Source organism: Gordonia amicalis NBRC 100051 = JCM 11271 (assembly GCF_000332995.1).
GTDB classification, from domain to species: Bacteria; Actinomycetota; Actinomycetes; order Mycobacteriales; family Mycobacteriaceae; genus Gordonia; species Gordonia amicalis.
Window position 1 is genome coordinate 1 of record NZ_BANS01000048.1, and the last position, 48,433, is coordinate 48,433.

At 67.8% G+C, this 48,433-nt stretch carries 27 protein-coding genes; 12 read left to right on the forward strand and 15 right to left on the reverse strand.

The genetic code is table 11. The annotated features are described in order from the left end of the window. The 7 genes from GOAMI_RS19350 to GOAMI_RS19380 all read left to right on the forward strand — a co-directional run. A partial coding sequence (locus GOAMI_RS19350) for an alpha/beta hydrolase-fold protein (protein WP_006438281.1) occupies positions 1-1,262 on the forward strand: 1,262 nt, incomplete at its 5' end. 230 nt (positions 1,263-1,492) lie between these two features. Next, entirely contained in the window at positions 1,493-2,041 is a 549-nt protein-coding gene (locus GOAMI_RS19355) for a DUF732 domain-containing protein (protein ID WP_006438282.1), read from the forward strand. 1 nt (position 2,042) lies between these two features. Continuing rightward, positions 2,043-3,050, forward strand: a complete 1,008-nt coding sequence (locus GOAMI_RS19360) for a cutinase family protein (protein WP_006438283.1) — start codon at positions 2,043-2,045, stop codon at positions 3,048-3,050. Between the two features lie 181 nt (positions 3,051-3,231). Beyond that, positions 3,232-4,242, forward strand: coding sequence for an LLM class F420-dependent oxidoreductase (locus GOAMI_RS19365; protein WP_006438284.1), 1,011 nt, complete (start codon positions 3,232-3,234; stop codon positions 4,240-4,242). A 261-nt stretch (positions 4,243-4,503) separates the two neighbouring features. Beyond that, positions 4,504-6,408: a long-chain-fatty-acid--AMP ligase FadD32 gene (gene fadD32 / locus GOAMI_RS19370; protein WP_006438285.1), complete on the forward strand. Its 1,905-nt coding sequence runs from the start codon at positions 4,504-4,506 to the stop codon at positions 6,406-6,408. A 100-nt stretch (positions 6,409-6,508) separates the two neighbouring features. Further along, positions 6,509-11,875, forward strand: coding sequence for a polyketide synthase Pks13 (pks13, locus tag GOAMI_RS19375; protein WP_006438286.1), 5,367 nt, complete (start codon positions 6,509-6,511; stop codon positions 11,873-11,875). A 40-nt stretch (positions 11,876-11,915) separates the two neighbouring features. Further along, positions 11,916-13,466, forward strand: a complete 1,551-nt coding sequence (locus GOAMI_RS19380) for an acyl-CoA carboxylase subunit beta (protein ID WP_006438287.1) — start codon at positions 11,916-11,918, stop codon at positions 13,464-13,466. A gap of 79 nt (positions 13,467-13,545) precedes the next feature. On the opposite strand, the gene GOAMI_RS19385 is transcribed toward GOAMI_RS19380, so the two are convergent. The 7 genes from GOAMI_RS19385 to GOAMI_RS19415 all read right to left on the reverse strand — a co-directional run bounded on the left by GOAMI_RS19385 (position 13,546) and on the right by GOAMI_RS19415 (position 32,625). Next, a complete protein-coding gene (locus tag GOAMI_RS19385) occupies positions 13,546-16,911 on the reverse strand; it encodes an arabinosyltransferase domain-containing protein (RefSeq protein ID WP_006438288.1) in 3,366 nt (1,121 codons plus the stop codon). Next, complete coding sequence (locus GOAMI_RS19390; protein WP_006438289.1) at positions 16,904-20,161, reverse strand: arabinosyltransferase domain-containing protein; 3,258 nt, start codon at positions 20,159-20,161, stop codon at positions 16,904-16,906. Before GOAMI_RS19390 ends, GOAMI_RS19385 begins: the two co-directional genes overlap by 8 nt. Positions 20,162-20,387: 226 nt before the next feature. After that, the gene (locus tag GOAMI_RS19395; protein ID WP_006438290.1) at positions 20,388-21,596 is read right to left on the reverse strand and encodes a DICT sensory domain-containing protein; all 1,209 of its coding nucleotides are present in this window, start codon (positions 21,594-21,596) and stop codon (positions 20,388-20,390) included. 274 nt (positions 21,597-21,870) lie between these two features. Continuing rightward, entirely contained in the window at positions 21,871-22,410 is a 540-nt protein-coding gene (locus GOAMI_RS19400; RefSeq protein WP_024498792.1) for a Dps family protein, read from the reverse strand. A 166-nt stretch (positions 22,411-22,576) separates the two neighbouring features. Then, entirely contained in the window at positions 22,577-25,855 is a 3,279-nt protein-coding gene (locus GOAMI_RS19405) for an arabinosyltransferase domain-containing protein (RefSeq protein ID WP_006438292.1), read from the reverse strand. Next, entirely contained in the window at positions 25,848-29,171 is a 3,324-nt protein-coding gene (locus tag GOAMI_RS19410; RefSeq protein WP_006438293.1) for an arabinosyltransferase domain-containing protein, read from the reverse strand. Before GOAMI_RS19410 ends, GOAMI_RS19405 begins: the two co-directional genes overlap by 8 nt. Before the next feature lie 76 nt (positions 29,172-29,247). Further along, positions 29,248-32,625, reverse strand: a complete 3,378-nt coding sequence (locus GOAMI_RS19415) for an arabinosyltransferase domain-containing protein (RefSeq protein WP_006438294.1) — start codon at positions 32,623-32,625, stop codon at positions 29,248-29,250. Positions 32,626-32,693: 68 nt separating this feature from the next. On the opposite strand from GOAMI_RS19415, the gene aroQ reads away from it, so the two are divergent. The 3 genes from aroQ (at position 32,694) to GOAMI_RS19430 (ending at position 34,055) form a co-directional block, all read left to right on the forward strand. Continuing rightward, positions 32,694-33,164 (forward strand): type II 3-dehydroquinate dehydratase, encoded by a 471-nt coding sequence (gene aroQ, locus GOAMI_RS19420; RefSeq protein WP_006438295.1) that lies wholly within the window; start codon positions 32,694-32,696, stop codon positions 33,162-33,164. Positions 33,165-33,250: 86 nt separating this feature from the next. Beyond that, complete coding sequence (locus GOAMI_RS19425; RefSeq protein ID WP_006438296.1) at positions 33,251-33,745, forward strand: SRPBCC family protein; 495 nt, start codon at positions 33,251-33,253, stop codon at positions 33,743-33,745. Continuing rightward, positions 33,738-34,055 (forward strand): ArsR/SmtB family transcription factor, encoded by a 318-nt coding sequence (locus GOAMI_RS19430; protein ID WP_006438297.1) that lies wholly within the window; start codon positions 33,738-33,740, stop codon positions 34,053-34,055. Before GOAMI_RS19425 ends, GOAMI_RS19430 begins: the two co-directional genes overlap by 8 nt. Before the next feature lie 4 nt (positions 34,056-34,059). On the opposite strand, the gene GOAMI_RS19435 is transcribed toward GOAMI_RS19430, so the two are convergent. Together GOAMI_RS19435 and GOAMI_RS19440 are read right to left on the reverse strand one after the other, a co-directional pair. Beyond that, a complete protein-coding gene (locus GOAMI_RS19435; RefSeq protein ID WP_006438298.1) occupies positions 34,060-35,733 on the reverse strand; it encodes a DUF222 domain-containing protein in 1,674 nt (557 codons plus the stop codon). A gap of 157 nt (positions 35,734-35,890) precedes the next feature. Next, the gene (locus GOAMI_RS19440; RefSeq protein ID WP_006438299.1) at positions 35,891-38,479 is read right to left on the reverse strand and encodes an AMP-binding protein; all 2,589 of its coding nucleotides are present in this window, start codon (positions 38,477-38,479) and stop codon (positions 35,891-35,893) included. A gap of 183 nt (positions 38,480-38,662) precedes the next feature. Here GOAMI_RS19440 and GOAMI_RS19445 point away from each other — a divergent pair, with 183 nt between their 5' ends. Further along, positions 38,663-39,343 (forward strand): nitroreductase, encoded by a 681-nt coding sequence (locus GOAMI_RS19445; protein WP_040005024.1) that lies wholly within the window; start codon positions 38,663-38,665, stop codon positions 39,341-39,343. Between the two features lie 26 nt (positions 39,344-39,369). Here GOAMI_RS19445 and GOAMI_RS19450 read toward each other — a convergent pair whose 3' ends face one another. From GOAMI_RS19450 to GOAMI_RS19475, 6 genes are all read right to left on the reverse strand, one after another. Next, entirely contained in the window at positions 39,370-40,134 is a 765-nt protein-coding gene (locus GOAMI_RS19450; RefSeq protein WP_006438301.1) for an MBL fold metallo-hydrolase, read from the reverse strand. Positions 40,135-40,137: 3 nt separating this feature from the next. Further along, complete coding sequence (locus tag GOAMI_RS19455; RefSeq protein WP_040005025.1) at positions 40,138-42,141, reverse strand: galactan 5-O-arabinofuranosyltransferase; 2,004 nt, start codon at positions 42,139-42,141, stop codon at positions 40,138-40,140. Between the two features lie 30 nt (positions 42,142-42,171). Then, complete coding sequence (gene dprE2, locus GOAMI_RS19460) at positions 42,172-42,933, reverse strand: decaprenylphospho-beta-D-erythro-pentofuranosid-2-ulose 2-reductase (protein ID WP_006438303.1); 762 nt, start codon at positions 42,931-42,933, stop codon at positions 42,172-42,174. Between the two features lie 69 nt (positions 42,934-43,002). Continuing rightward, positions 43,003-44,427 carry a decaprenylphosphoryl-beta-D-ribose oxidase gene (gene dprE1 / locus GOAMI_RS19465; RefSeq protein WP_006438304.1) on the reverse strand — a complete coding sequence of 475 codons (1,425 nt, stop codon included), beginning with the start codon at positions 44,425-44,427 and terminating at the stop codon, positions 43,003-43,005. Positions 44,428-44,516: 89 nt separating this feature from the next. Continuing rightward, complete coding sequence (locus tag GOAMI_RS19470; protein ID WP_006438305.1) at positions 44,517-46,136, reverse strand: phytoene desaturase family protein; 1,620 nt, start codon at positions 46,134-46,136, stop codon at positions 44,517-44,519. 62 nt (positions 46,137-46,198) lie between these two features. Beyond that, positions 46,199-47,431 carry an alpha/beta hydrolase family protein gene (locus tag GOAMI_RS19475; protein ID WP_174324760.1) on the reverse strand — a complete coding sequence of 411 codons (1,233 nt, stop codon included), beginning with the start codon at positions 47,429-47,431 and terminating at the stop codon, positions 46,199-46,201. 147 nt (positions 47,432-47,578) lie between these two features. Here GOAMI_RS19475 and GOAMI_RS19480 point away from each other — a divergent pair, with 147 nt between their 5' ends. Next, positions 47,579-48,409 (forward strand): aldo/keto reductase, encoded by an 831-nt coding sequence (locus GOAMI_RS19480; RefSeq protein ID WP_006438307.1) that lies wholly within the window; start codon positions 47,579-47,581, stop codon positions 48,407-48,409. Positions 48,410-48,433 lie beyond the last annotated feature (24 nt).

The window sequence follows — 48,433 nt, forward strand, 5'->3', positions numbered from 1 at the left end:
CGGCTCCGGCTCCGGCGGCGGCCCCGGTCCCGCCCGGCAAGGTGACCAACACCTACTGGTACACCGATCGCCGGGTCGCCCTCTGGGTGTACTCGCCGTCGATGAACACCAACATCCAGGTGCAGATCCTCCTGGCCCGTGACTGGCACGCCAAGCCCAAGGAGAAGTTCCCCCAGCTGACGATGCTCGACGGTCTGCGTGCGCAGGACGACCAGAGCGGCTGGATCCTCAACACCAAGATCGTCGACTTCTACAAGGACAAGAACGTCAACGTGATCCTGCCGATCGGCGGTGAGTCGAGCTTCTACACCGACTGGAAGGAACCCGACCGCGGCAAGAACTACAAGTGGGAGACGTTCCTGATGCGGGAACTGCCGCCCGTCCTCGAGAACGACTGGCGATCCACGGACGTCCGCGGCATCGAGGGTCTGTCGATGGGTGGTTCGGCCGCGATGATGCTCGCCGCACGTAACCCCGGGTTCTACAAGTTCGCCGCATCGTTCTCCGGCATCCTGCAGTTCAGCTCCTTCGGTATGCCGCAGGCCATCCAGTTCGCGGTGCGCGACGGCGGCGGCTACGACTCGATGAAGATGTTCGGGCCGCCCTCGGATCCGGCCTGGAAGGAACACGACCCGTACGTGCTGGCCGAGAAGCTGCAGGGAACGAGCCTGTACGTCTCCTCGGGCAACGGCATGGTCGGCGAACACGACAAGCCGTCGGACATCCCGATGCTGGCGACCAACTACTCCGGCGTGGGCTTGGAGATGCTGAGCCGCGTCACATCTCAGCAGTTCGCAATCCAGTTGAACCGCAAGGGAATTCCGGGTCAGGCCGTCTACCGTCCGTCCGGGACGCACACCTGGCCGTACTGGGAGTTCGAGATGATGCAGGCATGGCCGCAGGCTGCGGCTGCCCTCGGCCTCTCGCGTGATGCGGTCGCCTGCCGCGTCGACGGTGCATTCCGCAAGCTCTGGGACGCCAACAAGGGCGATCTGGGTGGCTGCCTGACCCCGTCCTACGGTGTGCCCGGTGGCAAGGCCCAGGACTTCGCCAACGGCCGCATCTTCACCGGTCCGAAGGGTCCGAAGATCGTCACCGGCGCCATCGGCGGTGCCTATGTGGCCGCGGGCGGCCCCGGGGGCCGTCTCGGCAAGCCGCTGAGCAACGAGGAGCCGACCCGCGACGGCAAGGGTCGGGTCAACTACTTCGAGCACGGCCGCATCACCTGGACGGCCAAGGACGGCAGCAAGGTTCTGAAGTGATGGGTTCTGAGGTGATGGGTTCTGGAGTGATCGGGGCCTCAAGTGCGGGTCGAACCTCGACCGCACGTGTGCACCTGCTGAGACTTCGCTGAGGAATCGAGGGGTTCGTGCAGGTCGCGCCCGTGAGCGGGATCGTCGGGGTGTGCGGGGACGGTAGCCTGACGGGGCGTGCGATGCAGTGTCCGACTGCGTCGCGTCCGGCTGGATAGAAGGTTCGACAGGAAGTGGCGATGACAACGAAGTGTGCTCGGCTGGTGCTGGCCGTGACGGGCCTCGCTCTCGCGCTCGGCTCGGTCTCGGCCTGTTCGGACGACTCGACGGCCAGTGCACCGATCACCAACAACCCGGTCACCACCACGTCGCTGTACTCGGCCGCGGGATCGTCCGCGAGTGCGCCGGGTTCGGCATCGGCCGAGTCGCCCAGCAAGGCCGTGTCAGACGCGCCGTCGGGCACCTCGAAGCTGCCCGAGACCGGACCCAACCCGAGCACCAAGGTCCCGGACAGCTTCCCCGGTCCCAGCGGAGCGCCGCTCGACGACAAGGCGCGTGCCTACCTCGGTGCGCTCAAGGCGGCGAACGTGACCTTCATGGGGGACAACGACAACTCCGTCGCGCTCACCATGGCGAAGTACGTCTGCGGCGCCCGGCAGAAGGGCACCGATCCGGGCATGGTGAAGGCTTTCGTCACCGCCTCGGTCGGGCCGGGCACCAAAACCGTCGAAGAGGCGAACATCAAGGCGGACAAGGTGATCCGCGCGGCAGAACAGCACTACTGCTGACGTGATGGCCAAACGCACCGCGGGCCGCGCTCGGCAGAGCCCCGCCCGGCGGTTGGGTAAGTTCTCCCTGTTGCTGCTCGCGCTCGCGGTCATCGCGATCGTGCTCATCGTCCTGCTCGTCCTGGTCTGGCTGAAGCCGGGACCGACGCCGCCGATCGGTCCCGGGAAGCCGTCGACTCCGACGAAGGAACGTCCCGAGGCGCAGCCCGCGGACTGTCCCGATGTGCTGACGGTGGTGATCCCCGGAACCTGGGAGTCGAGCGCCGGAGACGACCCGTACACGCCGACGGCCAATCCGAATTCGCTGATGTTGCGAATCTCACGGGGGCTGTCCGAGCAGTTCGATTCGTCGCGGACCGAGATCTACACGGTGCCGTACACCGCGCAGTTCCGGAATCCGACGAATCTCGCCGACCGTCAGGCCGATTACAACGTCTCGCGCACCCAGGGCTACAAGCGTGCGGCCGGAAAGATCATCAACACCAACAAACGCTGCCCGCTCACGAACTACGTGCTGATGGGGTTCAGTCAGGGGGCGGTGATCGCGGGCGATCTCGCCAGCAACATCGGCAACGGCCGGGGTGTGCTCGCCGACGGTGACCAGGATCTCGTTCTCGGGGTCGGGCTCATCGCCGACGGGCGTCGCCAGCCCGGCAAGCAGAACGACGTGGATCCCAGCCCCGACGGTGTCGGTGCCGAGATCGCGCTCGGCGGCATGGGCAACATCGTCCCGGGCATCACGATGACCGGTCCACGCGACGGGGGATTCGGCGATCTCGAGGACCGTGTGGAGTCCATATGTGCGCCAGGTGATCTCATCTGCGATTCGCCGACGGTCCTCAATCCGCTCGCCGCCGTGTCGAAGTTGGCGAACGTCGCGAACAACCCGATCCACGCCATGTACGCCACGCCACGGCACTGGGAGAACGACGGTCAGACCGCGACACAGTGGATGTACTCGTGGGCCAAGGGCCTCATCGACGACGCCCCGCGTCCGAAGCACAGCTGACCCCTCGGTGTCCCGCAGTCCGTCAACTTGCTGTAACCCTGCTGCCGACACCACCGATTCGTTTTGCGGGGCCGTCACGCTGCATTAACGTGTTGGGCTGGCCCGGCGTTCGTCCGGGCGATCGACACAGGAGATGCCACACGGCGTCCCTCGACGGCCGGAACACGAGGAGAGGACAGCGATGACGCAGCCCCCGAACGATGCGGGTGGCAGCTCCTCCGGTCTGCGTCCATTCCGATTCGGTGCGGGTGGTGAGGGCAACAAGGACGAGGGTGGTGCCCGCAAGTTCGTCAAGCTGGCCCAGACCGCCGAGGAATACGGCTACGACACGTTCGCGGTGCCGGATCACCTGGGCAACCAGGTCGGTCCGCTGGCCGCGCTCGGTGCGCTGACTCAGGCCACCAGCACCATCCGCCTGGCGACCTCGGTGCTGGCCAACGGCTGGCGTCACCCGGCGTTGCTGGCCAAGGAGGCCACCACGATCGACGTGCTGAGCAAGGGGCGACTCGAACTCGGCATCGGCGCAGGCTGGATGAAGGAAGAATTCGACAAGGCGGGGATCGAGTTCGAGTCCCCGGGTGTCCGTATCCGTCGGCTCGGCGAGGCACTCGTCATCCTCGACGGGCTGATGCGCGGCGAGACCGTCGACTTCGACGGCGAGTTCTACAAGATCAAGGGCCTCGAGGGCAGCCCGCGACCCCGTCAGGGACCGCGGCCGCCGATCGCGGTCGGCGGTGGCGGACCCAAGATGCTGGCGCTCGCCGCCAAGCACGCCGACATCATCTCCGTCGCCCCGGGCACCACGCCCGACGGCAAGATGAAGTTGTCGGACATGACCATCGAGAAGACGGCCGAGCGCGTCGACCGCATCCGCCAGGCCGCGGGTGACCGTTTCGACGACATCGAGCTGAACTGGACCATCGCCGTCACCGTGATCACCGACGATCGCGTGGCAACCGCCGGGATGGCGCTGAAGGCCCTGGAGCAGGGCTATCCGCCGAACATCGCGCACGACACCGAGTTCACCGTCGACGACGTGCTGTCCTCGCCGTACATCGCGATCGGCAGTTTCGAGGAGATCGCGGATCAGATCCGTGAGGTCCGCCGCCGCACGACCATGTCCTACGTCGGGGTCTTCCCGACCCAGATGGACGCCTTTGCGCCCGTTCTGGCCCAGTTGAAGGGGGAGTAGGATGACCGTCTGTCTCGCCGGTGAACCGCGAGGTGGTGGGTCGTCAACCCGCGGGTGTGCGTCACCGAGCCGACGTACGCTTTTTCAAAGCTGAGCATGACGATCACAATTTTTTCGTTGGGTAACTGGACGTGCGCTACCGTATCCCGCGGTCGGCACAGGACGTGGATGGCAGAAACGCCGGGTGTTGTCGCCGAAGGACGTCACCGGGGAACTGCACTCGCGTGGGGGGAGTCCACGAGGGGGCCACAGGAGTAATGAATGCTGAAGACTGAACTCGAAGACTTTCTCGACGAAACGGGCAACATCTCGTTCACCGAGGAAGCGACGCTTGTCGACTACGTCGAGCAGAACGTACGCGAGCAGGCCGATACGCTGGCCTACCGGTTCATCGACTACAGCCGTGAGCGTGACGGTGAAGCCCAGGACCTGACCTGGGCGCAGTTCGGCAAGCGCCTGCGCGCTGTCGCCGCACGCCTGCAGCAGGTGACGAAGCCCGGCGATCGTGTCGCGATCCTCGCGCCCCAGTCGCTCGAGTACGTGATCGGCTTCTTCTCCGCGCTGTACGCCAGCACCGTCGCGGTGCCGCTGTTCTCGCCCGACGAGCCCGGCCACACCGATCGTCTGCACGCCGTCCTCGACGACTGCAAGCCGACCGCGATCCTCACCTCCACCAAGTCCGCCGAGGCGGTCCGCGACTTCTTCGCGCCGCTGCCGGCCAAGGAGCGCCCGCGCGTCATCGCCGTCGACGCGGTGCCCGACTCGGTGGGGTCGAGCTGGGTCGCCCCGGTCGCGGGCCAGGACCACAACAAGGACACCGTCGCGTACCTGCAGTACACGTCCGGTTCGACCCGCGTCCCCGCAGGCGTGGAGATCACCTACCAGGCGGTCGCCGCGAACGTCCTGCAGATCTCCGACACCATCCAGATCGACCGCAACGCGCGTGGCGTCACCTGGCTGCCGATGTTCCACGACATGGGTCTGCTGACCGTGATCCTGCCCGCGCTCGGCGGCCGCTACATCACGATCATGAGCCCGCAGGCGTTCGTCCGCCGGCCCGGCCGCTGGATCAAGGAACTCGCCGCGGCCGCCGACGGCGCGGAGACCTACGCCGCGGCCCCGAACTTCGCCTTCGAGCACGCCGCCGCGCGCGGTCTGCCCAAGGAGGGCGAGACCCTCGACCTGTCGAACGTCATCGGCCTGATCAACGGCTCGGAGCCGGTCACGGTCAGCTCGATGAAGAAGTTCAACGAGGCCTTCGCGCCCCACGGCCTGCCGAAGACCGCCATCAAACCCTGCTACGGCATGGCCGAGGCCACCCTCTTCGTCTCCGCGACCCAGCGCGACAACGAGGCGAAGGTCATCTACGTCGACCGTGACGATCTCAACGCGGGCAAGCTCACCGTCGTCGACGAGGGTGCGCCGAACGCGGTCGCCCAGGTGTCGTGCGGTCAGGTCGCGGTGAGCCAATGGGCCACCATCGTCGACCCGGAGACGGCGACGGAGCAGCCCGACGGACACGTCGGCGAGATCTGGCTGCACGGGCTCAACATCGGTGCCGGCTACTGGAACAAGCCGAAGGAGACCGAGGAGACCTTCCACAACAAGCTCGTCTCGCCGCTGGCGGAGAACAGCCATGCCGAGGGTGCCCCGGCCGACGCCCTGTGGATGCGGACCGGCGACTACGGTGTCTGGCTCGACGGCGAGCTCTACATCACCGGCCGCGTCAAGGACCTGGTCATCGTCGACGGACGCAACCACTACCCGCAGGACCTCGAGTACAGCGCCCAGGAAGCCAGCACCGCGCTGCGTCCGGGCTTCGTCGCCGCCTTCTCGGTACCGGCGAACCAGCTGCCCGCCGTGGTCTTCGAGTTCGCCGGCAGCGGCCTCACTCCCGACCCCGACGACGCCTCCGAGCAGCTGGTCATCGTCGCCGAGCGCGGCCCGGGTCGCAAGGCCGATCCGCAGGAGGTCGCCGACACCGTGCGTGCCGCCATCGCGCAGCGTCACGGCGTCATGGCGCGCGACGTCCTGCTGGTTCCCGCCGGCTCGATCCCGCGCACCTCGTCGGGCAAGATCGCCCGCCGGGCCACCCGCGCCGCCTACATCGACGGCAGCCTGCGCGGCGGCTACAAGCAGACGGCGTTCCCGGACGCGGCGGAATAGCGCGCCGGGCACCCGTTCACGGCCGCGGTGTCGGTGATCGTCCACAACAGTCACCCGGCACCCGGTTTCGGGTGCCGACGAGAGCAGTAGTCTGGAAACGATGTCTGAACTGAACACCGACGAGTCGCGCAGCACCGATCTGCCCGACGATTCGTCCCTCGAAACCCCCGGTTCGGTAGACGGAGCGACCGCCGACGCGAGCACTGCACCCTCGACCGGTCAGGCCACCCCCGGAGAGACCGCCGGTGACCTCACCGTCGATGAACTGCGTGACTGGCTGCGCGACTGGGTGTCGCAGTCGACCGGTGTGCCGGTCGGCCAGATCGACGTCGACCGGCCGATGGAAGAGCTGGGACTGTCCTCGCGCGATGCGGTGGCGCTCGCCGCCGACGTCGAGGACAAGACCGGGGTCATCCTGACCGCGACGGTGGTCTACAACCATCCGACGATCGCATCCCTGGCCCAGCGCATCATCGAGGGCGATCCCGACGAGGGCCTCGACGACACCGCCGACACGTTCTGGCGGCGTGATCGCAGCGCGGACGACGACATCGCGGTCGTCGGCTTGTCGACCCGTTTCCCCAAGTCCGGCACCACCCCGGAGTCGACCTGGGAGGCGCTCATCGGTGGCGTCGACGGCATCTCCGACCTGCCGGAGGGCCGCTGGACCGAGTTCACCTCCGATCCGCGTTTCGCCGAGATCCTGGAGTCGTCGAACATCAAGGGCGGCTACCTCGACGACGTGCGGTCGTTCGACGCCGACTTCTTCCAGATGAGTCCGCGTGAGGTCGAGATGGTCGACCCGCAGCAGCGGCTCGCCCTGGAACTCACCTGGGAGGCGCTCGAGCACGCGCACATCCCGCCGAGCGACCTCAAGGGTGCGCCGGTGGGAGTGTTCATCGGTACGTCGACCAACGACTATCAGCTGCTGGCGACCCTCGGCCTCGGTGAGGGCGCCGAGGACACCGCGGCCTACGCGCTGACCGGTACCTCCACGGCCATCGTCGCCAACCGCGTCTCCTACTTCTACGACTTCCGTGGACCGTCGATCGCGATCGACACCGCGTGTTCGTCGTCGCTCGTGGCGATCCACCAGGCGGTCCGCAGCCTGCGTACCGGCGAGTCCGACGTCGCCCTCGCCGGTGGCGTGAACATGCTGATCACGCCTGCTGCGACCCTCGGTTTCGACCGGATCGGCGCGCAGGCCAAGGACGGCCACATCAAGGCCTTCTCCGCCGACGCCGACGGCATGATCCGCGCCGAGGGCGGCGGTCTCGTCGTGCTCAAGCGGATGGCCGACGCCCGCCGCGACGGCGACGAGGCCCTCGCGGTCATCGCCGGTTCGGCCGTCAACTCCGACGGTCGATCGAACGGTCTGCCGGCCCCGAATCCCGAGGCCCAGGTCGAGGTGCTGCGCTCGGCCTACACCGACGCGTCGATCGATCCGCGCTCGGTGGACTATGTCGAGGCCCACGGCACCGGCACCATTCTGGGTGACCCGATCGAGGCGGACGCTCTCGGGCGCGTCGTCGGACGCGGCCGCGCCGCCGACAAGCCGATGCTCCTCGGTTCGGTCAAGACCAACTACGGCCACATGGAGTCGGCGGCCGGGGCCGGCGCGATCGCCAAGGTCGTGCTCGCGCTGAAGCACGGGGTCATTCCGGGTTCGCGCAACTACAGCGGCCCCAACCCGTACATCCAGTTCGACGCCAACAACCTCAAGGTGATCCCGGAGTCCACCGAGTGGCCCCGCTACTCGGGCCACGCCGTCGCCGGCGTCTCCGGCTTCGGCTTCGGCGGCACCAACGCGCACGTCGTCGTCCGCGAGGTGCTGCCGAGCGACCTGCAGCCGGAGGCGGCTCCGGTCGATGCCTCGGCTTCCGAACTCCCGGCCACCGAATCGTTGCCCGGGAACTCTTCGCTGGTTGAGCCGTCTTCTCCGCTGGTTGAGCCTGTCGAAACCGAGGACGAGTACCTGACCGAGGCGGAACGGGCCATCCTCGCCGCTCAGGCGTCGAACACCGAGCCGGCGGTCGAGGAGACCGCCGTCGATCCGGCCGAGGGTTTCGCACCGTGCGCGGTCGAGGGTTCGGTTGTGCCGCTGGTGATCTCCGGCTTCCTCCCGTCGCGGCGTCGCAAGACCGCGGCCGACCTGCTCGAGTGGCTCGAGTCCGACGAGGGGCGGGCGACCCCGCTCGCCGACATCGGTCGTGCCCTCGCACACCGCAACCACGGCCGCTCTCGGTCCGTCGTGATGGCCCGCTCGCACGAGGATGCCATCACCGGTGTCCGGGCGATCGCCGACGGCAAGGGCAATCCCCTCGTGTACTCGGCGGATTCGCCGGACGCCGCCTCGGCGGTCTGGCTGCTGTCGGGTTTCGGGTCACAGCACCGCAAGATGGCCAAGCAGCTCTACACCGAGAACCCGGTCTTCGCGAAGTACGTCGACCGCGTCGACGGGTACATCCAGAACGAACTGGGTTACTCGATCGCCGAGATGTTCCTCGACGACGAGCAGACCTACGGCATCGAGACCAGCCAGGTCGGCATCTACACCATCCAGGTCGCGCTGGCCGACACTCTCCGCCACCATGGTGCGGAACCCGGTGTGCTGGTGCCGCATTCGATGGGTGAGGCGTCGGCCTCCTACATCAGCGGCGGACTGTCGCTGGAGGACGCGACCCGCGTCATCTGCCAGCGTTCGCGCCTGATGGGCGAGGGCGAGTCGATGCTGCAAGGCGACGACATCCGCCTGATGGCGCTGGTCGAGTACAGCGCCGAGGACATCAACGACGTCCTCGTCGACTACCCCGACCTCGAGATCTGTGTCTACGCGGCACCGACGCACACCGTCATCGGCGGCCCGGAGGCGCAGGTCGACGCGATCGTCGAACGCGCCGAGGGCGAAGGCAAGCTCGGACGCAAGCTGGCCACGAAGGGCGCGAGCCACACCTCGCAGATGGACCCGATCCTGGGCGAGCTCGCCTACGAGCTCACCGGTATCGAGCCGCAGCGCCTCACCACCGGTTTCTACAGCTCGGTCGACCGCGAGGTGTTCTACCGTGCGGGACACGGGCCGGTCCACACCATCGACTACTTCCTCAAGGGTCTGCGCCACAGCGTGTGGTTCAGTCAGGCCATCTCGAAGGCCGTGGAGAACGGTCACCGCACCTTCCTGGAGCTGTCGCCGAATCCGGCGGTCCTGATCTCCGTTGCGGCCGTGACCTTCTCGGCCGGCCTGCACGACGCCGAGCTCATCGAGACGCTGCGTCGCAAGGAGGACGAGAGCTTCGGCCTGGTCAACGCGCTGATGAAGCTGTACGTGCACGGCCACCCGGTCGACGTCGCGTCGCTGTTCGGCACCGGCGACTATGCGGCGGTCCCGCGAACCCGCTTCGAGCGCAAGGAGTTCTGGCTCAAGGCGCAGATCTCCTCGGGCGGCTCGGCCGGCTCCGTCCCGGGTTCGCATGTCGCGCTGCCCGACGGACGCCACGCGTGGGAGGTCAACGCCGCAGCCGTCACCGACCTGCGTGCGCTGGTGCACGCCGCCGCCGCTCAGGTGCTGACCAACGCCTCCGTCGGTGCGGCGGTCTCGCACGGCGAGATGCCCACGACCGGCACCGTCACCACCACGCTGAGCCCGCATCCGGGCGGCGCGTCGGTGAGCGTGCACGTCAAGGCGGACAAGAACTTCCGTCTGCTCTTCGAAGCCGTCGTGACCGGCGACCTCGACGAGGCCGCGGGTTCGGTGTCCACCGCGCCGGCGGCGTCCACGGAGTCCGGTCCGGCCGTCTTCGCCGACGACAAGGTGGTCGTCGAGGACGAGGTCGTCGACGACATCGGCAACAGGTGGAATCCGGATTCCGGTGAGAGCGTGGGGGATCGCCTCGCGATCATCGTCGGCGAGTCGATGGGTTACGACCCCGAGGACCTGCCGCGCGAGATCCCGCTGATCGAGCTGGGCCTCGATTCGCTGATGGCCGTGCGGATCAAGAACCGCGTCGAGTACGAGTTCGACATCCCGCAGCTGCAGCTGCAGGCGATGCGCCAGGCGAACCTGGCCGATGTCCAGAAGTTCGTCGAGTTCGCGGTCACCCATCGCGACCAGCTCGACGACCTCGCCGAGAACGCTTCCGGCGGAGGTGAACTCGACACCGCAGCGCTCAACGCCTACATCGACGAGCAGAACGCCAAGGACGAGGCCCCCGTGCCGGCCACCGAGGAGTCCCCGGAACCGAAGCAAGAGGTCGCCGAGGACGTCGCGGACGTGGAGGTCGCGGTCGCGACCTCACCCGGCACCAATCCCGAACCGGTGAAGGCGCCCACCGACATCACCTCGCAGAAGGCGGTCGCGGAGGCCGCCGGTTCGGATGTCCCGCCGCGCGATGCGGCCGAGCGGCTGACGTTCGGCACCTACGCGGTCGTGACCAAGAAGTCCGCCGGCGGCATCTTCAACAAGCTGCCGGTGCTGTCGGAGGAACTGGCCCAGCAGCTGACCGATCGTCTCAACGAGCGGACCGGTGGCGACATCGACGTCGAGGACATCCTCGACTCGGAGACCATCGAGGAGATGTCGAACTACGTTCGCGATCACCTCGATGCCGGGGCGTCGACCGACGGATTCCTGCGCTACCTGCGTCTGGTTCCCGAGGGCAAGAAGGTCTACGACCCGTCCGCGGGCGACCCGACCCCGATCCTGCTCTTCCACCCCGCGGGCGGCAACACCTCGGCCTACGAGGCACTGCTCAAGCGCCTGCCCGACGACCAGCCGGTCATCGGTTTCGACCGCGGTGTCGAGGGAACCATCGAAGACCGTGTGCGCGAGTACATCCCGCGTCTGCGTGAACTCCAGCCGCACGGCCCGTACGTGCTCGTGGGCTGGTCGTTCGGCGGTGCCCTCGCCTACGGCGTCGCCCAGGTTCTCCGGGAAGCCGGTGAGGACGTGGCCTTCGTCGGTCTCATCGACGTCGTGCGTCCGCGTGAGGACATGACCGAGACGCCGGAGACCAAGCGGGCCCGCCTGGAACGGTGGAAGGACTTCGCGATCCGCAACTACGACCTCGACCCGGATGTGCCGATCCCGATGGAGCGGCTCGTCGAGACCGACGACGAGGGGCAGTTCGCGATCATCATGGAGATGATGTCGATGTCGGGCACCAAGATCCCCGGCGGCATCATCGAACACCAGCGGACCTCGTTCATCGAGAACCGGGTGCTCAGCAACATCGCGCCGGAACCCTACGACGGCAAGGTCGTGCTGTACCGCGCGGACAAGATGCATGCGGGTGCGATCGAGCTGGAACCGCAGTGGGCCGAGATCGACGAGGACGGCCGGTGGGGTGAGGTCGTCGACGACCTGGAGATCATCCACATCGGCGGCGACCACCTGTCGATCGTCGACGAGCCCTACATCGCCAAGATCGGCGCAGATCTGGCCACGCGTCTCGGCGAGCTTGGTAAGAAGTAGTTTCAACGAGACATCGTGGTCGCGTAGAAAGTGAAGGACCGTGACTGACACCACCGCAGGCAAGCTCGCCGACCTCCGGCAGAAACTGAAGGCTGCTCGCGAACCGGGAGGGGAGAAGGCACTCGCCAAGCGTGCCGCGAAGGGGATCTGCTCCCCACGCGAACGTCTGGCGATGCTGTTCGACCCGGGGACGTTCGTCGAGATCGGCGCGCTCGCCAAGATGCCGGGTGCCGCGGAGAGCGGCTACGGCGACGGTGTGGTCACCGGCCACGGCCTCGTTCACGGTCGCCCCGTCGCTGCGTTCTCGCACGACCAGAACGTCTTCGGCGGCACCGTCGGCGAGATTTTCGGCCGCAAGGTGGCCTCGCTGATGGAGTGGGCGGGCAAGATCGGCTGCCCGATGGTCGGCATCAACGACTCGGCCGGCGCCCGTATCCAGGACGCGGTCACCTCGCTCGCCTGGTACGCCGAGATGGGTCGCCGCAACGACCTGCTCTCCGGTCTCGCCCCGCAGATCTCGGTCATCCTCGGCAAGTGTGCGGGCGGTGCCGTGTACACCCCCGCCAACACCGACATCCTCGTCGCCGTCGAGGACAAGTCGTACATGTTCGTCACCGGCCCTGATGTGCTCAAGCAGGTCAACGGCGAGGAGATCTCCGCCGAGGACCTGGGCAGCGCGCACAACCAGGCCCGCTGGGGCAACATCCACCACATCGCGCCCGACGAGAAGGGCGCCTTCGAGTGGGTCCGCGAGTACCTGCAGTACATGCCGTCGAGCGCGTATGAGGAACCGCCGGTGATCAATCCGGGCCTCGAGCCGGAGATCACCGAGTCGGACCTGTCGCTCAACGACTTCATGCCGGACAACGACAACGCCGGTTATGACATGAAGGACATCATCATCCGGCTGTTCGACGACGGTGCCTTCCACGAGGTGGGAGAACTGTTCGCGCCCAACATCATCACCGGGTACGCGCGCGTCGACGGCCGCTCGGTGGGCATCGTGGCCAACCAGCCGAGCGTCATGTCCGGTGTGCTGGACACCGATTCGTCGGAGAAGGCAACGCGTTTCGTCCGGATCTGCAACGCCTACAACATCCCGCTGGTCTTCCTGGTGGACACCCCGGGCATCCTCCCCGGCCTGGCCGAGGAGCAGAAGGGCACCATCCGGCGGTCCGGACGCTTCCTCTACGCCTACGTGGAGGCCGACGTACCCAAGGTCACCGTCGTGCTGCGCAAGGCCTACGGCGGCGCCTACGCGGTGATGGGCTCCAAGCACCTCGGTGCCGACATCAACTTCGCGTGGCCGACCGCCAAGATCGCCGTCATGGGCGCCGAATCGGCGGCCGCGGTGCTGACCCGTCGTCAGACCGAGGGACTCTCGGCCGCGGAGGCCGACAAGGTCCGCCGCGAGTTCATCGACTTCTACAACACGATGATGGCCACGCCCTACCTCGCGGCCGAACGCGGCTACGTCGACGCGGTCATCGAGCCCGCCGAGACCCGGCTGCAACTCCGGAAGGCCTTGGCGCAGTTGCGCGACAAGCAGGTCCTCAAGACCCCGCGCAAGCACTTACTGATGCCGATCTAGCGCAGGCCCACCCCTTTTCGGCAAACCCAGCACCTCTCGGGGTGCTGGGTTTGCCCATTTGTGGTGGATCTACGGACCCCTAGTTGCCGATCGCCCGCATCGGGCCCGGCGTCCAGAGCCCGTTGTGGGTCTCGGTGGACAGGGTCAGCTCGGCGTCGGTCTGCGGCAGGATCGGGGTGAGGGCCTGGAGCGAGCCCCAGTCCTTCGCCCAGTCGTTGCGCAGATACGACGGGTAGACGCGACCGCGCATCTCGTTCTCGATGATGCCCAGCGGACCACCGGCGTCGCCGGACATCCAGCGCTGCGAGTTCACCCGCTCGCCCTCACGGTCCGGGGAGATCCGCCAGGCCGGTGTCTCGAGGACGCCGTGCTTGACCTGAGCCGGCCGCTGGCACGGGAACGCGAGTCCGGCCTCCCAGTCGATGAGGACCGGATCCTCGCTGCCCACGAGCGAATCGAGCGTCTCCATCGACGAGACCCGCGGCGGCGTCACCGCGAGCCACTGATCGCGCAGCGGCGAGGTGTCCTCGGCGAGCACCCGGACGACCGTGGCGCCCGGAGGTGCCTGGTCCAGCGGGAAGCGCAGGTTGCGCCACTCGGGAGCGCCGCCGATGTCCAGCGGGACCATCTGGCCGGCGGGGGCGACCGTGCCGTCCGGCGCGACGCGGCCGAACTGCAGCCTGACCTTCTGGCCCGGCCGGACCACCGCGAGGTCGTCGATGTACTCGACGTAACCCGCGACGGACATGGTGATCAGCGGCTGGTCGTCGGAACGCTTCCCGGGCAGCTGATACCACTCGGAGGTGAGGCTGCCGGTTCCGGTGGGGGAGTTGTAGGTACCCAGCACCGGGGTCTTGGCCGGTGACAGTCCGAACGGCAGCTTCACCGTCGAACCGTTGACGCCCGCCTGAGCGGTGCGTCCGCCACTGGTGTCGCTCGACGCCGTGGTGTCGTCGGAGCTGCTGCTGCTGTCCTCGGTCGGATCGGACTGTGTGCGATCGACTTCGGCGGTCGACGTGCCGGCGGAGTCGTCGGACTCTGCCTCGGTGTCCTCGGAGAGGTCCGAGGCGACGCCGTTGGGATCGAAGCCCACCGCGCCGGCGCCCGTGAGTGCGGAACCGGGCGACGGGTTGTTCTGTCCGGCAACGCGTGCCGGAGCCAGTAGCCCGGCGGTCGGATCGCCCTCCACCAGCACGGCGTCGGCGAGCGCACACGGCTCACCCTTCAGGGCGTTCACGTTGGAACTGAGCCACGACCATGAATTGCGCTGCGTCCAGTCGGCTTTCGCGAACGAGACCAGGGTGAAGCCCAGCATGATGGTCGACACGACGATGATCGACGGGCTGCGCAGGCGCGCGAACAGCGACGTCGACGCACCCGCGCGGACGGTCTCGTCGACGTAGTCGTCGCGGAAGTGCTGCCACAGGCCCAGCAGCGTCAATGCGACGGCAACGGCGAGGATGCCGGTCCACAGCGGGATTCCCTTGACGTCGGGAACCGCGTCGCGCCAAGGGATTCCGTAGCTGCCGACGTACCACCACTGGTTGCGTCCGGAGAACGCCAGCGCGAGGACGTAGGCGCAGGCGGCGGCGAACAGCGTGCGGTTGCGGCGGCGCCGCATGATCGTCCGGTCCGCGCAGGCGGTGGCCACCGCGGCCAGCGCACCGCCGATTGCCGCATACACACCCATCTGGTGGGTCCACTTGGTCGGCAGGAACGCCATAAGGACCGCCGACCCGGCCACCATTGCGAGCAGGCGCCAGGTGGGCGCGGTGGCGATCCCGGGCAGCCGTCGGCGGTTGAGCAGCATGATCACCACGAGGATGAAGCAGGTGAACACGATCAGGACGCCGAATCGCCGCGCGATGCCGCCGTCGGCGGTCGGGTTCATCAGCATGTAGTAGCGCATCGGCTCTTCCCACCACTTGTTGGTGGGACCGACCTGGCCGTTGACCGACACCGCTTCCAGGATCGGTGCGAGCGGCTGGTCGGCGAAGATCTCGAACATCACTGCCAGACCGGCGGCCAGGATCGGGAGCAGCAGGGGCAGGACGCCGTCGCGCTTGCGGCGCACCACGAACCGCTTGAGCAGCGGGCGGATACCGGCGACGAGTGCGATCGCCGCGATGACGCCGGTGGGATGGATCGTCAGCGTGAACGCCGCCAAGATGATGGCGACGGTCAGCGGGAAGAACCGGCCGGTGGCGATGGCGCGTTCGACGCAGACCCACGTGAAGAGAGTGCCGAGCGCGATCAGCGGTTCGACGCGCAGGCCGTTGTTGTAGGGCATCCACACGGCGAGGAAGACCAGCGCGGCTGCCCAGATCGCGGGTGTTGATTCGCGGACCGCACGTCCCAGCCGGGGGATCGCGGCACGGGAGATCAGCCACCACGACGCCATGGCGAATCCGAAGGGCAGCAGGCGGAGCCACGGAGTGGCGGTGCTGATGTCCATCCAGACCGACAGGTACTGGTAGTGCCAGCCGAACGGATCCTGCGGCACACCGAAGTAGCGGTAGTAGTTGTCGAGATAGCCGGCCTCCCGGGCGATCCGGCCCACCGTCACCTGATATCCGTCGTCGGCGGTGTTACCGCCGACGAACAACCAGATCAGCAGGATGAGGGCAACGAACCCGTCGACCGGACGCACTCGCCACCAACCGGCCGGGAAGACCTTGTGGTGTCCACGCGCATCCCGGGCGTCGAGGACGGCGAGGGCGACGAGCGACAGGATGGTCGACGCCACGCCCAGCACCAGCAGCCAGAACTTGAGAGTCGTGGGGGTGGAGACGAATCGGGTGTCGATGGTCGACCGGAAGGACAGGCCCTCGGTGGACACATTCGACGGGAGCCCCGAGTAGACGCCGATGATCTGGGGCCGTGCGTTCGGGTCCTTGAGGTCGAACTCGTGGATCGCACCCTCGGCCTCGGGCACGCCCTGGATGGAGCCGCGACTGCCGTCGGTGTCGGCGTCGACGACGATGCGGCAGCCGGGGGCGTTCTGAGCCGCGGCACGAGGAGTGTTGAGCAGGACCACATTTCGTTGAACGACCTGCAGGTTGTCGGCGGTGGCCCGGATGAACAGGCCGACCTTTCCGGCTTCCGCACCCCCCTCGGGCACCGTGGACAGCAGGACGCCGCCGTCGCGCGGGAGCGACGCACCCAGCGCACAGGGGACGGAGACCTCCATCGACACCGGCACGAACGACACGCTCGGTGCCGCGACGTTGGCGACCGAACCCTGTTGCGGCCAGGCGAGCTCGGACTTCGTGTAGTCGACGGGCAGGAACGGGCTCAGCAGCGCCAGCAGGATGCCGAGTGCACCCGCCGCCATCGCGACGATGCGGGCCTTCCCGGCGTGACGCTCGGAGAAACTGTCCCGGCGTTCGGTCACAGGTGGGTCGTCGTGTTCCGTCTCGACGGGAACGTCAACGCGGTCAGTCATCTTCGGGCACCACCCTGATCGGGCCGGGTCGTGACCAACCCCAGTTGGTCGACGAACCGGTCATCACGTCCGCGGGCCGCGCCTGCGGCACCAGCGGGTTGAGTCGCTGCAGGTTGCCCCACTCGCGATACCAGTCGTTGTCGAGATATGTCGCCACCGTCGACGGCCGGGTCAGCGCCTCGACCGTCGTCAGCAGGCCGCCGTCCTCGGTGGCCATCCAGGTCTTGGACTGCGAGTTGGCAATCCACGACTCCGGCAGGATTCGCCAGTCGGGGATGTCGAACACACCCTCGTGGGCGGTCATCGGCCGCTGACACGGGAACCAGGCGCCGGCGGCGAAGTCGATGAGAACCGGATCGGTCGATCCGACCACCTGTTGCAGGGTCTCGAGGACCGGTGCACGCGGAGGCGTGATCGCCAGCCACTGGTCGGCGTCGAGGTTGTTGTCCTTGGCGACGATCCGCATCGCGGACGCGTCGGCGGGCACGCGGTCCATCGGGATGCGGAGGTTGCGCCACGGCCGGTTCGAACGTTCCGCGTCGATCGGGACCGCCGGTGCGCCGACCTGGACGAACTCGCCGTCGACCTCGCGACCGAACTCGACCTGGAGTGACTGTCCGAAGATCGGCACGCCGTCGCGATCGTAGGTGAACACGGCACCCGCGGCGGTGATGACGATCAGCGGCGAGGCAGCGCGGTCCGGCAGGCGGTACCACCCGGTGGTCAACGTGGCCTGTCCGTCGCTGGTCTCGTGACTGCCCATGACCGGGGTGGTCGCGGGGTCGAGGCCGTACGGGAGCGCGGCGGTGCTGCCGTTGACCCCGCGCGGGCCGACGCCGCCCGCGGTGCCGGGATTGGAGCCGTAGACGATGAAGGTCTTGGACAGGTCCGCCGAGGTGTTCATCGCGCCGGGCTTCTGGGCACCGGCCTGCGGTGTCAGATCGGGTTTCACGCCGTTCGGGCTGAAGCCGTGCGAGTCGCCCGCCAGCGTCTTGGACGCCGACTGGCCGGACGCCGGGGCGAGCGTCCCCTTGTTGGGGTCGGGTTCGACGAGAACGGCGTCGGCCATCGCACAGGTGTTGCCGCGCAGGGAGTCCAGGTTGGCCGACAGCACGGTGAACGTGTCGGCCCGGCTGACCGCGGCCTTGGCGAAGACCGCGAGTTCACAGGCGACGATGAGGACGGCGATCGCCGCGATCGGTGCCGAGGCGACCCCGATACGCCAGCCCGCGGGTGCGGCTCCCTTCTCGTGCGCCAGACCGGTCTCGTCGACGAAGTCCATGCGCAGGTGCTGCCAGATCGCGAACACCAGCGCGACGACGGCCAGCGCGAGCAGCACTGTGGAGACCTGCATGCCCGCGACGACCGGCGCCTTGTCGAACCAGGCGATGCCGAAGTCGTACGGCCAGGGCCACGCGTTCTTGCCGGCTGCCGCGGCGGCGCACGCCACCAGCAGTCCGGCGATCAGGATCGACAGGTTGCGCAGCGTTCGACGCGCGGCCTGGCCGATCGCGACACAGGCGACGGCGGCCAGTGCCGCGCCCAGACCGGCGAAGATGCCGAACTGGATCGTCCACTTGGTCGGGGTGAACGACAGCAGCAGGATCGTCAGCAGCGACGCACCCAGGACGCGCCACACCGCGCCGGGATCGATGCCATCGATTCGCTTGCGGCGCAACATGATCGCCAGCACGAGGAACATCGACACGGCGAACAGCAGCACCGGGATACGTCGTGCGAGCGCACCGTCGGTGTGGTTGACGGCCAGGAAGTAGTAGCGCAGCAGCTCCTGGTACCAGGCCAGCGTCGGCCCGACCGAATAGCGGATGCGGATCGCCTCGAACACCGTCGCGAGGGTCTGGTCGCGGAACACGACGATGACGACGAGCGCGCCGGCGCCGAGGACTGGTGCGAGTAGCGGCAGCAGGCCGTCCTCACGGCGTCGGCGGACGAGGATGCGCAGCATGGGTCGTGCGCTGGCGATCAACAGTGCCAGCGCGACCAGACCGTGCGGAGCCAGCGCCAGGGTCAGCAGCGCGGTGAGCGCGGCGAGTGCCGCGGGGAGTATGCGGCGCGTGGAGACCGTGACCTCCACCGCCCACCAGGTGAGCAGCGTGCCGAGCACGATGATGCCCTCGCTGCGCAGGCCCGAACACATCGGCAACCAGAACGCCAGGAACACCGCGGCGCCGGTCAGCATCGCCCACTGCGACCGCCGGACGGCGCGACCGAGACGAGGCAGCAGCACCCGGCTGAGGATGAACCACGCGGCGAGGCCGGCGATCAGCGACGGCAGGCGCATCCACAGGCCCGTGGTCGAGATCGTCGACCAGTAGGCGAGGAAGCTGTAGTACCAGTCGAACGGGGCTTCGGGAATGCCGTAGAAGCGGTAGTAGTCGGACAGGTAGCCCGCGTCCGCCGCGTTGCGGCCCATGTTGAGGATGTAGCCGTCATCGGGTGAGCCCGCGCCCAGGAAATGCCACACGACGAGCGTCAGGGTGACGCCGATGTCGGTGGGGGTGGGGCGGAGCGCCGAACGCAGACTCAGCCCGCGCCCGACTCGACGGTGATAGCCGTGGATTCGGTCCAGCCGGCCCACGGCGACCAGCGCGACGATCGCCGCGACGATCCCGACGATCATGACCAGCCACTTGATCACCGAGGGCGACGAGTCGAAGCGGTCGTCGATCTCGATCCGCACGTCGATGCCCGACGCCCGGACCTGCTCGGCGGTGAGGTCGGTGAAGACGCCGGCGATCTGCGGGTTCGACGAGGGTTCGGCCAGTCCGACGTCGCCGCCGCCGGCGGTCGCCGCACCCGGCGGCAGACCGACGAACTGGGCGCCCGTCGTGGTCGCGTCGGAGAAGATGCGCAGCTCGCTGCACGCGGACAGCGCGGAGCGTGGCGCCGATGCGAGGGTCTTGTTGCGGACCGTGACCGTGACGTTCGCGGCGTCGGCCACGACGAAGAGACCGTTCTCACGGGCCTTGGTGGCGTTCGCCGGCATCGTCGAGAGGACGTTGGTGGAGGCGTCGCCGGGGGTGGACGCGAGCACCGGGCACCCGACGGTGATCTGCAGATCACGCGCGGTCTGCGCGACCAGAGGTGCGGCGACCGATGCCGACTCCGGCTTCAGCTCCTGGCCCTGCGGCCATGTGATCGACGCCGTCGACGTGCTGACCGGCAGAAACGGGGTCAGGACACCGGCGACGACCGCGACCAGCCCGGCGACCGCGGCCACGATCGCCACAGTGCGGGAGGAGCGGTCGGAAGGATGCGCTGCAGGGGTATCGGCGCCGACGGCGGGCTCGTCTGTTTCGGACACTCCAGGCGACTTTGGCACAGGCGCATCGTAGTCAGCGATGCTGTGACAAACCCAAATCGTCCCGCTCCCTGAGTTGGCCCCGGAGCTTGCGGAGCGGCGGCGTGGTGCTCCCTGAGTAGCCCCGGAGCTTGCGGAGGGGCGTATCGAAGGGTCAGGCGAACCGCGCGAGAATCGAGTGAACGGCCTGGGTGACGGTCATCCGGTCATAGGTCTGGACGAACTCGAAGGTGCGCTCCAGGTCGGGTCCGGCGTCGTGCTGGTCGCGAGCGGAGAGCAGGGCCGCGAAGTGCGGACCGAGAACCGCGACGTTCCATTCGTTGATCAGGTCGTCCTCGGGATCGAGGGGCGCGCGATGCACGTTGCCGTCGCGGACGTCGGGCAGTCCGACCCCGTAGACACCGGCCAGGCCGGTCTTCTCCGACATCTCCCGCCACCGCTTGGCGGTGCGTGGGGTGAAGTGTTCGGCGTACTGGAAGGTGCCCAGGACGATGGCGGCGCCGCCGATCGCAGCCTGGTGTTCCAGCGCCTTGCTCATCTCGATGAGCAGCCGCTTGTTGCCCATCCGCGGTTCGATCGAGCTCGAGGCGATCCGATACGGGGTCGACTTGTCCGGGTCTGGGGTCGTCCACACCGGCATCTCGGGCAGCGGCACGATGGTCCGCGACGCCAGTACGGACGGGTCGGACACCGGCGGGTACAGATCGCCGATACCGAACGCAGCACCCATCGTCTGAGCGGTCACGCGGGACTGCTCGTCGTCGACGCCCTCGGCGATCACCACGGCATGACTGCGCTCGGTGTGCGCGGCCAGCGCGTGCGCGAGTTGGGCGGAATCGGCGGTCGCCTGCTTGGCGAGCAGTTCGGCGCCGGTCACGATGATGTCGGGTTCGACGAGCGAGAGCAGGGTGGCGGCGTGCTCGCTGCGGACCAGGCCGTCGACGCAGATGATCTTGCCGGCGTCCCGCGCCCGGGCGACCCGGGCGAGGGTGCGTTGTGGGCTGCGCTCGACGGCATCCGGCAAGACCACCATCACATGGCGCTCGAGCGTGCGCGTCGTCTCGTCGTCGAGATTGTCGATCAGTTCGAGGTCGAGATTGACCAGCAGCGGGAGGATCTTCGCCAGCGACTGTGCGCGCGGGTCGGCAGCCATCTTGCGTTTGCGTTCGTCCAGGACCGGATGTTCCTCGACGAGTCGCGCGGCCCGCTTGAGGGCGGCGGCGGTGGCGAGTCGGGTCCCGGCGGGGCCACGAAGCTGCAGTTCGACGGCGGCCAACGCTCCGTCCGACAGCCGGCAGACCTGCGCGAACTGCATGTGGAGCTCCAGATCGTTGAACAGCGTGAATGATCGTGTATCAGCCACACGTACCTCCCCGTCAGAGCGAGGACGCCCCGATTGATCCGGTCGGACGCGCTGTCTTCACATCCTGTTCACGGCAAAAGCCTGTGCTCAGAGTAACAAAGCGTCGGTTCCCGGACGTGCGGCGATCACCGCGTCACGTCGAGAGTCGTTCGTGCAACGTGATCGGTTCGAGGGAGGAGAAACCGCGGCCGCGAACTGGGTGGTGTGGGCATTCGCGACCGCGGTTTCGGTGAGGGCCGGGGGACGGCCCTCACCGGGCTAGCGGATTTCTCGGTCAGCGCGCGGCATCGGCGGCTTCCTTCTCGCCACTGGCGCCGGCGTGGGTCAGCTCCCCGGTGTAGCTCTCGAGGTGGGCGCGGACGAACCACTGGAACTTCTCGAGTTCGGCGGTCTGCCCGATCAGGATGTCCTCGGTGATCGGGTCGATCTCGCCGATCTTCTCGATCGCGTCCCGGTGCGAGGTGATGAAACCGTCGTAGACGAGGTCGAGGGCACCGAGGTGTGCCTGCGCGGTGTCCCGTCCGATCGAGTAGTCACTCCACGAGCGGTCGGTCTCGATCGCCTTGGCCGTGCCCCGCGGCGACGATCCGAGCGTCGCGATGCGCTCGGCGACGGTGTCGGCGTAACCGCGCACCAGTTCCACCTGCGGATCGATCATCTCGTGGACGCCGATGAAGTTCGCGCCGACCACGTTCCAGTGGATGTGCTTGAGAGTGAGGTGCAGGTCGTTCAGCGCGCTGAGGCGCTCCTGCAGGATTCCGGCCACCTCGTCTGCCGATTCCGTACTGAGTCCTGGTGCCGTGAATTTACTCATGAACACGACGCTAGGTCCCGATCGCGGCCTGTTCGAGCGTCACCGGGGATGAGTGACGCAACCGAGATTGGAGATCACGGTGCGGTAACGAAGGCGGGTCGCCAGGTTTCGACGGGGCCGTCCTGGGTATCAGCCGCGCGTCCCCGTCGTCCCTGGTCACGACGTGTCAGTACCCGCTGGAACGCATCGGTGCGGGGTCGTACAGACCCGACCGTCGTGCCTCTCCGAGGTCGATCTCGGCCGGTGGCGCCGGGATGATCTCGGTGAACCGCTGCAGGCCGCCCCAGTCGCGTCCCCAGTTGTTGCGCAGGTAGGTCGGCAGCAGGGTCGGACGCAGCATCGCCTCCGTGATGCCGAGCGGACCGCCCGCGGTGCCCGACATCCAGGTCTGGCTGTTCTTCCGGGTGGCCTCCGCGTCGGGCATGATCCGCCACTTGGGCACCTCGAGGACGCCGTTACGCACCTTCATCGGCTGCTGGCACGGGAAGACCAGGCCGGGCAGCCAGTCGATGAACACCGGATCGGTCCGGCCGACGACGTCGTCGAGTGTCGCCAGCTTGCCGACGCGCGGCGGCGTGATGGCCACCCACTCCGACGACGCCGCGGCCGTGTCCTCGACCAGGATGCGCACCACGGTGGACTGCGGCGGCGAATCGGCGAGCGGGAACCGCAGGTTGCGCCACGTCGGGACCTCGCCGATGTCGATGGGGAACATCTGGCCGGTCGGCACCACGCGGCCGTCGGCGCCGAGGCGACCGAACTGGGCGATCACCTTCTGGCCCGCGTGCACGACACCGATGCCGTCGACCGCCTCGACCGATCCGGCGACCGCCATGGTCAGCAGCGGTGCGTCGTCCGAGCGTGCGGGCAGCTGATACCAGTCCGTGGTCAGGGAGGCGGAGCCCGACGGCGCTCCGTAACTGCCGAGAACCGGTGTGGCGGAAGGGTTCAGACCGAACGGCAGGCGCACCGTCGACCCGTTGATGCCGCGTGCGCCCTGGCCGCCCTCGGTCCCGCCCTGCGCCGACGACGAGTTGGCGGACTCGTCCGCACCGGCGCCGGTCTGTGCGGTGTTCTGGGCGCTCGTGGTGGCGGAGTCGTTGTTCTCGGTGGCGTCCACCGACAGCTTGTCGGGGACGCCGTTGGGCGTGAAGCCGGTCGCATCCGGACCCGACAGTGCCTGCGACACACCGGGTGCGGGACGACCGTTCACCGCTGAAGGAGCGAGCAGGCCGGCCGTGGGGTCGGCCTCGACCAGGACGTCGTTGGCCAGGCCGCACGAATTGCCGGTCAGGGCACGAGCATTCGACTTCATCCAGGACCAGGAATCCCGCTGCTCGTAGGCGCCCTTCAGGAACGATGCGACCATGAACAACACCATCAGGCCCGAGATCACCGGCAGCGGTGAGAACTTGAGCTTCGAATACCAGTGGTCACCGCCGCGGGTACGGGTCTGTTCGTCGACGAAGTCGTCGCGGAAGTGGAACCACAGTCCGGCCAGGGCGGTGACGACCGCCGCGAGGAGGATGAACCACGCGACGTTGACCCCGCCGACGGCCGGCGGACGGTCCCACCACGGCACGCCGTAGCTGCCGACGAACCACCAGCCGTTGGTGCCGGCGAAGGAGATCCCGGTGATCGCGAGAACAGTGGCCGCGAAGAAGGTGCGGTTGCGGCGTGACCGCAGCACCGCCGGTGCCATCATCGCGCCCGCTGCGGCGGCGAGACCGGCGGCGATACCCGCATACACACCGAAGTGATGGGTCCACTTGGTCGGGGTGAACGCGATGAAGAACATCGTGCCCAGGGTGACCGCGACCAGACGCCAGATCGGAGCGCGCGCAACCCCGTTCGGATGCTCGCGACGCAGCAGGCGCAGCAGCACGACGAACAGGCACAGGATCATTGTGAGCACGCCGAAACGACGGGCCAGGGTGCCGTCCGCGGTGGGCAGGATCAGGTAGTAGTACCGGATCGGTTCCTGCCACCACTCGAGAGTAGGTCCGACGTCGGAGGCGACCTTGTTGCCGGCGATGAGCGCGCCGATCGGCTGGTCGAAGAAGATCTGGAAGAGGACCGCGGTGCCCGCCGCCAGGATCGGCGCGAGCATCGGCAGCAGGCCGTCGCGGTTTCTCCGGGACACCAGGGTCTTGACGATCGGCCGGATGCCGGCGAGGAGGGCGGCGACCGCCATCAGTCCGCCGGGCGCGAGGGCCAGCGTGAACGCCGCGGTCACCACCGCGATCGCGTATGGCAGCAGACGTCTGGTGGCGATGGCCCGTTCGACGCAGCACCAGGTGAGCAGCGCACCCACGGCTTCGGCGGGTTCGGGACGCAGACCGTTGTTGAACGGCAACCAGATCGCGAGGAACACGAAGGCGGCCGACCACACGGCGGGGGTGCTGTTGCGGACCGCGCGTCCCAGGCGCGGGATCACCTCGCGGCTGATGAGCCACCAGCCGAGGAGTCCGAGCAGGAAGGCCGGCAGGCGCATCCACGGCGTGGCGACGCTGACGTTCGTCATCCACGAGATGACCTGGAAATGCCAGCCGAACGGGTCCTGGGGGACGCCGAAGTACCGGAAGTAGTTGTCCGCGTAGCCGGCCTCGCTGGTGATGCGGCCGACCGTGAAGTTGTAACCGTCGTCGGAGGTGTTGGCACCGGCGAACCACCAGAAGGCGAGAATCGCGACGACTGCGACATCCGGAGGGCGGATCGTCCACCAGCCGGTCGGCAGGAATCGCTTGTGCGCGCGACCGTCCCGGCGGTCCAGGACGCCCAGTGCGATGAGCGAGAGGATCGTCATCACGATGCCGACGACGATCGCCGCGAGCTTGAGGGGCGTCGGCGAGCTGACGTAGCGGGTGTCGATGGTCGCGCGCAGCGACAGTCCGTCCCGGGACGCGTCGGCGGGCAGATCGCTGTAGATGCCGACGATCTGGGGGCGCATCTCGTGGTCGGGGATGGCGAACTCGTGCAGACCGCCGGTGGCGGCGTCGGGCGCGGGCAGGCCCTCGAAACGGCCGTCGACGCCCTCGCCGTCGGCGTGCATCACGATGCGGCAGTTCGGGTTGGCCTGCGCCGCCGCACGATCGGTGTTGAGAAGCACCACGTTGCGGTCGATCATCGTCAGCGTGTCGGCGGTGGCGCGGACGAAGAGACCGCGGGCGGAGTCGTCCTGGCCGCCCGCCGGCGTCGTCGAGAGAAGGACCCCGCCCTGCGCGGGTAACCGGGAGGCCAGCGAACACGGCACGGACATGTCCATGTCGATCGGGACGAAGGCCACCAGCGGCGCCGCCACATCCGACACGGAATCGCCTTGTGGCCATTTGAGTTCGGCGGTGGTCTGGTTGACCGGCAGGATCGGCGTGACGATGGCGAGCAGGAAGCCCAGCAGGCCCGTGACGACGGCGACGATCTTCGCGGTGCGGTTGGATTCACTCATCGGATTGGGGCTCCACCCTGATCGAGCCGGTGCGTGACCAGCCCCATTGCGTCGTCTGTGCGGTGTCGATCTGTGCATTCGGTGCACCGGGCACCAGCGGCGTCAGCTTCTCCAGCGCGCCCCAGTCGCGGGCCCAGTCGTCCTCGAGATAGGTCGACACGGCCCGTGCCGAGGTCGTCGCCTCCGAGATGCCCAGCAGGCCGCCGTCGACCCCGGCCTGCCAGGTCTTGGACTGCGAGTTGGTCAGCGGGTAGTCACCCAGGATCCGCCACTGCGGCACCTGCGCGACGCCGTGCGAGACACCCATCGGCTGCTGGCACGGGAAGTGTGAGGCCACCCCGAAGTCGATCAGGGTCGGCGCCGACGATCCGACGACCTCCTGCAGAGACTGCAGCTGCGGAGCGCGGGGCGGGGTGATCCCGATGAACTGCTGGTCGCCGAGGTTGTTGTCCTGCAACGACAGTCGCATCACGGTCGCCGCGGGCGGGGCCGCCGACATCGGTATACGCATGTTGCGCCACGGACGGTTCAGGATCACCGGTCCGGGATCGATGGGCAGCATGTCCGGGCCGACCTGTTCGAACGAGCCGTCCGGTCCCGGACGGCCGAACTGCACGACCATCTTCTGCCCGAAGTTCCGGACCCCGAAGGTGTCGATGGTCGAGACGGCGCCCGCGGTGCTGAACACGAGCAGCGGCGAGGCGGCACGGTCGGCGGGCAGGTCGTACCAGCCGGTCGTCAGACGCGCCTCCCCGTTGTAGCCGTGGCTGCCGAGCACCGGGGTGGTGGCGGGATCGAGTCCGAAGGGGAGTTTGGCGGTCGAACCGTTGACGGTCTCGGGTCCGCGACCACCGGTGGTGCCCGCACCGAGTCCGCCGGTGATGGCGAACGGGCGTGCCATGCTCGCCGAGACGTTCATCTGGCCCGGTCGCTGACTTCCGGGTTCGGGCTGGAGGTCATCCGGAATGCCGTTGGGGGAGAAGCCCACCGGGTTCTCGCCGCGCAACGCCGCGGTCGCCGACGCACCACCCGCGGGGGTGAGCATCCCGGTGTTCGGATCGAGTTCGACGAGCACCTCGTCGGCGAGGCCACACGGGTTGCCGCGCAGGGTGTTCAGGTTCTCGGCGAGCACCGTCGGCGCGGGATACCGGGTGACGGCCGCCTTCACGAACAACAGCATCTCGACGACGACGAGCAGGCCGGCGATCACCGCGATCGGGGAGGAGGCGAGGAACAGGCGACGTCGGTCTGCCCGGGTTTCGCCGGGACCGGTGTCGCTGTGTGCGAGTCCACGATTGGTGACGTAGTCGAGCCGGAGATGCTGCCACACCGCCAGCGCGGCGGCGAGTACGGCGAGGATCAGGAACAGCGTCGACGCGCCGTATCCGGCGATGACGGGCGCCCGGTCGAACCAGGAGATGCCGTATTCGTAAGCGAACGGCCACGAGTTGTAGCCGGCCATCGCCGCGGCCATCGCGAAGAGCAGACCCGAGACGAAGACGGTCAGGTTGCGAGCCGAACGCGCCGCCGACTGCACGACGGCGATGGTCGCGGCCGCGGAGATCGCGGCGGCGAGACCCGCGAGCACGCCGAACTGGATCGTCCACTTGGTCGGGGTGAACACGAACAGCAGCAGGGTGACGCCGACGGCCCCGACGAGACGCCACACCGGGCCGGGATCGATGCCGCGAATGCGGGTGCGCCGCAACATCACCGCGACCACCACGAACAGGCCGGCGAGCAGCAGGAGGAGCGGTACGCGTCTGGTGAGCGAACCGTCGTCGGTGACGACCGAGATGAAGTAGTACCGCAGGAACTCCTGGTGCCAGGAGATCACCGGACCGACGGTGTAGCGGAGTTTGATCGCCTCCAGCACAGTCGCGAGGGTCTGGTCCCGGAAGACGACGACCAGGACGACCATCCCCGCGGCGACGATCGGCGCGACGAGCGCCGCGGTCGCCGTCCACCGCGAACCACCGAGTTCGTTGCGGCGGCGGAGCAGGATGTGCAGCAGGGCACGCGCCGCGACGAGCAGGATCGCGATACCGACGACACCGTGCGGCGCGAGCGCGAGGGTGAACCCGGCGAGCCCGGCGGCGAGTGCGGCGGGAAGCAGACGACGGGTGGAGATGGCGTGCTCGGCTGCCCACCAGGTCAACAGGGAGCCGAGGACGATGATGCCCTCACTGCGGAGTCCGCTGCAGAACGGCAACCAGAACGCGGTGAACGTCAGGGCGGCGGCCCACGTCGCCCATGCACTGCGGCGCACTGCCGGACCCAGGCGTGGCAGAAGCACCCGGCTGAGGACGAACCACGACACGAGGCCCGCGACCATCGCCGGGATGTGCATCCAGAGGATCGACGAGGAGATCGACGACCACACCGAGAGGAAGCTGTAGTACCAGTCGAACGGCGCCTCGGGGATGCCGTAGAAGCGGTAGTAGTTCGCCAGGTACCCGAATCCGTCGGCCGTGCGGCCCATGTTGAGGATGTAGCCGTCGTCGGGCGATCCGGCGCCGAGGAACAACCAGATCAGCAGGATGGCGGTGACGACCAGGTCGGTGGCCCGCGGCTTGAGCGAGTGCCACCAGGCACGGGTGCGCGCCCCGATCCGGCGGTGGTACCCGAGGATTCGGTCGAGTTGGGCGAGCGCGATGAGCGCCACGATCACCGAGATCACGGCGAGGACCATCACGACGATCTTCAGCACCGTCGGCGACGACTCGTAGCGGTTGTCGACGCGGATCGAGACCGACATCCCGTCGGCGGCCGCGGCGCGGACCCGCTCGGGGCTCAGGTTGCTGAAGATCCCGGCGACCTGCGGGCGCTTCTCCGGCGGGAGCACCGTCGAGTCGCCGAGACCGACGAACTGGGCGCCCGGCCCGCTCGGTGCGGAGAATATGTGCAGTTCACGGCAACGGTCGAGGTCGGCACGTGGCGCCGTGGCCGCGACACTGTTTCGGAACGTGACGGTGACGGCCTGATCGGTTCCGGTCACCCACAGCGACGAACCCTTCGACGTCGGTGCGCTCACGGGCATGGTCGCCAGGATCACGCCGGTCGGGGCACTCGCCAGCGTCGAACACGGTATCCGGGCGTCGAGAGTCTGCGGGGTCTGCGCGATCAGCGGCGCCATCACCGACGACGTCTCGGCGTTGAGCTCCTGACCCGCCGGCCAGGTGATGTCGGCGTCGGTGGCCTTCACCGGGAGCAAGGGCGTGAGTGCGCACAGCACCACGCCGAGGACACCCGCGACGATCGCGATCAGACGGGCGGTACGTGCGGAAACACGAGACGTCGGGGCTGTCACAGGCACGGTGTTTGATCGTATGCGACCGGCACCCGCTCACCTACCGCGCACCCTGACCTTGGACTGAAGTGTCCGCTCGTCGTCAGTATCTGATCGGCGCGGGACTCCACAGACCGCTGCGGGTCTGCGTACCGGTCTCGATGTCGGCGAGGGTGTCCACGCCGCCGTACGGTTCGTAGCGTTCCAGCGCGCCCCAGTCGCGACCGATGTCGGCCATCAGGTACGTCGGCAGGGCGGTCGCCTGCTGGGAGACCTCGATCCAGCCGAGCGGGCCGCCGCCGAAGCTGTTCTGCCACGCCGACACGGCTGCGGCGAGATCCGACCCCGGCTTGATGCGCCACTTGGGGATCTCGGCGACACCCACGTCGTGGGTGAAGGGCCGCTGGCAGGGGAACCCGAGCCCGGACGTCCAGTCCACGTGCACGGGGTCGGTGCTGCCGACGACGTCCTGCAAGGTGTCCATCTGCGGAACCCGGGGCGGGGTCAGCACGATGAAGCGGTCCTCGTTGAGGTTGTCGTCGGTGGCCACGATGCGGACCGCAGTGGTGTCGGCGGGCAGCTCGTCGGTGTTGTAGCGCAGGTTGCGCCAGGCCGGGCGGGGCCCGGGGTCGATGAGTTCGGTCTCACCGGCGGCGGTCAGGTCGGCGTCGGTGGTGTCCGGCCGGATCGGGTCGGCGGTGTATTCGAGCATCACGTTCGGGTTGTCGTACTCGCCGGCCACCGACATCGTCAGCAGCGGACGGTCACGCCAGTTCTTCGGGAGCGCGTACCAGCCGGAGGTGAGGCGGGCCGGAACCTGGTCGAACTTGGAGTAACTACCCATGACCGGCGTCGTCGCGGGGTCGAGGAAGAACGGTAGTGCCGCGGTGCTGCCGTTGACGCCGGGGTCGGGCAGTTCACCGCCTCCGGTGCCCCCCGGGTTGGAGTTCAGGATCTTCGGGTCCGCCCAGACGTTGCCGGACAGCACGCCCAGCGAGCCCTCGCTGGCGGTCGACGCCAGGTCCGTCGGTACACCGTTCGGGGAGAAGCCCGAGGTGGCGGGCGAGGCGCCGGGGGCGGGGGCCGGACCGCCGAGCGGGTTGGTCAGCGACGAGTCGACGGGACGCAGCATGTCGCGGTTGGGGTCGGACTCCACCCACACCTTGTCGGCCATCCCACATGGCTCACCGGCAACCGCCGCGAGGTTGGACCGCGGCACCGAATACGAGGAGCTCTGGTGGATGCCCGCGAAGATCGCGGTGATGATCTGGAAGAGGACGACGGCCATCGCGAGATAGGCGAGGGGTGCGGCGGCCACCGAGGCGAACAGTCGCCGGTACCAGCGTTGGTCGGACGTGTCGACGGGTGCCTTCGGATCCACGTCGGTGACATGCGGATCCGCGGAATGCGGGTCGGTGCCGGTGAAGGGTTCACGGAAGTGGAACCACAGCGCGACGAGGAGAAGTGCGAGCGACGCGTAGAGCAGGACGCTCCCGAGCATCAGGCCGCCGATCGTCACCTGCTGGATCCCCCAGGGCATTCCCCAGGAGGAGTAGTAGTAATAGGAATTCGGGCCGGTGAACGCCAGACCGCCGATGAACAGGACGAGCGCACAGAACAGGGTGCGATTGCGTCGTGAGTGCATCGACTGCTGACTCGCGGCGATCGCGGCGATGGCCGCCAGCGCGGCGGCGATACCGGCGAAGACACCGAAGTGATGGGTCCACTTGGTCGGTGTGAACATGAGGAACACCAGCGAGGCGAAGGTGATCGCGACGATGCGCCGAGTGGGTCCGATGGCGGTGCCGGGGATCCGGTTCTTGCGGATCAGGACCGCCGCGGACACCACGAGGCCGAGGATCATCGCGAGGACCGCGAAGCGTCGTGCGATCGACCCGTCGGCGGAGAAGGCGAACAGTGCCGAGTATCGCCCGAGCTCGTTGTACCAGTTCATCGACGGCCCGAGCGCGGTCTTCATGCTCGACGCCTCGGAGAACGAGCGCAGGGTCAGGTTCGAGAACACCACGAAGACCACGAAGCTGCCGGTGGCCAGGATCGGGGCGATCAACGCGACGAACGACCATCTCAGCGCGTGACGCGAGGTCGAGTCGCCGGTGATCACCCGGGCGCGCTTGATCAGCGCCATGATCATCGGTCGTGCACCGGCGATCAGCGCCGCGACCGCGAGCACACCGGTGGGACCGGCGGCGATGCTGAACGCGCCCACCAGACACGCCACCGCGGCCGGCAGCAGCCGACCGGTGGCGATGGCGCGTTCCACCGAACACCAGGTCAGCAGGGCGCCGAGGCAGATGATCGGCTCGGGACGCAGTCCGTTGTTGAACGGGAACCAGCAGGCGAGGAAGGCGAAGGCGGCGGTCCACGCGACCATCGGGCGGGTGACCGCGGCACGACCGAGCCGCGGGATCACCTCGTGGCTCACGATGAGCCACACCAGGATTCCACAGGCGAGCGCCGGAAGCCGCATCCACGGACTGGCCACCGAGACATGACTGAGCAACCCGAACACCTGGTAGTACCAGCCGAACGGCGCCTCCGGGGCGCCGTACCAGCGGAAGTAGTTGGCGGTGTAGTCGCTGTCCTGCGCGACCCTCGACATCGTCAGCAGATAGCCGTCGTCGGAGGTGTTGGGGCCGATCATGTGCCAGAGGATCAGCGCGCCGATCACCACATAGTCACGTGTGTTGAGGCGCCACCAGCGGGCCGGGAAGATGCGCCGGTGCCGACGACCGTCGGTCGAGTCGAGGACTGCCAGTGCGGCGAGCGAGAGCAGCGTCGAGCTGACACCGACGATGACGACGAGCAACTTCGAGATGGTCGGGGCGGTGTTGTACCGGGAGTCGACGGTGACATGCGCGTCGAGGCCGGCGACATCGGACGCCGGACCCGACAGGTCGGTGAAGAGACCGGTGACCTGCGGGCGCTGATCGGGCGAGTTCTTGAAGGCCTCTTTGTCCTCGGTGGTTCCCGCGAGCGGATCGCCCGCGTCGTCGGTCATGCCGACGAATTCGGCTGTCACCGCGCCGGAATCGGCGTGGACGACGATCTCGCGGCAGTCCTGCGTGCGGATGTCCTGGAGGCTCGCCGAGACCAGCGGGACGTTGCGGATGACGACCTCGACGCCCTGGCGGTCGGCCGGGACGTCGGCGGCACCGGTCTTGCGGATGAACAGGCCGCGCTCGGCGGACTTCTCCGCCTGCTTCGGTGTGGTCGAGAACAGTACCGAACCACCGGGCGGCAGGTCGTCGACCGCCGTGCACGGGATGGTGACGTCGAGGTCGACGGGGGTGTAGCCGATGAGTGGGGAGGCGACCGAACCGATCTGTCCGTTCTGCGGCCAGTTGATCTCCGCGGTCTTCTGTTCGACCGGCATCAGCGGCGTGGCCAGCGCGAGAAGGAACCCGAGCAGGCCCGTGACTATGGCGACGATCCTCGCTCGTCGAACGGTCTGCGCTGGCACAAAGAGAGATGGTAGCCGCTGAGGTGTCTCGCCCCGGTCGGCGAGGCGGCGGAGACTATGGTGAACCCATGTCCGACTCCACGTCCGATGCCGCCGGCGTCGAACCGTTGCCGATCCTGCTGCTCAACGGGCCGAACCTGAACACACTCGGCACCCGGGAGCCCGCGATCTACGGGTCCGAGACACTCGACGACGTCGTCGACCTCGCCGAACGGACGGCATCGGAACTCGGCTTCGGTCTGCGCGCCGCGCAGACCAACCACGAGGGACAGATGATCGACTGGATTCACGAATCGGTCGGGAAGATCAGTGGCATCGTCATCAACCCCGGCGGGTGGACCCACACGTCCGTGGCCCTCGCCGACGCCCTGGTCGTACCCGGCGTGCCGATCCTCGAGGTGCACATCAGCAACGTGCACCAGCGCGAGGCGTTCCGGCACCACTCCTACGTCTCGCCCATCGCGGCAGGCGTCATCGCGGGCTATGGCATCCGTGGATACGAGTTCGCGATCCGGAGACTCGCCGAGTTGGTCGACTGAACGTCTTATTGCAACCGGAGGGTTGCAAGTCGTGGGTCATGGTGCAACCATTGAGTTGCATCATTCGAAACGGCCCAGGAGGCGTCATGAGTGGGACCGATCCCCGATCCGCAAACGAAACGACAACCACCGCAATCGATGACGAACTCGATCGGATCGAGCGGGAGATCGCCATCGAGGCGACCGCCGAGCGCGTCTGGCAGCTCGTCAGTGAACCCGGCTGGTACATCAACGACAGCGTGATCACCGATCATCGAATCGAACGCGACGGAGATCTGTCGACCGTTCACGATCCGGTTCACGGCGCCTTCGTCTTTCGCACCGTGAAACTCGACGAACCGCGATACGCCGCCTTCCGGTGGCTGGCCGACGCATCCGATCCCGACTCGGAGTCGACGCTCGTCGAGTTCTGGATCACCGACTCCGGGTCCGGAGTGATCCTCAAGGTCGTCGAGTCGGGATTCGCCTCGCTGTCGGGTTCGGATGCGGATCGGCGGGCCAAGTTCGACGGCAACACCGAAGGCTGGAAGATCGAGCTCGAACTGGCACGCACTCACCTGACGAGCGGTTCTCGTGCCTGACGTCGCCCCGGTCGAGGTCTTCGGTGCTCTCGCCGACGAGAGTCGCTGGCACATCCTCGTCAGATTGGGAACCGAACCCGCGTCGGCGTCGACGCTCGCGACCGAGTTGCCGATCAGCCGTCAGGCGATAGCCAAACACCTCAAGGTCCTGACCGATGCGGGCCTGGTCACGGCGTCACGGGCCGGTCGTGAAATCCGTTACGAGGCGGTCGGTTCGGAGCTCTCGCGCCTCGCCCGGCACCTGGACACCATCGCGCGAGGATGGGATCGTCGTCTGGCAGGCATCAAGAAGGCTGCCGAGGGAGACTGACCCGTCAGAACGGCGGCGGGTCTGCCTGGTCGGTGAGGCGTTGCTTCTTGTTGCGGGCACGTTCGGCCCGCCGGCGTGCGTGTTTGTTGGCAAGCCGGTTGGTGGGCGGCGGGGCGTCGTCCCCGGTGATGACCCTGGGTGTGGGTGGTGCCTGGGGTGGCTGTTCGTAGCGGATGCGTCGCAGGTTGGGGAAGAAGTCCTCGAGGGTTTCGGCGTCACCGGGAATTACCACGCCGTCCGGGGTGCGGTATTCGGTGACCAGGTGGCCGTCGTCGTCGCGGTACTGGACATCGATCCAGTCGCCGAAGGTTTTGTGCAGATGCCCGAACCGGCATTTGGCGTTGAGGTTTTCACTGGAGGTGTCCCCGCCTTGGGTGGGGTTGGTGTGGTCGTACTCGGTGACGTGGTCGAGGTCGCTGTCGAATGACGAACCCGCGCAGCCGGGTTCGGTGCAATAGCCGTCGCGCACGCGCACGAAGTCGGCGCACGCGGTGGTGGGCCGGTACGGATCGGCGGATTGCGCACCGGGATAGACAACGACTACACCCGACGAAGCCGCCTCCGGCGAATCGGCCGAGTTCGACTCCGTCGACTCACCAGTCGCACCGGCGTCGGGTCGCGAACGCTCGGCCTGACGCGACTGTGCGTCGCCCTCGTCTTCACCGGCCGACGAGTCCGACTCTGCGGCAACACGTATGGGTGCCGTGCGGACAGGGGTGATGGGTTTGATGATCGCGTCGGGCCGGGCGGCGAGGTCGCGAATGTGTTCATCGGAGATGACGCCGTGACCGTCGACCCAGGCGATACCGGGCGCACCGTCGAGGGTGGCGGGGTCGGTGACGGCGTGGATCACGATCTCGGTACTCACCGACCGGACAACCTCAGCCGGGTCGGGGATGTCGGCGTCGCAGTCCTCCCGCTGGCACTGACACTCGAAAGCGGTGCCGGTCAACAGCGCGAACATGGCATCAGAGTTCCGCTGGTTCCGCGTGCGACCATCATGGGCGCAGACGGTGTCGGCCAACGCTTTCACCGCTTTCTCGGCGATGCGCACGTTTTCGGCGGCCATGACGCCGGTGATCTCGCCGGTGCCGTCGGCGAAGTTCTCCGTCCACATGCCGCGTTTGTCCAAGGCTTCGCGGCGGCGTTCCCGGACCGCGTCGGGGTCGTGACGGAAGACCAGGCGATCAACCATGTCGCGCAGTCGCACTGTGGTCCACGCGCCCGTGCGGCTGCGCAGGATGCGTTCGATCTCGGTGTCGAGGTCGGCCATGATCGTGTCGTCGGAGATCAGGTCGGTGCGGGAGACGACGGTCTGGATCAACTGGCGTGAGAGGATGCCGTCGCGCAGGGTGGTCAACACCTTCGGCAGCCGCTCGCGCAGCGCGAGTGCTTCGCCGACCCACCGATCAGCCTGGTAGCGCGTGATGGCGTCTTCGCGGCACACCCGGGTCACCATCTCGGTGTAACGGTCGATGAAAAACCCACCAGTGCCGTTGACGACGAGCTGGTCGTAGACGATGGCGATCGACTGGTAGCGACACCAGGCCAGGTAGGCCTCGCCGTGGCGGACCGACCGTATCCGTTCCATATGGGTTGCGGTGTCGGACGATTCGGGGTGGGCAGGATCGACCCCGGCGAAGAACTCGCCCGGTAGATCGGTCCACCTGTTCGACACGCTGCCCCCACAACGTCTACAGCCCAACCTGGATGGCTGAATCTGTTACCAACCAAGGTAGAACACCCCACCGACAAGAACAGATGTCCATCCACAGACGGCGTGACCACGGGGTTGTGCAGCAATCGGTTACGCCTGACTGACGTCGCGTGCGACCTCAGTCCGACGTGCGCTCCAGGACCTGATCGATCGCCCGCGCGGTGGCGGCGACGTGCGGTGGGCGGATCACCGAGATGTGGTCGCCGTCGACGTCGACGAACTCGACCCGGCCCGAGGTGAAATGGCCCCACAATGCCGGATCGTCGGTGTTGGTGCGGGCCCGGATGACCGTGATCGGACCGGAGTAGGGGCTCGGTCGGTGCCGTCGGATCATCTCGGTGCCGAGCCGGAAGAAGACCACCCACTGCACGGACGTGGACAACGGCACGAGTCCGGCGGTGAGCACCAGCACCTTGAGGGCGATCTGCTGCAGCGCGTGCTGCAGAGGTGAGCCGCCGGGCTTGCTGTCCTCATCGCTACCGGTCCGGTCGGGCAGGGTCTCCTTCGCGGCGGTGAGTGAGCGCAGCGAGCTGCGGATCCGCTGGATCAGGTTCGGGCGTTCGCCGGAGAGTCGCTGCGCCAGAGCGGGATCGATCACGGAGTCGAGCACCGCCACGGTGTGGCAGGTCTCGCCCGCCTTGGTGAGGCGTGCAGCCACCTCGACGGCGATGAATCCGCCCAGCGAGTATCCGCCGACCTGGTATGGGCCGCGCGGTTGCACCGAGCGGATGTCGGTGATCGCGCGGCGTGCAGCAGCACGGACGGAATGGTCTGCACGGCCCCGCTTCTCGACGCCCCGGGACTGGATGCCGTAGACGGGACGGTCGCCGGAGAGTGCCCGGACGATGGGCGTCAGGCTCGTCGCGAGACTGCCGGCGCCGGCCATGAGGAAGATCGGGTCGCCGGTGCCCTTCCGCAACGGGATCAGAGTGGCGCCCGAGGCGTTCTTCGACCGCTCCTTCGCCGCGGCCTCGATCCGGGCGGCGAACCGAGCGATCGTCGGCGCCTCGGCGAGCATCGCGGTGTTCACGTCCAACTGGAGATGGTGTCCCACCTCGGCGAGCATCTTCGCGGCGGCGAGCGAGTCGCCACCGAGTTCGACGAAATCCTCGTTGCGTCCGATGCTCTCGAGTCCCAGGATGTCGCACCAGACTTGGTGCAACGCAAACTCGGTCAGCCCTCGAGGGGGTTCCGGAGCCGGCCGCGGCGGCGGTGGTGGTAGCTCCGCGCGGACGACCTTGCCGCGCTCGTTGCGCGGGAGTTCGGACAGCACGATGATGTCCTGTGGGATCATCCACGGCGTCAACGACTTCCCGAGCTCAAGTCGGATCTCGGCCGGCGATGGCGACCATTTCGCCGGATCGACCGCGACATGTGCGGTCAGGCGTCCCTCGTTCCGGTTCGCGGTGACCACCGCATCGACCGTCCAGGGCAGGGCGAGGAGTGCGGCCTCCACTTCCAGCGGCTCGACGAGGTAGCCGCGGACCTTGACGGCGTCGTCATCTCGTCCGAGCAGCGAGAGCTCGCCGTTCTCGTCGAGGCGGCCCAGGTCGCCGGTGCGGTAGCGCGTCCGACCATCGGGCAGCGAGGTGAATCGCCGGGCCGTCAGTTCCGGATTCGCGTGGTAGCCGGAAGCGATGTGCGCGGACTCGACGACGACCTCTCCGGTGACGCCTGTGGGCACGTCTGCGTCGTGCTCGTCGACGATGCGGACGCGTTTGTCCGACGCGGGACTGCCGACCGGTATGGCGCCGGCCTCGACGTCCCGCTCGGGCGGGAAGAGGTTGAAGGCGAGGTTTCCGACCTCCGACGCCCCTGCCCAGCAACAGAACTCGCCGCGTGGGAGGATCGTCCGGCGTGCGCGCAGGACGTCGTCCCCGTGAGCGGGTTCCCCGCAGGTGGACAACAGGCGTAGTGATCCGATGGCGTCGTCGGCGGAGAGTTCGCCCAGCCATGAGCGCAGAAGTGACGGCGTGCAGTGTGCGGTCGTCGCGCCCGTCGCGGACAGCCAGTCCCGCAACCCGGTGGTGGTGCGGCGGCGCACATCCCAGAGCAGCATGGTCGCGCCGTTCAGCAGGCTCATCGTGAGCGCGTCCAACCCGCCGCCGAAGCTCAGCGGGAGCAGGACCGCAGCCCGATCGTCGGGGCCCAGACGCAAGAACCGACGTCCGTCACGCGCATGGTTCACCGGCATCCGTTGGGGCAGCACCACAACCTTGGGGGCGCCGGTGGAGCCGGAGGTGAACAGCAGCACCGCCGGGTCGTCGGGTCCCGGCTCGACGACCGTCCGCCCGCGGGCCTCGTCCCCAGTGGGAGCCGGTGCGGTCGACGGTGTCGGCGGGTTGACCCCGGACAGTCGCAGGATGTTCGCGCGCCGATCTTCGGGCAGGAACGGATCGAGCAGGACGAGACGTCGTCCCGAGCACCAGACCGCCAGCATAGAGATCACCGAGTCGATGTCGGACTCGATCTCGACGGGGACGGCCTCGCCAGGCTCGGTGCTCGCGACGATCCGGTCGGCGAGCAGCTCCACGCGGGACGCCGCCTCGGCGAAGGTGATCGACGCCTCTGGTGTGCGGACTGCGACGGCGTCGCCACGGCTCGCGGCGACGGCTCGCCATCGGGCGGCGACGGTGCTCGACTCGGGGGGTTCCGATGATCCGGGTGTGGGAGACGGACTGGAATCCAGGTGCTTGTCGCCGTTCATGTCCTCGAACTTTCCCCCGTGCTCGCCGCTTTGTGAGGTAAACCTACCCTTTGTTCGGGCAGGCGGCACGGTCACCCCGGGAGAACGTGGCAGGGCTAACAGTCGCGAGGCCATGGCTCAGTAGGGTGGAGACGGCCGCCCGTCGGATGCCGGATGGGGCCGGGGCTCGATGAGAGGTTGACGATGCAGTTCGACGAAGTGATTCTGGGACGCCGCAGCATTCGCGGTTTCACACCGGATCCCGTGCCCCGAGAACTGATCGAGGAAGTTCTCGCGCTGGCCATGCGGGCCCCGTCCTCGATGAACACCCAGCCCTGGAACTTCCATGTGATCACGGGCGAACCGCTGGATCGCATCCGTGCGGGAAACACCGAACGCAACCTGGCCGGTGTGCCGCACTCTCGCGAGTTCCGGACCGGGGCGGAACGGTTCACCGGCGTACATCGCGATCGTCAGGTCGGCGTGGCGAAGCAACTGTTCGCCGCGATGGGCATCGCCCGCGACGACACGGAGATGCGGCAGGACTGGGTCCTGCGAGGATTCCGTCAGTTCGATGCGCCGGTCGGCGTGATCGTGACCTACGACCGCATCCTGGACGGCAGCGACGACACGCCCTTCGACTGCGGAGCGGTTTCCACCGCGTTGGTCAATGCCGCCTGGTCCCGCGGTCTGGGTGCGGTGATCAACAGTCAGGGCATCATGCAGTCGCCCGTCGTGCGAGAGCACGCGGGAATCCCGGACGACCAGGTCATCATGAAGAGCATCGCGCTGGGCTGGCCGGATGAGACCTTCCCCGCCACTGCAGTGGTCTCCGAGCGCAAGTCGGTCGAGGAAGCCGCAAGGTTCGTGGGTTTCGCGGAATAGCTCAGAGCGCGAGCGCCGGCGGCGATTCAGAGCGCGAGCGCTCGGCGGGCGGCGTCGGCGACCCTGCCGCGATACAGCGGACCGTGACCTGCGAGTAGCAGGTCGGCCTCGAGGCCGGTGAATCGCTCGACACTGCGACGAGCGGTGGGCTCGTCGTGCTGGAACGGCGACGGAATGCACTGTGGCCCAGCGATCGCCGACACCTCATGACCGCTGACCAGTGCGTCGCCGGAGACCAGCGCCCGCCCGTCGCCGACCAGATAGGCGCTGTGGCCGTCGGTGTGTCCGGGACTCGCCACCGGCACCGGCGAACCCGGCAGATCGAGCGGCTCCGGGAACGGTGCTGCCGCCGACAATCCCGACCTGCTCAACACCCCGAGGGGCAGGGTCTTCGCCAGCCACGTCCACAAACCTGGACGGACGGCGAGCGGTGCGAGGTCCAGCGGAGTGGCCTGCTGGAGGTGATGGCGCAGTGCGTGATCGACCTCGACGGGATCCATGAACACGTCGAAGCCGTACCGCGAGTGCAACTTCGCCAGCCCGCCGAGGTGGTCGACGTGCGCATGTGTCAGCAGTGCGCCGCGGATGTCCTCCGGACGCCGGCCGATCTGCTCGATCGACTCGACGACCTGACCGGCCTGCCCGGGGTAACCGCCGTCGATGAGGGTGAGCTCACCATCCTGTTCCAGCAGTACCCAGTTCACGACATCGGTGTGGACGAAATGCGTTGTCGACGAGTCACCCTCGATCCGCGTGATCTCCATCGGCCGGGTGCGCAAGGGTCGACGCATCGGTCACTTCCGGACGACGAGGACGAACGGACCGATCTCGGTGACCTCGAACCTCGGGTCGTCGAAGACCGTGGGGTCGAAGGTGACGGTGTAGCGCTTCACGTTCGGATCGTTCGGGTAGACGTCCTCGGCGAGCCGCAGCGTGTATCCGTCGGCGCTGTACCGGAACAGGAAGACGTCGGGGGCCTTCCACGGCGACTCGTCGAGGTGCCGGACCAGCTGATCGGCGTCCTCCGACTTCGCCCACCGCGCGATGGCCGCGGCGCGCTTGTCGAACTCGGCCAGCGGATTCGCGTAGTGCGAGGTCAGTCCCTGGAAACCCCAGTACGGGTAGATCGAGAGGAATCCGTAATCGGCGGTGAGGACGATGTTCTCGGTCTGTGGTCGGCCGGTCTGTGCGGCGATGCGCTTGTCGATCTCGGCGAAATACGATTCGGCGCCGGCCGGACGTGCATCCGCACGCTCTCCGTATCCGTCGGTGTCGGTGTACGCGGTGGTGATCTCCGTGCCGAGATGGCCCGGAATGCTCTGTGCCGCTGCGATCGCGGCGAGTACGGCCACCGCACCCACGACCACGCGTACGTCACCGAACCTGCGCACGGCCCAGTGGGCGATGTCGACGACACCGAAGACGCCCGCAGCGGCCAGCGCGCACACCAGGATCGGTTCGAGCCGGAAGGACAGCAGCGTGGTGCCCATCGCGGTCAACAGCATCGACAACAGACAGAAGAGGTACACCGTGACGACGGTTGCGCCCATCGCCACCGCGACGGTGCGGGTCCGGAAGCGCAGCAGGATCCACAGGAGGCCGATCAGCGTGATCGCGCCGACGAGATTGACCCCGAACATCGGCAGGGGGAACACCGAACCGCGCTCGGGAAGGTAGTGCTCGGCGGTGCCGCCGCTGGCCGGGGCGCTGGACAGGCGCTTCAGCAGATACGGCGCCCACACCAGTAGCGCGATGAGCCCGGCGATCACCCCGACCGACACGAGACGACCGATGACGGCGACCACGATCTCGCGCCGGTGTGCCCTGACCGTCGCGGCCGGCGTCGACTTGTTGGTCGCCGCCAGCCAGCCCTGGACGAGGAAGTAGCAGGCCAGCACGACCGCGGTCAGCGCGAACAACCCGGTGTAGAGGGTGTAGGTCGCAGCCGACACCCCGAGGAACACACCCGCGGCGACCACCGCGGGCCAACTCGTCGCGCCCCGCAACGGCCCGGCCGGTCCGTCGGCCGCACGCGTGCGGCCCCGCAGTGCGTAGGTGAGGACGATCATCATCGGCACACCGACGATCACGAGGATCGCGGCGTACGGTTCCGGCGAGGCGTACAGCAGCGCCATGGTGGTCACCGCGAGTCCCAGTGCCACACCACGATCCGCGCCGAACATCCGGTTGAACAGGATGACGCCGACTGCGGCCGCCACCGCCATCGAGACGATGGCCCAGGGCTTGTAGGCCTCCCACCCGGGCTGGCCGAGCAGATTCGCGAACCGACCGCCCCACCAGAACCAGCCGGCCGGGTAGTACGGCGGCAGATCCGGGTAGGTCATGTCCGCAAGCCGAAGACTCGACGTCATCCGCGTCAGGTACTCGGTGCGGAACTCCTGGTCGACCGACAGGCCGAACAGGTAGAGACGCGTTGCCCCCAAGGGCATTCCGATGGTGACCGTCACGAACGCCGACATCGCCGCCGCCGACAGGACCGGGATGAACACCCGGCCCTTGCCGTAGCGGTACAGCAGCGCGACGACCACCAGCACCGCGATCGCGAGGACCTGACCGGCGGTCGTGAGCGACCTGGTCACGTTCGACGAGTTGAAGGCCGGCCAGTTGACGGTGTCGATCGCCTCGAGACCGACGAGCGACACCACCGCACCGACCACCACCGCCGTCAGCAGCGCCAGAGCCATTCGGCCCAGGCGTGATGCCGTGGTCGGGTCTGAGCCTGCTCCCTGAGGCGCGGTGGTGGGGTCCGGCCGGTCAGTGCTTACGGAAGTCGTCATCGCGTCGCAATCAGTCGGCGTCGAGGCGGCTCAGATGGGCAGTTTGCGGAAGATCGGGCGCGGGATGTGGCGCAGGACCATCATGATGTAGCGGAAAGGTCCCGGGACCCAGACGATTTCCTTGCCCTTGGTGGCTGCCGCCACCGCGAGGCGTCCCACATCCTCCTTCTCGACGGTCAGCGGTGCTTCCTTCACATGCGCCGACAGTCGAGTGCGGACCTGTCCCGGACGGATCACGAGGACACGAGGACCGAAGGGGCGCAACGCCTCACCGAGTCCGAGGTAGAAGCCGTCGAGGCCGGCCTTGGTGGAGCCGTAGACGAAGTTGCTGCGACGGACGCGCTCACCGGCGACCGAGCTCATCGCGATGATCTGGCCGTGGCCCTGGGCGCGCATCTTCTCGCCGAGCAGAACGCCGACGGAAACTGCTGCGGTGTAGTTGATCTCGGCCTCGGCGACCGCGAGTCCGTGATCCTGCCAGGCCTGCTCGTCGTCGCCCTGGATGCCGAACGCGACGATCGCCACGTCGACGTCGCCGTCGGCGAAGGCCTTCTCGATGACGTCGCGGTGGGTGTCGGTGGCGCGGGCGTCGAAGTCGATCACGGTGACCTCGGTGGCGCCGGCGTTCTTGGCCTTCTCCACCGCGGCCGCGGCGGTCGGATCACCCGGCAGGGTGGCGAGGATGACCCGCGCCGGGCCCTTGCTCAGGTACTCGGCGGTGATGGCGAGCCCGATCTCCGAGCTCCCGCCCAGGACCAGGATGGACTGTGGGACGCCGACGGCGTTCATCATCTTCGGCTTCTCGCTTTCGGTGGTCTGCGGCCGTGCCGCAGGGATGGGGAGGTCGGAACCGGTTGAGGGTCAGGCGAGTTCGAGGCGGCGGCCCATGTCGGACATGAACACCCGGTTGGGGTCGATACGACGACGCGTGGCGATCCACTCGTCGATGCGCGGGTACATCGCGTGGAAGTTCGCCGCCGACGTTCGCGAGTCCTTCGCGGTGTAGAGGCGTCCGCCCATCGCCATCACACGACGGTCCAGGTCGTTGAGGAACTCGGCGAGTCCGGCCTTGACCGGGAAGTCCAGGCAGACGTTCCAGCCCTTGAACGGGAAGCTGAGCGGGGCCTTGTTGCCGTCGCCGAACAGCTTGATCACGTTGAGGAAGCTGACGTGTCCCGACGCCTGGATGTGCTCGATGAGGTTGGTGAACTCGGCCTCGTTGCCCGTGGGCACGATGAACTGGTACTGGCAGAAACCACCGCCGCGGCCGTAGGCGTTGTTCCAGTCACCGAATACGTCGAGCATGTGGTAGAACTGCGCCAGATTCTTGACCTTGCCCTCGCTGGGCGGGCCGATCCGGTAGTACGCCTCGCCGACCGCGGAGAAGCTGAGCTTGTTGGCCAGCCCGCGCGGGAAGACGTCCGGGAACCGGACGAGCGGCTTGTTGTTGAACGACAACGGGTTGTCGCGGTACTTCTCCGGGAGTTCGTCGACGCGTGCGAGGTTGCCGCGCGAGAAGGTGCCGCGCCCGAGCTTCGGCGGTGCGCTGATGGTGTCGAACCAGCCCGAGGCGTACTCGTAGCCGTCCTCGAAGCCGTCCTGCAGATGCAGGTCGAGCGTCTCCTGCAGCGATCCGGTGCGCGCGGTGTCGGCGATGAAGTAGGCACTCTCGGTGCGCTTCATCTGGATCTTCGCGCGCAGCACGATGCCGGTCAGGCCGATGCCGCCGACCGTCGCCCAGAACAGTTCGCCCGTCGGGTCGTCGCCGGAGCCGTCCGGGGTGAGCGTCAGGATGCGCCCGTCGGCCACGAGCAGCTGCATCTCGACGACGTGGTTGCCGAAGCTGCCCTGGCTGTGGTGGTTCTTGCCGTGGATGTCATGCGCGATCGCACCGCCCACGGTGACCTGGCGGGTGCCCGGGAGCACCGGCACCCAGAGGCCGTACGGAAGCGCGGCCTGCATGAGGGTGTCGAGGGACACGCCGGCGTCCAGGTCGACCGTCGCGGTCTCCGCGTCGATGGCATAGATCCTGGTCAGCGGGGTCATGTCGATCGTGAGACCGCCGCTGTTCTGGCCCGACTCGTTGTAGGAACGGCCGAGCCCACGGGCGATGACACCGCGCTTGAGGTAGTCCGGCTTGTCCGCGTTGTCGTCGGCGACGCGGGCCACCGCCTCGGCGATGACCTCGGGGTACGGCGTGGACAGGACGTGGCCCTCGATCGGGGTGGTGCGAGACCAGCCCACCAGCTTGCGGGTCGTGATCGGCAGCAACTCTTCAGTAGACATCGCTGAAGAGAGTACTCGGCCGCCGTGGGTCGACGATGAGAGACGACGTGCGAGGAGCGTCGCACCTCGGGTGTGGCTGTGGCGGCCGGCTATGGCACGGCGGCGAGTGCTTCGACTCCCAGCACCGCGGCCGCGGCGTTGCGGCCCGGGATGCCGCTCACCCCGCCGCCTCGTCGTGCGCCGGCGCCGCACAGCAGCAGTCGCGGGTGCCGGGTCTCGACGCCCCACGTGCCGACCTCCGACGCCGTCTCCGCCCACGGCCACCGCAACGACTGATGGAAGATGTTGCCGCCGGGCAGCCCGAGCATCTCCTCGAGGTCCTGGGGAGTCTTGGTCTCGATGCACGGGCGGCCGTCGAGGTCGTGGGCGATGACGTTCTGGATCGGTTCGGCGAGGAGTGCGTTGAGCGAGGCGAAGGTCGCGCCCACCGCGTGCTCGACGGCGCCCGGCTCGTCGAACACGTCGGGTGGCATGTGCAGACCGAACAGCGTGAGCGTGTGTTTGCCGTCGAGTTCGGGGCCGAGGATGGACCGGTCGGAAAGGGTGTGGCAGTAGATCTCACACGGCGGCAGTTCCGGGACCTCGCCGCGCGCGGCCTGCCGCCAGGCCTCGTGGAGCTGGCTCGCGGACTCGTTGATGTGGAAGGTGCCGGCGAACGCCGCCTCCGGTGACACCGATTCGTCGCGCAGCCGCGGTAGGCGGTCGAGGAGGAGGTTGATCTTCAGCTGCGAACCGCGGGGCTGTGCCTCGCAGGCGACCGGCTCGTCGAGCAGCGTGTTGAGGACCTGGGGCGCGCACGCCGCGTGGAGCATCGAGCCGCGCACGGTGCGTGCGCCGTGGGTCGGGTCGGTGAGTTCGACCGTGCCGTCCGCGGGATCGACACCGGTCACGGTGATGCCGGTGCAGATCTCGGCACCCGCCGACGCGGCAGCCTGGTAGAGCGCACCCGACACCGCGCCCATGCCCCCGACCGGGACGTCCCAGTCGCCCGTCCCGCCACCGATCACGTGGTAGAGGAAGCAGATGTTCTGCCGCAGCGACGGGTCGTCGAGGTCGGCGAAGGTGCCGATCAGGCCGTCGGTGGCGGCGATGCCGCGCAGCAGGTCGTCGTCGAAGTACTGACCGAGCAGGGTGCCGAGCGGCAGGGTGGTGAGCGCCTCCCACAGCTCGGCGTCGGAGGTGTCGGTGCCGACGGCGAGTTCGTGCATGTCGGCGGCGGTGCGCAGCGGCTCGGTCAGGGTCGGGAAGACGCGCTGCGCGATGGTCCCGACACGGCGGTAGAAGGACTGCCACGCCACGAAACCGGCGTTGGAGAATCCCACGGCGTCGGCTCCGACGCGGTCGGCGCGCAACACGCGGCGGAAGGATTCCGCGGTCGCCTCGTCGTCCTGTGTGTCGATGAGGATGCCGCGCGTCGGATCGGCGGGCAACGGAGTGTACGAGGAGTAGCGGCGGCGGATCAGTGAGATGTCGAGGTCGAGGTCGACGATGATCTCGCGTGGCATCAGCGAGACCAGATAGGAGAACCGCGACAGCCGTGCCGCCAGGCCGGGGAACGGCATCGCCGAGACGGTCGCCCCGCCGACGTGGTCGGAGCGCTCCAGGACGAGGACCCGGCGTCCGGCGCGCGCCAGGTACGCGGCGGCGGTCAGGCCGTTGTGTCCCGCGCCGATGATGACGTCGTCGTAAGAAGCAACTGCGATGCCCATCGATCCTGTGCCCATCCGTTAAAGGGTCTCAGATCGACGGACACCGCAGCGGTGATTCCGGGTCAGCGCAGGATGCGGGCCACGAACGGCGTCGAGTCCTTCATCGAGGCCAGGACCGCACTGGAGTGGTCGTCCTCGGGGTAGACGAACAGCTCGACCGGCTGGTTGTTGGCCTTCATCTGTGCGTACAGCGACAGCGCCGACGGTGCCGGAACGTCGACGTCACGCAGGCCCTGTCCGAGGAAGATCGGACGGTCGTAGCCCTTGTACGGCGTCGCCATGTACTCGTGCAGCGCCGGGCTCAGACCGGGGATCGACATCAGCGGCGCGCGGAACCAAGTCCGTACGTCGTCATCGGCGAGTGCCTTCTTGAGGATCGGGTAGCAGGTGGTGCGACCCTCGGCCAGGCGCTCGATGCCCTTCGGCGTCATCACCTTGGTGATGTTCATGTCGGGACGGGTGTCGTCGAAACCGGCCAGGATGTACGCGGTGTAGGCGTTCAGGCCACCGGGCAGGTTCACCGGCGGGACGACCGGGCCCAGGTTCTGGTACAGGTATTCGAGGTTGGCCGGGATGCCGGTGGCGACGACGCCGCGGTAATCCAGACCCGATCCACGGCTGAACTCGGTGGCGTAACGCGCGCCGTTCAGCGCGGCGGCCGCACCCTGCGACTGTCCGATGATGGCCCAGCGCTTGGCCAGCGGCAGATCCATCTGATGCGATGCGACGACGATGTCGACGTTCGCGTGCGCCGCGGTCACGCCGTTCAGGTAGGCCATCAGACCGGGGGTACCCAGCCCGACATAGTCGGCCGCGACCACCGCGTATCCTTGGTTCAGCCAGTGGCCGAGGTACTTCTGGTCCCGCTCGCTGCGCGGGAAGGCCGACGGAGTGCAGTCGTCGTTCATGCCGACGGTGCCGTGCGCCCAGGAGATGATCGGCCAGCCACCGGCCGGGGCGTCGCCCTTCGGCAGGAACACCGCGCCGGTGCCCGTCGCCATCTTGCCGTGCTGGTTCAGCGACGAGTACTGGATTCGGTAGGCCTTGCCGGCCGCCGGCAGGTTGAGCGACTCGGCCAGGGGGACCTGCGTGATGAGGGTGCCCGCCTTGGCCGGGATGGGACCGGCGTACTCGGTGACGTCCAGACCCGACCAGTTCGGGATGCCCACGGAAACCGCGTCGTCCGCGTGCGCCGGGGCGGTGGTCCCGAGCAGGACCATGCCGAGGCCGGCGAGGACGGAGACGAGTGTTCGCATGGTGCGTGACACAGGTGATCTGGACGTGAGGGCAGACATGTTCAGAACAGTAAGGGGAGTCGTGCGTGGCGCACAGTGCGGGTCGGCGAGGATTCGTGCCGTTCGGGAGCGCTGATTCGTGCCACCCAGGGTTGCCACTTGGTCTCGGCGAAGCGTCCGAGGGGGTGTCCGACCTATCCTGGTCAGGTGGACATCCCCTCGGTCGAGCTCAGCAACGGTTCCTCGATCCCCATGGTGGGACTCGGGACCTACAACATGCTCGGCCGGCCGTGCGTCGGTGCGGTCAGCACGGCGATCAAGGCGGGCTACCGGCTTCTCGACACCGCTCCTCGGTACAGCAACGAACTCAGTGTCGGGATGGGAGTGCACGGTTCGGGTGTCCGGCGTGACGAGGTGATCGTCCAGACCAAGCTCAGCGGTGGCGACCACGGGTTCGACGAGGCGATCACCGCCGCCAAGGAGAGCGCCCGCCGACTCGGCGTCGGCTACCTCGACGTGTATCTCATCCACTGGCCGTGCCCGAGTCTCGGACGCATGGTCGACTCGTGGAAAGCGCTGCTCACGCTCACCGACGAGGGTTACGTCCGCACGCCCGGCGTCTCGAACTTCAAACCCCATCAGTTGCAGACGCTCTTCGACGCGACCGGACGGTGGCCGGTGCTCAACCAGATCCAGTGCTCGCCGGCGCTGCCCCGGACCGAACTCCGGGAATTCATGGCCGACAAGGGGATTCATGCCCAGGCGTGGCATCCGACCGGCCGCAAGGAAGGTGTCCTCGGCGATCCGGTGATCCTGCGGGCCGCCCGCAAGTACGGCAAGTCGCCCACCCAGATCGCCTTGCGGTGGGCCGTCCAGCACGGGATCAGCGTCGTGCCCAAGTCCTCGCACGCCGGCCGTCAGCTCGAGAACGCCGACCTCTTCGACTTCGCCCTCGACGACGCGGACCTGGCCGAGCTCGCCACGCTGGACCGCGGTGAACGTGCCGCTCGGGACTCGGACGTCGACGAGGAGTTCTGATCCCTGCTCGTGCCGCCCCATGCT

Bases quoted from the DNA above. Each gene is read 5' to 3' on its own strand.
- GOAMI_RS19355 (WP_006438282.1), top strand. From the start codon at position 1,493: ATGACAACGAAGTGTGCTCGGCTGGTGCTGGCCGTGACGGGCCTCGCT.
- GOAMI_RS19365 (WP_006438284.1), top strand. From the start codon at position 3,232: ATGACGCAGCCCCCGAACGATGCGGGTGGCAGCTCCTCCGGTCTGCGT.
- fadD32 (WP_006438285.1), top strand. From the start codon at position 4,504: ATGCTGAAGACTGAACTCGAAGACTTTCTCGACGAAACGGGCAACATC.
- pks13 (WP_006438286.1), top strand. From the start codon at position 6,509: ATGTCTGAACTGAACACCGACGAGTCGCGCAGCACCGATCTGCCCGAC.
- GOAMI_RS19385 (WP_006438288.1), bottom strand. From the start codon at position 16,911: ATGACTGACCGCGTTGACGTTCCCGTCGAGACGGAACACGACGACCCA.
- GOAMI_RS19400 (WP_024498792.1), bottom strand. From the start codon at position 22,410: ATGAGTAAATTCACGGCACCAGGACTCAGTACGGAATCGGCAGACGAG.
- GOAMI_RS19405 (WP_006438292.1), bottom strand. From the start codon at position 25,855: ATGAGTGAATCCAACCGCACCGCGAAGATCGTCGCCGTCGTCACGGGC.
- aroQ (WP_006438295.1), top strand. From the start codon at position 32,694: ATGTCCGACTCCACGTCCGATGCCGCCGGCGTCGAACCGTTGCCGATC.
- GOAMI_RS19425 (WP_006438296.1), top strand. From the start codon at position 33,251: ATGAGTGGGACCGATCCCCGATCCGCAAACGAAACGACAACCACCGCA.
- GOAMI_RS19440 (WP_006438299.1), bottom strand. From the start codon at position 38,479: ATGAACGGCGACAAGCACCTGGATTCCAGTCCGTCTCCCACACCCGGA.
- GOAMI_RS19445 (WP_040005024.1), top strand. From the start codon at position 38,663: ATGCAGTTCGACGAAGTGATTCTGGGACGCCGCAGCATTCGCGGTTTC.
- GOAMI_RS19450 (WP_006438301.1), bottom strand. From the start codon at position 40,134: ATGCGTCGACCCTTGCGCACCCGGCCGATGGAGATCACGCGGATCGAG.
- GOAMI_RS19455 (WP_040005025.1), bottom strand. From the start codon at position 42,141: ATGACGACTTCCGTAAGCACTGACCGGCCGGACCCCACCACCGCGCCT.
- dprE2 (WP_006438303.1), bottom strand. From the start codon at position 42,933: ATGATGAACGCCGTCGGCGTCCCACAGTCCATCCTGGTCCTGGGCGGG.
- dprE1 (WP_006438304.1), bottom strand. From the start codon at position 44,427: ATGTCTACTGAAGAGTTGCTGCCGATCACGACCCGCAAGCTGGTGGGC.
- GOAMI_RS19470 (WP_006438305.1), bottom strand. From the start codon at position 46,136: ATGGGCATCGCAGTTGCTTCTTACGACGACGTCATCATCGGCGCGGGA.
- GOAMI_RS19475 (WP_174324760.1), bottom strand. From the start codon at position 47,431: ATGTCTGCCCTCACGTCCAGATCACCTGTGTCACGCACCATGCGAACA.